The 56,269-nt window shown below is 53.0% G+C and carries 55 protein-coding genes (2 of these 55 cut by a window edge); 28 read left to right on the top strand and 27 right to left on the bottom strand.

Annotated elements, in window-relative coordinates:
• Positions 1–2,972, top strand: the 3' portion of a protein-coding gene (locus tag NeNHUV3_RS09535; protein WP_391481080.1) for an error-prone DNA polymerase. 340 nt of this gene lie to the left of the window's left edge; only the last 2,972 of its 3,312 coding nucleotides appear in the window; the start codon falls outside the window, past its left edge; it ends in the stop codon at positions 2,970–2,972.
• Positions 2,973–3,159: 187 nt separating this feature from the next.
• Here the strand turns inward: NeNHUV3_RS09535 and NeNHUV3_RS09540 are convergent, their stop codons facing one another.
• Complete coding sequence (locus tag NeNHUV3_RS09540) at positions 3,160–4,002, bottom strand: IS3 family transposase (RefSeq protein ID WP_391481081.1); 843 nt, start codon at positions 4,000–4,002, stop codon at positions 3,160–3,162.
• Between the two features lie 11 nt (positions 4,003–4,013).
• Entirely contained in the window at positions 4,014–4,283 is a 270-nt protein-coding gene (locus NeNHUV3_RS09545; protein WP_391481083.1) for a transposase, read from the bottom strand.
• Between the two features lie 55 nt (positions 4,284–4,338).
• On the opposite strand from NeNHUV3_RS09545, the gene NeNHUV3_RS09550 reads away from it, so the two are divergent.
• On the top strand, positions 4,339–4,464 hold the full coding sequence (locus NeNHUV3_RS09550) for a hypothetical protein (RefSeq protein ID WP_391481084.1): 126 nt from the start codon (positions 4,339–4,341) through the stop codon (positions 4,462–4,464).
• A 782-nt stretch (positions 4,465–5,246) separates the two neighbouring features.
• Here NeNHUV3_RS09550 and NeNHUV3_RS09555 read toward each other — a convergent pair.
• Genes NeNHUV3_RS09555 through NeNHUV3_RS09565 form a run of 3 tightly spaced genes read right to left on the bottom strand, consistent with a single transcriptional unit; the run spans position 5,247 to position 8,452 of the window.
• Positions 5,247–5,993: an SDR family oxidoreductase gene (locus tag NeNHUV3_RS09555; RefSeq protein WP_391481086.1), complete on the bottom strand. Its 747-nt coding sequence runs from the start codon at positions 5,991–5,993 to the stop codon at positions 5,247–5,249.
• A 27-nt stretch (positions 5,994–6,020) separates the two neighbouring features.
• A complete protein-coding gene (locus NeNHUV3_RS09560) occupies positions 6,021–7,475 on the bottom strand; it encodes an aldehyde dehydrogenase family protein (RefSeq protein WP_391481088.1) in 1,455 nt (484 codons plus the stop codon).
• A gap of 56 nt (positions 7,476–7,531) precedes the next feature.
• The gene (locus NeNHUV3_RS09565; protein WP_391481089.1) at positions 7,532–8,452 is read right to left on the bottom strand and encodes an XdhC family protein; all 921 of its coding nucleotides are present in this window, start codon (positions 8,450–8,452) and stop codon (positions 7,532–7,534) included.
• Positions 8,453–8,581: 129 nt separating this feature from the next.
• Here NeNHUV3_RS09565 and NeNHUV3_RS09570 point away from each other — a divergent pair, with 129 nt between their 5' ends.
• The 6 genes from NeNHUV3_RS09570 (at position 8,582) to uvrC (ending at position 15,234) form a co-directional block, all read left to right on the top strand.
• On the top strand, positions 8,582–9,544 hold the full coding sequence (locus NeNHUV3_RS09570) for an ABC transporter ATP-binding protein (protein ID WP_391481090.1): 963 nt from the start codon (positions 8,582–8,584) through the stop codon (positions 9,542–9,544).
• Positions 9,541–10,302, top strand: a complete 762-nt coding sequence (locus NeNHUV3_RS09575; RefSeq protein ID WP_048599147.1) for an ABC transporter permease — start codon at positions 9,541–9,543, stop codon at positions 10,300–10,302. Before NeNHUV3_RS09570 ends, NeNHUV3_RS09575 begins: the two co-directional genes overlap by 4 nt.
• A gap of 64 nt (positions 10,303–10,366) precedes the next feature.
• On the top strand, positions 10,367–11,158 hold the full coding sequence (locus NeNHUV3_RS09580; RefSeq protein ID WP_391481092.1) for a S49 family peptidase: 792 nt from the start codon (positions 10,367–10,369) through the stop codon (positions 11,156–11,158).
• Between the two features lie 174 nt (positions 11,159–11,332).
• Positions 11,333–12,283 (top strand): calcium/sodium antiporter, encoded by a 951-nt coding sequence (locus NeNHUV3_RS09585; protein ID WP_391481093.1) that lies wholly within the window; start codon positions 11,333–11,335, stop codon positions 12,281–12,283.
• A 24-nt stretch (positions 12,284–12,307) separates the two neighbouring features.
• The gene (locus NeNHUV3_RS09590; RefSeq protein WP_391481094.1) at positions 12,308–13,087 is read left to right on the top strand and encodes an SDR family oxidoreductase; all 780 of its coding nucleotides are present in this window, start codon (positions 12,308–12,310) and stop codon (positions 13,085–13,087) included.
• Positions 13,088–13,377: 290 nt separating this feature from the next.
• Positions 13,378–15,234, top strand: coding sequence for an excinuclease ABC subunit UvrC (gene uvrC / locus NeNHUV3_RS09595; protein ID WP_391481096.1), 1,857 nt, complete (start codon positions 13,378–13,380; stop codon positions 15,232–15,234).
• A gap of 94 nt (positions 15,235–15,328) precedes the next feature.
• Here uvrC and NeNHUV3_RS09600 read toward each other — a convergent pair whose 3' ends face one another.
• The 3 genes from NeNHUV3_RS09600 to NeNHUV3_RS09610 all read right to left on the bottom strand — a co-directional run bounded on the left by NeNHUV3_RS09600 (position 15,329) and on the right by NeNHUV3_RS09610 (position 18,105).
• Entirely contained in the window at positions 15,329–15,622 is a 294-nt protein-coding gene (locus NeNHUV3_RS09600) for a hypothetical protein (RefSeq protein ID WP_391480479.1), read from the bottom strand.
• Positions 15,623–16,273: 651 nt separating this feature from the next.
• The gene (locus NeNHUV3_RS09605) at positions 16,274–16,906 is read right to left on the bottom strand and encodes a VOC family protein (protein WP_391481098.1); all 633 of its coding nucleotides are present in this window, start codon (positions 16,904–16,906) and stop codon (positions 16,274–16,276) included.
• 317 nt (positions 16,907–17,223) lie between these two features.
• Complete coding sequence (locus NeNHUV3_RS09610; protein WP_391481100.1) at positions 17,224–18,105, bottom strand: glycosyltransferase; 882 nt, start codon at positions 18,103–18,105, stop codon at positions 17,224–17,226.
• 536 nt (positions 18,106–18,641) lie between these two features.
• Between NeNHUV3_RS09610 and NeNHUV3_RS09615 the strand changes: the two genes are divergently transcribed.
• The 5 genes from NeNHUV3_RS09615 to NeNHUV3_RS09635 all read left to right on the top strand — a co-directional run bounded on the left by NeNHUV3_RS09615 (position 18,642) and on the right by NeNHUV3_RS09635 (position 27,629).
• Positions 18,642–19,259, top strand: a complete 618-nt coding sequence (locus tag NeNHUV3_RS09615) for a LysE family translocator (RefSeq protein ID WP_391481101.1) — start codon at positions 18,642–18,644, stop codon at positions 19,257–19,259.
• Between the two features lie 93 nt (positions 19,260–19,352).
• On the top strand, positions 19,353–20,207 hold the full coding sequence (locus NeNHUV3_RS09620) for an EamA family transporter (protein WP_391481102.1): 855 nt from the start codon (positions 19,353–19,355) through the stop codon (positions 20,205–20,207).
• Positions 20,208–20,310: 103 nt separating this feature from the next.
• Positions 20,311–20,757 carry a YtoQ family protein gene (locus NeNHUV3_RS09625; protein WP_341245737.1) on the top strand — a complete coding sequence of 149 codons (447 nt, stop codon included), beginning with the start codon at positions 20,311–20,313 and terminating at the stop codon, positions 20,755–20,757.
• 322 nt (positions 20,758–21,079) lie between these two features.
• A complete protein-coding gene (locus tag NeNHUV3_RS09630; protein WP_391481104.1) occupies positions 21,080–26,401 on the top strand; it encodes a Hint domain-containing protein in 5,322 nt (1,773 codons plus the stop codon).
• 247 nt (positions 26,402–26,648) lie between these two features.
• Complete coding sequence (locus tag NeNHUV3_RS09635) at positions 26,649–27,629, top strand: TRAP transporter substrate-binding protein (RefSeq protein ID WP_391481106.1); 981 nt, start codon at positions 26,649–26,651, stop codon at positions 27,627–27,629.
• An 8-nt stretch (positions 27,630–27,637) separates the two neighbouring features.
• Here NeNHUV3_RS09635 and NeNHUV3_RS09640 read toward each other — a convergent pair whose 3' ends face one another.
• A complete protein-coding gene (locus tag NeNHUV3_RS09640) occupies positions 27,638–28,540 on the bottom strand; it encodes a LysR substrate-binding domain-containing protein (RefSeq protein WP_391481108.1) in 903 nt (300 codons plus the stop codon).
• Between the two features lie 94 nt (positions 28,541–28,634).
• Between NeNHUV3_RS09640 and katG the strand changes: the two genes are divergently transcribed.
• Positions 28,635–30,839 (top strand): catalase/peroxidase HPI, encoded by a 2,205-nt coding sequence (katG, locus tag NeNHUV3_RS09645; RefSeq protein WP_391481109.1) that lies wholly within the window; start codon positions 28,635–28,637, stop codon positions 30,837–30,839.
• A gap of 55 nt (positions 30,840–30,894) precedes the next feature.
• On the opposite strand, the gene NeNHUV3_RS09650 is transcribed toward katG, so the two are convergent.
• Positions 30,895–31,542 carry a glutathione S-transferase family protein gene (locus NeNHUV3_RS09650; protein WP_391481110.1) on the bottom strand — a complete coding sequence of 216 codons (648 nt, stop codon included), beginning with the start codon at positions 31,540–31,542 and terminating at the stop codon, positions 30,895–30,897.
• 76 nt (positions 31,543–31,618) lie between these two features.
• Complete coding sequence (locus NeNHUV3_RS09655) at positions 31,619–32,398, bottom strand: transporter substrate-binding domain-containing protein (protein ID WP_048599164.1); 780 nt, start codon at positions 32,396–32,398, stop codon at positions 31,619–31,621.
• A gap of 145 nt (positions 32,399–32,543) precedes the next feature.
• Here NeNHUV3_RS09655 and NeNHUV3_RS09660 point away from each other — a divergent pair, with 145 nt between their 5' ends.
• From NeNHUV3_RS09660 to NeNHUV3_RS09670, 3 genes are read left to right on the top strand one after another with little or no spacing between them, the layout of a single operon-like run.
• A complete protein-coding gene (locus NeNHUV3_RS09660; RefSeq protein ID WP_391481112.1) occupies positions 32,544–33,263 on the top strand; it encodes an amino acid ABC transporter ATP-binding protein in 720 nt (239 codons plus the stop codon).
• Between the two features lie 9 nt (positions 33,264–33,272).
• Positions 33,273–34,007, top strand: a complete 735-nt coding sequence (locus tag NeNHUV3_RS09665) for an amino acid ABC transporter permease (RefSeq protein WP_391481114.1) — start codon at positions 33,273–33,275, stop codon at positions 34,005–34,007.
• 2 nt (positions 34,008–34,009) lie between these two features.
• Positions 34,010–35,374: an MATE family efflux transporter gene (locus tag NeNHUV3_RS09670; protein WP_391481116.1), complete on the top strand. Its 1,365-nt coding sequence runs from the start codon at positions 34,010–34,012 to the stop codon at positions 35,372–35,374.
• On the opposite strand, the gene NeNHUV3_RS09675 is transcribed toward NeNHUV3_RS09670, so the two are convergent.
• The 3 genes from NeNHUV3_RS09675 to rplS form a co-directional block, all read right to left on the bottom strand.
• On the bottom strand, positions 35,375–36,184 hold the full coding sequence (locus NeNHUV3_RS09675) for a division plane positioning ATPase MipZ (protein ID WP_341245744.1): 810 nt from the start codon (positions 36,182–36,184) through the stop codon (positions 35,375–35,377).
• Positions 36,185–36,366: 182 nt separating this feature from the next.
• Entirely contained in the window at positions 36,367–36,588 is a 222-nt protein-coding gene (rpmE, locus tag NeNHUV3_RS09680; RefSeq protein ID WP_048599169.1) for a 50S ribosomal protein L31, read from the bottom strand.
• Between the two features lie 12 nt (positions 36,589–36,600).
• Entirely contained in the window at positions 36,601–36,975 is a 375-nt protein-coding gene (rplS, locus tag NeNHUV3_RS09685; protein ID WP_048599170.1) for a 50S ribosomal protein L19, read from the bottom strand.
• A gap of 393 nt (positions 36,976–37,368) precedes the next feature.
• Here rplS and rsgA point away from each other — a divergent pair, with 393 nt between their 5' ends.
• The gene (rsgA, locus tag NeNHUV3_RS09690; RefSeq protein WP_391481118.1) at positions 37,369–38,463 is read left to right on the top strand and encodes a ribosome small subunit-dependent GTPase A; all 1,095 of its coding nucleotides are present in this window, start codon (positions 37,369–37,371) and stop codon (positions 38,461–38,463) included.
• A gap of 3 nt (positions 38,464–38,466) precedes the next feature.
• Here rsgA and trmD read toward each other — a convergent pair whose 3' ends face one another.
• The 7 genes from trmD to NeNHUV3_RS09725 form a co-directional block, all read right to left on the bottom strand.
• Positions 38,467–39,297 carry a tRNA (guanosine(37)-N1)-methyltransferase TrmD gene (gene trmD / locus NeNHUV3_RS09695; protein ID WP_391481120.1) on the bottom strand — a complete coding sequence of 277 codons (831 nt, stop codon included), beginning with the start codon at positions 39,295–39,297 and terminating at the stop codon, positions 38,467–38,469.
• Between the two features lie 70 nt (positions 39,298–39,367).
• Positions 39,368–39,880, bottom strand: coding sequence for a ribosome maturation factor RimM (rimM, locus tag NeNHUV3_RS09700; RefSeq protein ID WP_391481122.1), 513 nt, complete (start codon positions 39,878–39,880; stop codon positions 39,368–39,370).
• 323 nt (positions 39,881–40,203) lie between these two features.
• Positions 40,204–40,611, bottom strand: a complete 408-nt coding sequence (gene rpsP, locus NeNHUV3_RS09705; RefSeq protein WP_391481124.1) for a 30S ribosomal protein S16 — start codon at positions 40,609–40,611, stop codon at positions 40,204–40,206.
• A 21-nt stretch (positions 40,612–40,632) separates the two neighbouring features.
• The gene (locus NeNHUV3_RS09710) at positions 40,633–40,929 is read right to left on the bottom strand and encodes a chorismate mutase (RefSeq protein WP_048599175.1); all 297 of its coding nucleotides are present in this window, start codon (positions 40,927–40,929) and stop codon (positions 40,633–40,635) included.
• Complete coding sequence (locus NeNHUV3_RS09715) at positions 40,922–41,527, bottom strand: GNAT family N-acetyltransferase (protein WP_391481125.1); 606 nt, start codon at positions 41,525–41,527, stop codon at positions 40,922–40,924. The genes NeNHUV3_RS09710 and NeNHUV3_RS09715 overlap by 8 nt, the downstream gene beginning before the upstream one ends.
• A 100-nt stretch (positions 41,528–41,627) precedes the next feature.
• Entirely contained in the window at positions 41,628–43,142 is a 1,515-nt protein-coding gene (ffh, locus tag NeNHUV3_RS09720; protein ID WP_341245750.1) for a signal recognition particle protein, read from the bottom strand.
• 289 nt (positions 43,143–43,431) lie between these two features.
• Entirely contained in the window at positions 43,432–44,010 is a 579-nt protein-coding gene (locus tag NeNHUV3_RS09725; RefSeq protein WP_391481127.1) for an FMN-dependent NADH-azoreductase, read from the bottom strand.
• Positions 44,011–44,150: 140 nt separating this feature from the next.
• Between NeNHUV3_RS09725 and NeNHUV3_RS09730 the strand changes: the two genes are divergently transcribed.
• Positions 44,151–45,035: a LysR family transcriptional regulator gene (locus NeNHUV3_RS09730; protein WP_341245752.1), complete on the top strand. Its 885-nt coding sequence runs from the start codon at positions 44,151–44,153 to the stop codon at positions 45,033–45,035.
• Positions 45,036–45,051: 16 nt separating this feature from the next.
• On the opposite strand, the gene NeNHUV3_RS09735 is transcribed toward NeNHUV3_RS09730, so the two are convergent.
• Entirely contained in the window at positions 45,052–45,375 is a 324-nt protein-coding gene (locus NeNHUV3_RS09735) for an ArsR/SmtB family transcription factor (protein WP_391483228.1), read from the bottom strand.
• 196 nt (positions 45,376–45,571) lie between these two features.
• On the opposite strand from NeNHUV3_RS09735, the gene NeNHUV3_RS09740 reads away from it, so the two are divergent.
• The 5 genes from NeNHUV3_RS09740 (at position 45,572) to NeNHUV3_RS09760 (ending at position 48,231) form a co-directional block, all read left to right on the top strand.
• Positions 45,572–45,904 carry an AtpZ/AtpI family protein gene (locus NeNHUV3_RS09740; RefSeq protein WP_391481129.1) on the top strand — a complete coding sequence of 111 codons (333 nt, stop codon included), beginning with the start codon at positions 45,572–45,574 and terminating at the stop codon, positions 45,902–45,904.
• Positions 45,905–45,960: 56 nt separating this feature from the next.
• Complete coding sequence (locus NeNHUV3_RS09745; RefSeq protein WP_391483229.1) at positions 45,961–46,758, top strand: F0F1 ATP synthase subunit A; 798 nt, start codon at positions 45,961–45,963, stop codon at positions 46,756–46,758.
• A 63-nt stretch (positions 46,759–46,821) separates the two neighbouring features.
• Positions 46,822–47,058 carry a F0F1 ATP synthase subunit C gene (locus NeNHUV3_RS09750; RefSeq protein ID WP_341245756.1) on the top strand — a complete coding sequence of 79 codons (237 nt, stop codon included), beginning with the start codon at positions 46,822–46,824 and terminating at the stop codon, positions 47,056–47,058.
• Positions 47,059–47,139: 81 nt separating this feature from the next.
• The gene (locus NeNHUV3_RS09755; RefSeq protein ID WP_391481130.1) at positions 47,140–47,670 is read left to right on the top strand and encodes a F0F1 ATP synthase subunit B'; all 531 of its coding nucleotides are present in this window, start codon (positions 47,140–47,142) and stop codon (positions 47,668–47,670) included.
• Between the two features lie 3 nt (positions 47,671–47,673).
• A complete protein-coding gene (locus NeNHUV3_RS09760) occupies positions 47,674–48,231 on the top strand; it encodes a F0F1 ATP synthase subunit B (RefSeq protein ID WP_391481132.1) in 558 nt (185 codons plus the stop codon).
• Between the two features lie 64 nt (positions 48,232–48,295).
• On the opposite strand, the gene NeNHUV3_RS09765 is transcribed toward NeNHUV3_RS09760, so the two are convergent.
• The 4 genes from NeNHUV3_RS09765 to NeNHUV3_RS09780 all read right to left on the bottom strand — a co-directional run bounded on the left by NeNHUV3_RS09765 (position 48,296) and on the right by NeNHUV3_RS09780 (position 51,664).
• Positions 48,296–49,063, bottom strand: coding sequence for a FadR/GntR family transcriptional regulator (locus NeNHUV3_RS09765; RefSeq protein WP_391481133.1), 768 nt, complete (start codon positions 49,061–49,063; stop codon positions 48,296–48,298).
• Positions 49,064–49,118: 55 nt separating this feature from the next.
• The gene (locus tag NeNHUV3_RS09770) at positions 49,119–49,790 is read right to left on the bottom strand and encodes an OmpA family protein (protein ID WP_391481134.1); all 672 of its coding nucleotides are present in this window, start codon (positions 49,788–49,790) and stop codon (positions 49,119–49,121) included.
• Positions 49,791–49,905: 115 nt separating this feature from the next.
• Positions 49,906–50,754 (bottom strand): bifunctional helix-turn-helix domain-containing protein/methylated-DNA--[protein]-cysteine S-methyltransferase, encoded by an 849-nt coding sequence (locus NeNHUV3_RS09775; protein ID WP_391481136.1) that lies wholly within the window; start codon positions 50,752–50,754, stop codon positions 49,906–49,908.
• 79 nt (positions 50,755–50,833) lie between these two features.
• Entirely contained in the window at positions 50,834–51,664 is an 831-nt protein-coding gene (locus NeNHUV3_RS09780; RefSeq protein WP_391481138.1) for a Hint domain-containing protein, read from the bottom strand.
• On the opposite strand from NeNHUV3_RS09780, the gene nth reads away from it, so the two are divergent.
• The 3 genes from nth to denD are packed head-to-tail and all read left to right on the top strand — an operon-like array spanning position 51,611 to position 54,213.
• Positions 51,611–52,255, top strand: a complete 645-nt coding sequence (nth, locus tag NeNHUV3_RS09785; RefSeq protein WP_334066360.1) for an endonuclease III — start codon at positions 51,611–51,613, stop codon at positions 52,253–52,255. The genes NeNHUV3_RS09780 and nth overlap by 54 nt on opposite strands.
• A complete protein-coding gene (locus NeNHUV3_RS09790; RefSeq protein WP_391481140.1) occupies positions 52,252–53,241 on the top strand; it encodes an adenosine kinase in 990 nt (329 codons plus the stop codon). The genes nth and NeNHUV3_RS09790 overlap by 4 nt, the downstream gene beginning before the upstream one ends.
• Before the next feature lie 3 nt (positions 53,242–53,244).
• Positions 53,245–54,213, top strand: a complete 969-nt coding sequence (gene denD / locus NeNHUV3_RS09795; RefSeq protein ID WP_391481141.1) for a D-erythronate dehydrogenase — start codon at positions 53,245–53,247, stop codon at positions 54,211–54,213.
• 6 nt (positions 54,214–54,219) lie between these two features.
• On the opposite strand, the gene NeNHUV3_RS09800 is transcribed toward denD, so the two are convergent.
• On the bottom strand, positions 54,220–55,038 hold the full coding sequence (locus NeNHUV3_RS09800) for a sulfotransferase family protein (RefSeq protein WP_391483231.1): 819 nt from the start codon (positions 55,036–55,038) through the stop codon (positions 54,220–54,222).
• Between the two features lie 153 nt (positions 55,039–55,191).
• On the opposite strand from NeNHUV3_RS09800, the gene NeNHUV3_RS09805 reads away from it, so the two are divergent.
• Positions 55,192–56,269, top strand: partial view of a DUF5928 domain-containing protein gene (locus NeNHUV3_RS09805; RefSeq protein WP_391481142.1) — the 5' portion only. 500 nt of this gene lie beyond the right edge of the window; the window shows 1,078 of its 1,578 coding nt (coding positions 1–1,078); its start codon is at positions 55,192–55,194; its stop codon lies beyond the right edge, outside the window.

The following is a 56,269-nucleotide window of genomic DNA, read 5'->3' on the forward strand; positions in this document are numbered from 1 at the left end:
TGTTATCCAAGGGAAAAATGCAAACCGCTGACGGTGCGTGGCAGGATAAAGGTGAAACGCATCTGACGCTGGAAATGCTGCGCGATCATGCGCAAGGGCTGCATCTTATCGTCATGCCACCCGAAAATCTCGATGTGTTTGCAGCCGGATTACCCCGTCTGACCAAAGCCTTGCCTGATATGAACTACATCGGTGCGTCGTTTCTATATCGCGGGGATGACCGGGCGCGGATCAATCGGCTTGATCGCTTGGCGCGTGCGCATAACCTTTCAATTCTGGCTACGAACGATGTGCTATACCACGCGCCGGATCGCCGCCCTTTACAAGATGTGATGGTCGCTATCCGTGAAGGTGTGACTGTGCCTAATGCCGGTTTTCTGTTGGGGGCAAACGCAGAACGCTACCTGAAATCACCCACCGAGATGTGCCGCTTGTTTGCTGACTGGCCACACGCAATTTCTGCAACGCGCGCACTTGCAGATAAGATCAGGTTTCAGCTGAAAGATCTCAGATATGAGTACCCGCATGAAATTGTGCCGGCGGGAAAGACAGCCCAAGATCAGTTAGAAAAGCTTACATGGGAGGGGGCGAAAACCCGCTATCCAGATGGCACACCGGAACATGTTATCGCCCTGATCCATAAAGAATTTGCGCTGATCAAGAGTAAGGAACTCGCGCGTTATTTTCTGACGATCCATGATATTGTTCGCTTTGCTCGAGAAGAAGCAACGCCCCCCATTCTGTGCCAAGGACGCGGGTCGGCGGCCAATTCTGCGGTGTGCTTTTGCCTTGGGGTTACGTCTGTTGATCCGAATGAAACCAGCGTGCTGTTCGAACGCTTTCTGAGCGAAGAACGTGATGAGCCTCCCGATATCGACGTAGACTTTGAACACGAGCGCCGTGAAGAGATTATCCAATACATGTATGGCAAATATGGTCGCCATCGCGCGGGGCTTTGTGCAACGGTTATCCATTATCGCCCCCGGTCTGCCATTCGTGAGGTCGGTAAAGCGATGGGGTTGTCAGAAGATGTTACATCAAAACTTGCAGGTACTGTTTGGGGCAGTTTTGAGGGGCAATTAGATGATGATCGCGCCAAAGAGGCGGGACTTGATCTGTCTGCCCCTTACCTTCGGATCGTGTTGAAGTTGGCCCAACAAATGATCGGTATGCCGCGCCACCTGTCCCAGCACGTGGGTGGTTTCATCCTGACAGAACGGCCCCTGACTGAAATTGTCCCCATAGGTAACGGGGCTATGCCAGAACGGAGCTTTATCGAATGGGACAAGGATGACATCGAGGCACTTGGTATATTTAAGGTGGATATTCTGGCGCTTGGGATGCTGACATGCATCGCCAAATGCTTTGATCTGATTGATGCGCATTACGATCAGCAGTTTGAATTAGCCACTGTGCCGCAGGATGATACCGCCACCTATGATATGCTGTGCAAGGGTGACAGCCTTGGTGTGTTTCAGGTCGAAAGCCGTGCACAAATGGCGATGCTGCCAAAACTGCGCCCTCGTAGATTCTATGATCTCGTGATTGAGGTTGCCATCGTGCGTCCTGGCCCAATTCAAGGCGACATGGTGCACCCTTATTTGAGGCGGCGGCAGGGTATAGAAAGCGTAGTTTATCCAGCACCAGGTCCACAACACCCGCAAGATGAGCTGTTCAAAATCCTAAGCCGCACTCTTGGCGTGCCGATTTTCCAAGAACAAGCCATGCAAATCGCAATGGACGCGGCCAAATTCACGCCCGCCCAATCCAACGTCCTACGCAAGGCAATGGCGACATTCCGGTCACGCGGGACCATTGAAGCACTGCAATCCCAGATGGTCGGGAACATGGTGAAACGCGGCTATGATCCTGTGTTCGCGCAACGCTGTTTTGACCAGATTAAGGGCTTTGGCGAATACGGCTTTCCAGAAAGCCACGCGGCAAGTTTTGCTAAACTGGTCTATGTCTCAAGCTGGATGAAATGCCATTATCCGGCGGCTTTTGCCTGCGCCTTACTGAATTCCCAGCCCATGGGGTTTTACGCGCCTGCCCAGATCGTGCGCGACGCCCGTGATCACGGAGTCGAAGTGCGCGAGGTCGATGTGAACTATTCCGATTGGAACTGCACATTGGAACCATCGGACGGCGGCTTTGCTCTGCGACTGGGGATGCGGCTGGTGAATGGCTTGGGCGAAGATGCCGCCTTACGCATTATGGCGGCGCGGGATCGGCCCTTTGATAGTCTTGCAGATATCAAAGAACGTGCGCGTATTGACACAAAGGCTATTAAATCTTTGGCCGCCGCAGATACATTCCGTTCCACAGGTAGCGATCGCCGTAATGCGCTATGGCAGGCACAAGCACTTAAAGATGCACCCGCGTTGCCGATTTTTGAACACGCAGATATCAGCGCACGTGGACCTGATCCAGAAGTCGCGTTGCCCGCAATGGCCAAGGCCGAGCATGTTGTCGCTGATTATCAAACCCTGCGCCTGTCGCTCAAGGCTCATCCGATAGCATTTTACCGGGCCAGCCTACGCAAACAAGGGTTCGTGTCCTCTGCTGACTTGGGCCGTATGTATCATGGGCAAAAGGTGTCGCTGGCGGGATTGGTATTGGTGCGCCAAAAACCAGGTAGTGCAAAGGGAGTTTGTTTTATCACGCTTGAGGATGAAACAGGTGTCGCAAACCTCGTGATCTGGCCCAAGCTGTTCAAGACGTACCGGCCAACAATCATGTCCGCACGCCTATTGGTCGTCAAAGGTCATGTACAAACCGATGGGCGCGTCATCCATGTGGTTGCCGATGATCTGCAAGATCGCAGTGATCGTCTGTTGGGCTTATCGGACGCACAACTGCCCGAAACCAAAACGCGCGGCGACCATCCGACCCATCCCATTCCCGGACAGGTTGGGATCAGGGGTCATCCGCGTAACGCGCGTATCATCCCAAAGTCGCGCGATTTCCATTGAAATCATTAACGTAGGTAAGGACAGGTCAAGTACTCACCCTATTAGCCCCAGTGCAAAAAGTATTGGGCTTATGGGTAATATTGACGTTCGCAGATAAAACTTTGGCTCTCTGATGAATGTCTCAGTGTCTATTCATTTATACGGCGTAACACTGCTACACATTTTGCTATACATGGATGAAGTGTGTCTAGCCCCCAATTTCAGTGCCACTAATTTTGGATTTCTCTAATAAGGTTTCTGGCATGGGAGGTCGCATTCCGAGTGCATGATGGGGCCTGATGTGATTGTATTCTTTGAGCCAAATATTGATTGCGACCTGAGCCTGTTTGATGCTGTGGAACCATTCAGCGTTTAGGACTTCTTGGCGAAGAATACCGTTGAACCGTTCATTGTAACCGTTTTCCCAAGGACTGCCTGGGTAGATTTGGATTGGTTTGACGCCAACCTTTCTGAGCCATTTTTGAAGGTGTTCAGCTACGAACTCCCCGCCATTGTCAGATCGAATGCATTCAGGCTTTCCGTATTTCATCAGCAAACGATGTATGACACGCAAAACATCATCTGAGTTCATCTTGTCTTGCACCTCAACGCAAAGAGCTTGGCGGGTAAACTCATCTAAGACGGTCAGCATCTTGTAGCTGCGCCCGTTACTCAGCTTGTCGTGAACAAAATCAATTGCCCAAACATGATTGGGATGCATTGGGCGCAAACGGATGACCGAACTGTCTTTGTGATACAGCCGCCTTCGTTTCTTATGCCGCTCTGGCAGCTTCAGCCCTTCTTCGCGCCATAAACGCTCAACTTTCTTGTGATTGACGTGCCAACCTTCGATCCGCAGCAACTCAGCGATCTTTCGATATCCGTACCGACCATACTGCTTGGCAAGGCGGATCATGGCCAAGCGCAATGCGTCATCACCTTGAACCTTCGTTTTGTAATGCAAGCTAGAACGCGAGACGCCGAGAACCGCACATGTGCGCCGTTCTGACGTATCAAGTCTTTGGCGGGTATGGATTACGGCCTGACGCAACCCATCAACCGTCAGGCCTTCGGCTTTAAATAATCGAGGCTCTCTTTCAAGATCAGCTTGTCCAGTTGGAGGTCCGCAACGATTTTCTTCTTCAGTGCTTTCATTTCTGAGAGCTGCGGTCGCCCTAGACCACCGAACTTCTTGCGCCAATAGTAATAGGTCTTGTCCGAAATACCCGCCTTGCGACACGCGCCCACAACATCCAACCCATCATGCAAATGAACATCAATCTCGCGCAATAACTTCAGTGCATCCTCATGTGAATACCGTTTCCGTGCCATTCTCTGTCACTCCCTTAGTCAACAAATAGTGGCACAGTTTTAGGGGGCCAAGACAATGGTTCATGCAAGCGATCTAACTGTTATGGATATTTACCTTAGCTTACGGTTCATTTTGGGTGATGTTTTGGGCGCTGCAGTTGTGCTTTTGGGGGCAAATGTGCTACCTAAGCGATGGGTCTAACTTATTGAGAGCGTAGCGGTTGCGCTGCCTACCACTTTGTTTTCCGAACACTCCGGCGTCAGTCAAGCGTACTAATAGCCGGTGGTAGCTTGCGTGTGGGATATCTTTGCACCACTCGGATTTCCGAATTTGGTCTGACGAAAAGAGACCATCTGTATTGCAGCACTCTACTGCAGCATAATACAATCTTTTTTCAATCTCATTTAGTCGATCTAGTCCAAACTCTTGTTCCGCAACTTCCAGAGCCCGTCGGAGTTTCATTAATTTTTTTTCGCGGTTCATTATGTTACCAATATTTACCACTATTGCGGTAGACATAGCGATACACAGTCAACTCATCAATTATAGTTATTACTAAAGAATTTGATGTAGGGAATAAACCGGAGCTCCCGTATCTGTAGGCAGATCTAAGTTTAAATTTACTGGCAGCTGGCAATCAGATGTCAGTGAAAGGGTGTGGGTTTATCTCGAAGCTGGCTTTTCCTCGAGGGATGAGATCATAATCAATACCCACCCATTGGTAATGAATTGGGTGGGAAGATCTTATGCGTTTGGCTGGGCTACACAGGTAGGACCGATTTTTGATATATTTTCGGTTATCTGACCCTTGGAAACTCAATATTCTAGGCACTATGATGCTATCATTCAGTATTTGAATGGACAAACTTGGGCTTCTTCAGACTAAAGATAACTGAAATGAACATTTGAGAGAGCACAATCGCGTGACGATTCTGTGGGCTTAGTGCAAGCCTTTGGCACAATCCCCACGGCGACACGTATGCCTAAATGCACCGCCCGCCGTCTACCTCCATGCATACGCCTGTTACCATACTCGCCTCGTCCGAGCATAAGTAGCACGCCGCGTTTCCCATATCTTCGGGGCTTGAAAAGCGTCCCAATGGAATGGTGGACAGAAACTTGGCGCGGACCTCGGGGGTGTCTTCGCCCATGAAAGTTTTCAGCAGTGGCGTTTCGCCTGCCACAGGGTTGATTGCATTTACCCGCACGCCGCTTGGGGCCAGTTCGACGGCCATTCCTTTTGTGGCGTTGTTCATCCACCCCTTCGAGGCGTTGTACCAATTCAGGCGGGGGCGGGGTGAGACGCCTGCGGTTGAAGCCACGTTTAGGATCGCGCCCGATCCTTGGGCCTTCATCAAGGGGACGACGTATTTCGCAGTCAGGTAAACGGACTTACAATTCACGGCAAAGACTTTGTCGAAGTCTTCCTCGGTGACATCTTCCATCGGGGCGGGCAGGTGTGTGGTGCCCGCGTTGTTGATCAAAATATCGATCTGACCAAAGGCTGTTTGAGCCGCCTCGACCATTGCCCGAACGCTCGCGTCATCGGCCACGTTGCAGTGGATGACCTCCACGTTACCACCTACTTGTTTTGCGGTTTCCTGCGCCAAGTCTGTGTTTAAATCGGCGATCATGACGCGCGCGCCCTCTGCTACAAATTTGCGCACGATCCCTGCGCCAAAACCTGATGCGCCGCCGGTTACTATGGCCGTTTTTCCTGCAAGTCTCATGAGAGTAAATCCTGTTCGTGCGAAGGTTTAGCCGTGGCGGGCCGCGACTGTTTTCAACGTTGAAAAACCATAAAGCGCCTCAAAGCCCTTTTCGCGCCCGTGCCCCGAAAGGCCCGTGCCGCCGAAAGGCAATTCAACGCCTCCGCCTGCGCCGTAATTATTCAAAAACACTTGTCCTGCTCTGAGCCTTTTTGCCAAGCGCATTTGGCGGGCGCCGTTCTCAGACCAAACGGATGCGACCAGCCCGAAATCTGTCCCGTTGGCAATTGCGATGGCTTCGTCTTCATCATCAAATGGGATGACAACTTGGACGGGTCCAAAGATTTCGTCTTGGGCCAAGCTGTGATCTGACGGGACCTTGGCGAATAAAGCAGGTGCTACATAGGCCCCACCTTCTGGCGCGCTGTCGATGATCTTGCCACGCGCGGCACATTCCAGATCATGACCTTTGGCAATAAAGCTTTCGACGATCTCTTTTTGTCGTGATGACACCAGCGGCCCGACATCGTGATCCTCAAGTGCGGGACCTGCTTTCAATGCGGCATAACGCTTAGCCATTGCGTCCAGCACTTCGTCATAGCGGCTGCGCTGTACCAATATGCGCGATGATGCAGAGCATGTTTGGCCTGCGTTTTGGATTCCTGCGTTAACCAAGAATGGCAGGGCCGCCTTGATATTTGCATCTTCAAAAACCAACTGCGGTGATTTTCCGCCCAACTCGAGCGTTACGGGCACCACGTTTTCTGCGGCGGAGTGTTGGATCAATTTGCCGACGTTAACTGAACCGGTGAAGCTTATGTGGTTGACGGATTTGTGCGCGCTCAGCGCGGCGCCTGCCTCTGCACCCAAGCCGGGCACGACGTTCAGCACGCCGTCCGGTAGGCCTGCACGTCGGGCCAATTCGCCAAAGGCAAGCGCTGTCAGGCATGCTTCCTCTGCGGGTTTCAAAACGGCCGCATTTCCCATGGCCAGCGCGGCCCCAACGGACCGGCCAATGATTTGCATCGGGTAGTTCCATGGAATGATGTGCCCTGTCACCCCGTGTGGCTCGCGCAATGTGTAAACCGTGTATCCGTCAAGATACGGGATTGTCGTGCCATGCACCTTATCCGCGGCACCGCCGTAGAACTCCATATAGCGTGCGAGTGCTGTTACGTCTGCCTTGGCCTGTGTGAGAGGTTTGCCCACATCAAGGGCCTCAAGGCGTGCCAACTCATCCGCATTCTCAAGAACAAGCTGTCCGATTTTTGCGAGTATGCGCCCGCGCTCAAAAGCGGTGAGAGTGCTCCACGGCCCATCAAGCGCACGGTTTGCTGCATCTACCGCCGCGTCGATGTCCTGAGCGCTGCCTCTGGCAATCTCATACAGTATGGTGCCATCGGAAGGGTTCTTCAACTCAAGCGTTCGGCCGCTTTCGCAGGCCTGCCATCTGCCATCAATCAGACAATGACGTGGATCAATATCAAGGGGCCGTACGCTCATCTCATTACACCTCAGCTGTTGCTGGTCTTTACAAGAGTTGAGCGAATTTGGCCGCTTTAGGCAATGGAGATAATGTCGGACAGCACAGAGATCGCCAAGCTGCGCGGGTCGCGGACAGAAGGAATAAGCCCGATGGGAGAGCGTAGCCGCGCGGCAGCTTGACCGCTGACACCAAGTTCAGATAGGTGCTTCAGCCGGTTTTGGTGCGTCTGCAAGCTGCCAAGCGCACCGATGTAGAACGCGTCACTATCCAGTGCATGCGCAAGGATCGGGGGCTCCCAACTGTGTTCATGAAACAAGAGCACAACTGCCGTGCGCGCATCCACTTTCCAATGGTGGGGCAGCTCCGCGTGCTTCATGTGTGTGGCGTCGATGGGCGGGCTTAGGTGTGGTTTGATACGTTCGAGTTCTGGTGAGGCTACCGCGACAGGGTAATGCAGGGCATGACACAGGTTCGCTAGGGCAATGGTTTCGGGGCCCGTACCAATGATGTGGAACATAACGTCAGGTGCAATGTGCACCAGCAACATCTCTGTCGATCGCTCTGGCTTTTCAGTCAAAGCGCTAATTTCGCCAGAAACACGATCAAAAGTTAGGTGAACGCCCTTCCTAGCATTGCGCAAGGCCATGGCGCGTTCAATCGCCTTGGTTGAGGGCTGCGGAAACAGCATAATTTCCACCCCGCCCCCGCAGGGCAACGCCATGTCCATAAACGGTGAGCCAATGCCATACCGTACCGCCTTAGGTGTGCCCGTCGCCAAAACCTCTGCCGCATGCAAGGCGAGATCATCTTCGATGCAGCCTGAACTTAGCGCACCAATGCGAGCCCCATCTGCCCAAAACGCCATCATTGCGCCAGCGTTGCGATAAGACGGGCCGGTTGTTTCGCTGATGACGGCAAGAACCGCGTTGTGCGGCTTGCGCGCCAAAGCAGCAAGCACGTCGTCTGGAGCGTGGTTGGAAGAAGGATTTATCATATCGCGCTAAATGTGAGTGCTGTGTCACGCGTAGGCAAGGGCAATTCGGGTGCAACGGCTATGTGCAAATATGCGACTTACACCCAACCGTGGTTCGGGTAAGGTGCGCGCAAATGTATGGGGGCCAAAATGGGCGCGATTATTGAAGTAAGCGGACTGGTAAAAAGATATAAAAGCGGCTTTGAGGCGCTTAAGGGCGTGAACCTTACGATTAACGAAGGCGAGATTATTGCGCTTTTGGGCCCAAACGGCGCGGGGAAGACGACGCTTATTTCCTCTATTTGCGGGATTACAAACCCCACCTCTGGGACCGTTTCTGTTGGTGGCTTTGATATCAACGCGGAATACCGCAAAACGCGGGCGATGATCGGGCTTGTGCCGCAAGAGCTTAATCTTGAGCATTTTGAAAAAGTGATCGCGACTGTGCGGTTCTCCCGTGGTCTTTTTGGTAAGCCCGCGGACGAGGCGCACATCGAAAAAATCCTTTGTCAGCTGAGCTTGTGGGACAAACGAAACGCCAAAATTGGTGAACTGTCAGGTGGCATGAAGCGCCGTGTGTTGATTGCAAAAGCACTCGCTCATGAGCCGCGTGTTTTGTTTCTTGATGAGCCGACCGCCGGTGTCGATGTGGAGCTGCGCAAAGATATGTGGGCGGTGGTGCAGGACCTGAAGGCAAGCGGTGTGACGATTATTTTGACCACCCATTACATTGAAGAAGCCGAGGAGGTTGCTGACCGCATCGGTGTTATCAACGGTGGGCAAATCTTGTTGGTGCAAGACAAGGCTGAGTTGATGCAGCAATTGGGTCAAAAGCAGATGCAGATTGATCTGGCTGAACCTTTGGCATCAGACAAGCTGCCGGAGGCGCTTGGTCATTATAATCTTAGTGTGACGGATGATCTTGCCGCACTGATCTACACTTATGACATCAACGCAGAGCGTACAGGCATTACAACGCTGCTTGGTGATTTGCAGGCGGCAGGGTTTGTGCTTCGCGATATCCAGACCAAACAATCCAGCCTTGAGGAAATCTTTGTTGGGCTTGTCGCAGACCAAGACGCACGCACGGCAAACGCAGGAGACGCGGCATGAACATTTATGGCATCAAAGCGATTTTCTTTTTTGAGATGGCGCGCTTTTTTCGCACGGCTGCACAGTCTTTGCTGGCCCCTGTCATTTCTACGGCCCTGTACTTTGTGGTGTTCGGCACAGCAATTGGAAGCCGCATTACAGATGTTGACGGTGTTAGTTACGGCGCGTTCATCGTGCCGGGCTTGATCATGCTAACGGTGATGACCCAATCCGCCAGCAACGCCAGCTTTGGTATATATTTGCCAAAATTTGTCGGTACGATTTATGAGCTTCTTTCTGCGCCAATCAATTTCTTTGAGATCGTTATCGGCTACGTTGGCGCAGCCACGGTGAAGTCACTCATTATCGGCGTGATCATTCTGGCGACGTCATACCTGTTTGTTGACCTGCAAATTGCGCATCCGCTGGCGATGTTTGCATTTCTGATTTTAACCTGTCTTTCGTTTAGTCTGCTGGGCTTTATTATTGGGATTTGGGCTAGCAATTTTGAGCAACTACAACTGATCCCACTTTTGGTTTTGACGCCTCTGGGCTTTCTTGGGGGAACCTTTTACTCGATCACAATGCTTCCTCCTGTCTGGCAGACGATCACGCTGTTCAACCCTGTTGTGTATCTGGTCTCGGGCTTTCGCTGGTCTTTCTTTGGGACCTCTGACGTTAGTATCGGTGTTAGTCTTTTTGCGATTTGCGCGTTTACGGCGATTTGCCTTGGCATTGTGTGGTGGATTTTCAAAACGGGGTATCGTTTGCGCTCCTAAACCGAACAGTTTGATTTGGGGGCGGGCACTTGTAGCAGGTGCTCGCGCACTCTACATCACGCTCATGAAGCGCTTTATCCCATTCAGAAAATCCGCACCTGTTGTCTCTGTTGTTCGGTTGAACGGCATGATTGCAAGTGGTGGTCGCGGCCTGAATGATGCAGGCGCGGCAGCCATGATTGAAAAAGCATTCGCCAAGGGGAAGCCAAAAGCGGTTGCGCTTGTGATTAACTCACCCGGTGGTAGCCCTGCGCAATCATCATTGATTGCGGCGCGCATTCGTCGACTTGCGGATGAAAAAGAGATCCCTGTTTTTGCGTTTGTTGAAGATGTTGCAGCGTCCGGTGGCTATTGGCTGGCCTCCGCTGCGGACGAGATTTTTGTTGATGCCACATCGGTGGTAGGCTCAATCGGAGTGATTAGTGCGGGCTTTGGTATGAGTGAGTTGATCGCGCGCTACGGCATTGAGCGCCGTGTCTACACTGCTGGCACCTCAAAATCGATGAACGATCCGTTCAAGCCTGAAAACCCCGGAGACGTAGCCCGCCTTAACGTTATTCTTGAGCAGCTTCATGAGACGTTCAAACAGCAAATTAGAAGCCGCCGTGCCAATAAATTGGTTGAGCGTGATTTGTTCACTGGTGAGATTTGGGTTGGCCAAGGTGCAGTTGACGTCGGTCTCGCGGACGGTGTCGGGCATCTGGTGCCGACCCTGAAAGATCGCTTTGGCAAAAAAGTGAAGTTCCGCGTTTATGGCCAGCGTAAATCACTTTTGTCACGGATTGGCGCGTCTGCAGTTGGCGGTTTAGCGCATCAGATTGAAGAGCGGGCACAATTTGCGCGCTTTGGCCTATAGTGCGCGCGCCATGCTGATGAAAATCGTCTCTCTCTTTCTGATCGCGATGGTGGTTTTGGCGATGTTCGGCAAACTGCGTTACCCCGGTCAGCAAGCGCTAGCGAACGCCAAGTGCCAAAGTTGCGGCCGATTCAGAATTGGCAAAGGCCCATGTGCATGCGGAGCGAAACGTAAATGACCACGGCACTTTTACTCACGGCTGCTGGTTTGGTCTTACTGCTGATCGCGGGTGATGCGCTGGTGAAAGGCGCGGTTAACTTTGCGCTGCGTCTTGGGATTCCTGCATTGATCGTAAGCTTGACGATTGTTGCTTTTGGTACGTCCGCTCCTGAATTGTTGATTGCGGTTGAGGCAATTATCGATGGAGCACCCGGTATCGCGATGGGTAATGTGGTTGGCTCAAACACCGCCAATGTGTTGCTTGTCTTGGGCGTGCCTGCGTTGTTGGCGGGGCTGCATACGGCGGGCTGTGACACGCGCAAAAGCTTTGTCTATATGATCTTGGCGACCGCGCTTTTCATAGCTGGCGCCTTCTTTGGTCCCATCACATGGGTGCACGGTTTGGTCTTTCTGGCAGCTCTTTTTGCCATATTGGCGGATCAATTTTTTGATGCAAAACGTGCGCGTGCTGCAGGGCAGATTGTCGATGAGGACGAGCCTGAGGGCGCAGACCCCGACATGGCATGGTGGAAGATTAGCGCATTTTTGCTTTTCGGTTTGATAGGGCTTCCTCTAGGCGCGAGCCTTTTGGTTGAGAATTCGGTTATCATCGCACGCAGCTTTGGCGTGTCAGAAACGGTGATTGGCCTGACCTTGATCGCCATAGGAACCTCATTGCCTGAGCTGGCTACCACAGTTGCTGCGGCGTATCGCAAACAAGCGGATGTGGCGATTGGCAATGTCATCGGCTCTAACATGTTTAACTTGTTGGCGATCATCGGCATCGCAAGTTTCATCGGTCCCATCGAGGTCGATCAAGGTGTGTTGAAGTTTGATCTGTGGGTGATGGCGGCGGCGTCGCTGGTCTTGGTCCCATTTGTATTTTTCAAATGGAATATGATGCGTGGCACTGGCGCGATCCTGACGGCGCTTTATGTATCTTATCTGGTGATGTTGCTGGTTTAACCGCCCACTGGAAGGACGAATTTTATGAAGAACGCATTGGTCACGGGCGCGGGTAAACGGCTGGGCCGCGCAATGGCAATCTATCTTGCAGAGCGTGGATACAGCGTTGCTGTGCACTACGCCTCGTCTGCACAAGACGCACGCGACGTCGTTGGAATCATCGAAGGCATGGGGGGTAAGGCGGTTGCTCTGCAGGCTGATTTGTTGAGCGAGAACGATACCCAAGCGCTTATTCCAAATGCGATGTCTGCACTGGGCGGGCCAATTACGTGCCTAGTTAACAACGCGTCTATTTTTGAATACGATACATTGCAAACCGCGACGCGTAGTAGTTGGGATCGCCATATCGAGAGTAATTTGCGCGCGCCATATGTTCTAAGCCAAGCCGTTGCGGCTCATGCGCCCAAAGGCCAGTTGGACAGCAACGGTGAGCCAATCGCTCAAAGTTTGATTGTGAACATGATTGATCAGCGTGTTCGTAAACTGACACCAGAATTCTCAAGCTACACGATTGCGAAGATGGGACTTTGGGCGCTCACCCAGACCGCTGCGCAGGGCCTTGCGCCAGATGTGCGCGTAAACGCAATTGGGCCAGGTCCTACCCTTCAGGGAGCGAGGCAGTCTGATGCGCATTTTGCCGGTCAGCGTAAAAATACGGTCCTTGGGCGCGGCGCTAACACGTCTGATATAACTGCCGCACTGGGTTACTTTTTGGATGCGCCAGCTGTCTCGGGACAGCTTATTTGCGTGGACGGTGCACAGCACTTGGGGTGGCAAACACCGGATGTCCAAGGGATCGAGTGATCAAGTTCTCTTTTAAGTTGTGCACCGGTCACAGCGGACTTTATCAAACCGTTACAAAAACTTTAACAAAATCAATAATTTGCCATTTTGAAATTAAATATCGAGCTATTTCAATAAGTTACATTCGTGCTTAATTTTTGTGCAAATCAAGGAAATGTCTAAAAACATTGGTGAAATCGCATAATCTAATATCTTACTCACCGACTTATCCACAGCATCCGTGGATCTATTCTCTCTTGCGCACAGCCATTCACAATTGCAGCCACATACAGAATCGCAGACCCTGACTTATGACCGACGCAGCCCCCCTCATTGGACATGAATTGATCCACGATTATCTGCGCACGCTTGATGGCTCGCCCGGTGTGTACAGGATGCTTGATGAGCAAAATCGGGTGCTTTACGTGGGTAAGGCCCGCCATCTTAAAAATCGTGTGAGCAATTATGCGCGGCCCTCAGGGCATTCTGGACGTATTGCGCGTATGATTTCTGAAACGCGCTCGATGATGTTTCTGACTACTCAGACAGAAACAGAGGCGCTGCTTCTCGAACAAAATCTGATCAAACAGCTTAAGCCTAAGTACAATGTGCTGCTGCGTGATGACAAAAGCTTTCCAAATATTCTGGTGAGTAAAGATCATGAGTTTCCGCAAATTTGCAAACATCGCGGCGCTAAGAAAACTAAGGGTGCCTATTATGGGCCATTTGCGAGTGCTGGGGCGGTCAACAGAACATTGAATCAGTTACAGCGTGTGTTTTTGCTGCGTGATTGTTCTGACAGTCAATTCGAGGGGCGTACTCGGCCGTGTTTGAACTACCAGATCAAGCGATGCAGTGCGCCATGCGTTGGCAAAATCTCAGAGCAGGATTACGCCGCCAGCGTCAAAGACGCAGAGCGTTTCTTGTCGGGTAAAACGACGGGTCTTCAAGAAAAGCTGGCCAAAGATATGGCAGATGCGGCAGAGGCTATGGAGTTTGAACGCGCCGCAGCACTGCGCGATCGGTTGCGGGCCATGACGCAAGTACAGACCTCCCAAGGGATTAATCCGCGCGGCGTGTCAGAGGCAGATGTGATCGCGCTGCACATGGAAGGCGGACAGGCTTGTGTTCAAGTGTTCTTCATCAGGGCCAATCAGAACTGGGGCAATCGCGACTACTATCCGCGTCTTGCTGCAGATGTTTCGCACACGGAAGTGATGGAGGCTTTCGTCGGGCAATTCTACGCCGATAAACAACCGCCGAAGCAAGTGATCCTGTCTCACGCCGTAGAGAGTGAAGACCTTGTGGTTGAGGCGCTTAGCCAAAAGGCAGAACGCCGTGTCGAGATCATTGTTCCGCAACGCGGCGAGAAGATGGAACTTTTGGCTGGAGCTGCACGCAATGCTCGTGAAAGCCTTGCGCGGAAAATGGCGGAAAGTGCCAGCCAACTGAAGTTGTTGAAAGGGTTGGCTGAGGCATTCGAGTTGCCCAAGCAGCCGCAACGCATTGAGGTCTACGACAACTCTCACATTCAGGGCGCACATGCGGTAGGTGGTATGATCGTTGCGGGACCTGAAGGGTTCATGAAGAACAGTTACCGCAAGTTTAACATACGCGGTGATGATCTGACCCCCGGCGATGACTTTGGCATGATGAAAGAGGTTCTTCGCCGCCGCTTTAAGCGGTTGCTGAAAGAGGATCCTGACAAGAGTAAAGGCGACTGGCCTGATCTTCTTTTAATCGATGGTGGGGCGGGGCAAGTCAGTGCCGTACGCGAAATTATGGAAGAAATGGGTGTTGGTGATATCCCGATGATAGGTGTTGCCAAGGGTCTTGATCGGGACGCGGGCAAAGAAGAATTCCACCGCACGGGTAAACAGGTAATGGCGCTGCGCCACAACGATCCTGTGCTTTATTTTGTTCAACGTATGCGTGATGAGGCGCACCGTTTTGCCATCGGTACCCACCGGGCAAAGCGATCAAAAGCGATCGGCGGGACACCTCTGGATGATGTGCCGGGCGTTGGTGCGCGGCGCAAAAAGGCATTGTTGATGCATTTTGGCTCGGCCAAGGCTGTTGGCCGTGCCGCGCTTGCGGATTTGAAATCGGTCGACGGAATATCCGAGGCGATGGCGCAAACAATCTATGACCACTTTAACGAGCGTTAGCTCCATCACCCCCCCCCTCACCAAAAAAGAGCGCCCCGCTTTCGCGAGACGCCCTTCTTGGGGACCGGGAGGTATCCTAGAGGTTGCGCGGGGCTTAGAAGTTAGCGAGTGACTTCAGTGATGCGACGCGCGCTGTGTCGTTGTCTTGCTCTGCATTTTCGATCAAGAACGCGTAGTCCACGCCGCCCTGCGCGTTGTCACCGTTTTCGAGTGATTTCAGCGATGCGACTTGTGCTGTGTCGTTGTCCTGCTCTGCATTTTCGATCAGCGATGCGAAATCAATCGATGTGCCGCGGCTTGAGACACGGGCGCTATCGAGAGTTTGGCCCAAGAAGAAGTTCAGCTGTGCCACGTCTTGGTTTTGGCGGGCGTTAATGATGTTAACCAATGTTGTGTCTGCGTAAACACCGGCGCTGACGCCTGCGGATTTGGCGAGTTGGTCAGCAGCTGCTGCAGTTGCGGAAGCGGCGATTGCGATAGCTGTGAATACAGTTGCGAGTTTCCTAATAATTCCTTTCGGTGCCTTGTCTAAGGCGTTGGTTTGTTTGGGCTATATTGCCCTGTGAGTGTCGAGTGAGGCGTCAGTGCCTGTCTCGGATGAGTTGTATATGAGGGTTGTTTTGGGGTTATGATAGGCCTGTCACGAGCAGGTGATCTGTGCGGAAACGAACATCACGCTACCGTGATCGCCTCTTGTGTGCGCAGACCCTGCGGGCGTTATGCCTATGAAAACGGCGCTCACAAGAAATGTTACACCACCGCGATATGTTTCAGCGCGGTGGAAGGGTTTGTAATAATTCAGGTGTGAATTGTTCGATTTGTCGCAAAAGAACCTGTGGCGGCGCAGAGAATCCTGGTCCTATTCTGTTCTTTGGGCGGTTTTTGGTATGCTAGAACTTATCAATATGCGTTGTTTACGTCTTATGATGGCCAAATTCGCAGCCGAAGAGATTGGAGGCGCGGTTTTACTGCCTTTAGCCGCCAAACCTTATGAGGGGCGAGATCAGCGAACCTCTAAAGCTTTTGTCACCACTTGCGTTTACGTAAGGACCTTGATCCCGTTGGGCGTTTTAATTTCAGCTTTGATTGACATTGTATCACCCGTTTCAAAGTTAATGCCGGCCATGTCTAACTGACCTTGCAACATCTGCTGAATTTCTGTGGCTTTAGGATGCACGACAGTCATCTGTTCCAGTCGACAGCCAAGATCAGTCATTCGCGCTGCAGGGTGTGGACCATCGGGCCATTGCATAAGCATCGGGAACGCACCGTCAAATGGCATGGAGCCATCATCGCGCACAGCCATCTGCCATGATAGCGCGTCCCGAGTAATCTTTGTCGCTGGACCTAGTTCAACAGGGAGGTCGGCACAGCTTTGCATCAAGTGGTTCGAGTTGATGATCCATGTGCCTAATCGGGCGGGCCCAGAGAAATTATCAAGATTAAACCAGCGGGCGCGCTGGATCGGGCTTGCACTGGGATCTGTGGCGATAACTTCTAGAAACGTGTCCGGTCCAAGTGACATCAGTAAATTGTGTGTGCCCATTGCCGCGTGTTGGCCCCCTGAGGGCATCTCTATTCCAAGACATTCGCGTACATGTGCTGCACCTTCTTCAAGGGTGCGGGCTGATACTGCGATATGATCAAAGCGAAGCGAATAGTCAGTGAGCAAAATAATGCGCCTTTTGATTGGGATGCAGGGACCTGCTGCAGCATATATGCGACTTATATGGATGCAAACCTGAAGCCGTTAGTTTGGCTGAGATAGGACGCTCGAGCTTTATGAAGGATTTACAGGTGGCTGTACTGAGGGCGTGAGTTTGCCGCAAGATAGTCGCTACCGGTTAGAACCGCAGGCGAACGCGAACTGAAATGCAACGGCTTTGGCGCAAACTATGAGTTTTTTGAGGGCTTCCCGTAAGCCTTGATCTCGCCGCTCAGCGGGTATCCAATGATCGCCCACATTCGAGCAATGAGAGTGAAAAAGTCCTAAAGAGTGTAACGCGCAGAATTCAGCCTGCAGAACATAATGTTGCGCGTCAAATACACTGGCTTGAACGCTATCTGTACTATAATTTGTAGCAGCTCGGCTATGTCTTTACTGATCGCCTGAGAAAACGAAAGTCTTAGGTAGAGGTGCTTTTGCACAACATGCTGGTCCCGCCACACACGCTTTAGGCCATACCAAAAACCTGACCGCTCATCTGCAATTGGCTCGTAAATTTTTGCTGTCGGAACGAATATCAGCTTTTCACCAGATGCGATGATGCGACGTGAAATGTCGTAGTCCTCGCCGCCGCTATGGTTGAAAATGGTATCAAAACGGAACCCGCCTAAAGAAGTGTCGAATAGACGTTTGTGAATGAGAAAATTACCAGTTTTCGCAAAAGGTGTAGGACTACCCAAAGGGCGTTTGTCTGTACCAGGTGGCTGCCGCCAAGCAGAGAGGCTGTTCGACGGCAGAATAACGTAGGGTCCGCAGAAAAAGCGTACATCGGGAAGGCTGTGCATGGCCGAGACGAATTCAGTCAGCCAATTTTCATCGACGGTCTCATCATCATCGACCATTGCGAGCCAGTCGGCGTTTTCGTGTTCCGCAATATCAAAAAGCCGGTTGCGCGCATGGACCACGCCCATTCGACTTTCAAGCTTATGGGTTATTCTGAACGGTAGATTTGCAGCCTTAGTCACGTGAGCGATTTCTGCAGTGGGCCCGTTCTCCACCACAACGCAGTGCAATTTAAAGCCTTCTGGTATGTGCAGACGGGCGATGGATGCCAAACATTCAGTGAGTTCCTTTGGCCGATTATGTGTGCACAGCCCGACAATAAGTTTTTGAGAACGCTGTGGTGTGTCTTGGTTAGCGTCCATACTGGCCTCCGGCGCTACCAAATAGTCTGCACAGATTACCCGCCGGCATTACAAGGTGATAGCCGATAGGTATCCGGAGTTGGTTTTGAAGCCGCTCCTGAATGAGCTTGTGCAGCGGAGGGAAGATCAAGTTTGGAAGCGCCATCAAAATAAAAACAAAACTCGGTTTAACAATACCAGATCAACCCGAACGGCGTGTTGGTCTGCGCCATACATACATATGGCTACGCCCCCATTCAAAGTACTTTCTGAGTAAATTTTTGAAAGTTCTTCGGTCCGGCCAACGGCTTTCCGCAACTAAGTAAGCGCGTAGGTGCTTTTGAGCCGCGAGCTGATCGTCATCAAGGTGTGCGATTTCATCAGCACATGCTGACCTTAAGTGCCATCGCTACCAACTGATCCCTACGTGTTGTGTTCGCCATTCCGGGTTTTATGGGCGCGGTGGGCCGTCAGTTTCTGCAAGATCACCACTATTGCGCACAAAATATCGAGCGTTATGAAAACTGTCAGAACACTAAAAAACATTGGCACCGAAAATGATTGATTGGCTTATTTTTATCCCTGCGTGTTTGGCGTTGAATTTGGCATTTGGGCCTAACAATCTGCTCTCTATGACCCACGGAGCGAAGTCTGGAATTGTCTTCGCTCAAAAAGCTGCCTTCGGGCGCCTATTTGTTTTTGTACCGATGATAGCCATTAGCGCTTTGGGCTTGGGTGTTATTTTAACCACGTCTGCTGTGGTGTTTAATGTTGTTAAGGTGATTGGTGCGATCTATCTGATTTGGTTGGGAATATCCCTTTGGCGTAGTTCGAATAAGGTTGATGCAGCCGGTCTTTCAGCTACTGAAATTAGTCTCAAAGAGGCTTTCAAAACTGAAGGCTTGGTCGCAAGCAGCAATCCCAAAGCCATCTTAATTTTTGCAGCATTCTTTCCGCAGTTCGTTTCGATGGACGCGTATTGGCTGAGCTACTTGGTGCTTGGGGGCGCGTTTATCATGCTTGAGGCTGTGGCGATCTTTACCTATGCGGCCTTGGGACGGTTCGCGGCCTCCTTTGCTCAAAACAAACTGCCCAGTTTTCAGCGCGTGTCTGGCGGGACGATGTGTGTATTCGGCCTGCTACTTTTGGTAAGCCCGCAGCCAACTCGGGGTTAGCCAAACCGGCTTGAAAAGGCATATATCGTTTGCCTTACACCACAGCGCTTAGATAGGCTGGTGCCACGCAGCTATCGCATTGGAATACCTTAAATGACGACCTCAGTTTTTCTCGCGGTGGTCTTCGCGGCTTGTCTGCATGCGGCGTGGAACTCGTTGATCAAGGGTAGTGCGGACAAACACACTGCAATGCTTGGCGTTGTTTTGGGGCACGTTCCAATCTGCATTGTTATGATTTTGCTGGCACCCCCGTTCAATACCGAAGCGCTGCCATGGATGATTGGCGGTATCTTTCTGCATTTAGGGTATCAGCAGTTTCTAATCACAGCTTATCGCCTTGCTGATCTGACGTTGGTGTATCCAATTGCGCGGGGCAGTGCGCCGTTAATTGTGACGGTTGTGTCGGTCGCAGTATTGGGGCTTTCATTCACAGTGTTCGAGGTGTCAGGCGTTTTACTCATCACGTCTGGGGTGGTGTTTTTAGCCTTTGCTAAGCGTATTGATGGCACGCGGGATTTGCGCGGTGTTGTTTTGTCGCTTGGAACCGGTGGCTTCATTGCAGCATATTCCTTGGTGGACGGTATCGGCGCGCGGGTCGCTGGTTCACCGCTTGGGTTTTGGAGTTGGGCCGCGCTTGGAAATGCGGTGCTGTTTACGTGTTGGACTGCCTTTGTCCGTCCAAAAACCTTTGCCGTTTTGCGCTCGGATCGGAGTGCAATGGTTATGGGGCTTGGCGGTGGCACTGCGTCCTTTCTTGCTTATGGTCTCGTCATTTGGGCGTTCACCCAAGCACCGATTGCATTGGTGACCGCGCTGCGTGAGACATCCATTGTGTTTGCACTTTTGATCGGCACTATTGTTTTGAAAGAAAGTGTGACCCGCGTGAAAATAATCTCGGCGGGGGTGATTATCGCCGGTGCTGCCGTTCTACGAATATCCATTTCTTAGGCGGTCTTGCACTCAGGCCCTCATGCATTAGCTGTCGCCGTAAGTACCCATGCCAGCGGATAAGCTTGTGTGTGGGGATGTAGCACAGAACAAGGAGATCATAATGCTGAAAGTTTATCTATCGGGCGAAATTCACACAGACTGGCGCGATCAGATCATCGCAGGTGCCAGCGGCCTAGACGTTGAGTTTTCTGCGCCTGTTACTGATCATGCGGCAAGTGATGATTGCGGTGTTGCGATTATGGGCGATGAGCCCAACAAGTTTTGGCACGACAACAAAGGGGCAAAACTCAACGCGATCCGAACGCGCAAAGGTATTGCAGATGCGGATATTGTCGTGGTGCGTTTTGGCGAAAAGTACAAACAGTGGAACGCCGCTTTCGATGCGGGCTATGCCGCCGCTTTGGGCAAGTCCTTGATCGTCATGCACGGCGCTGATCACCAACACGCACTCAAAGAAGTGGATGCAGCGGCACTTGCTGTCACGGAAACACCAGATCAGATTGTCGAAATTCTTCGATATGTTCTGGACGGCTCGCTTCCTGCGTAAACACTGTCTTTTGTCCCAAAGTGAAAAGGTTCGCTTTGGGACTTTTGACAATACGAATCAAATTTTAAGTAGTGCGGCGGAAAGCGTCCGTATTGCGCAGTATTCTGGCGGTAATGCGCTCCAACTGTTTCCGCGCTCGCAACAGTTGGTGGCTGAACGCGTCAATTACGTAACGGCAACACACAATCGGCACTCTTTGACCGTTTTTCCCTTCTATTGGTAAATACAGAATGTATGAATAACACTGCCCCAGTGTGCGTTTTGGGGCGTTTTTCGATCTGTCTGCGTTTTGACAGGTCCAGTTACGAGTTTGGAGTGTCACATGGCCCGTTCTTTTTTAACCGCTGTCGAGAATCTTATTGGGCTTTGGGAGTTCAATAGCAATGACCCCGCAGCGGACACGGGACTTTCTGACGGTATTGCGCAGGCAGGTGATTTTGACGCCAACGCTACGGTCGCAAATGGGGCCTTGGTTACGGACGGCGACGGGGACGCATTCACGGTCGACACGGCTGGATCGTCAGATAATGCCTTCGATCTCAGCGCAGGCACAATCGTTGCGCAGTTCAACCAGTCGACGCACATCGGCACATCTCCAGACACAATCGTAAATCGCGGCGAGTATGACGACCGCGCGACCGAAGGCTTCTTTGAAATTAGTGTGACCGAAGATGGTCGTGTTGCGGTTGACCACGAAGACAGCGCTGCAAAGATCAGCTTGAAAACTGCTGCCGGTTTTTTCGCACCCGGTGATGACGTGCGCGTTACGTATTCTTGGGATGCAGCCACAGGCGTCATTTTTGAAGTTGAAAATCTGACAGACGGCACTGAAGTGCAGCTGACCGACGCTACAGAAAACCTGACGATGGCGATTGGCGATAATGACGACGAAAGCTTCACTATTGCGGCGGGCGAAGCTTCCGACGGTGTAACAGATCAGTTCTTTGCGGGCACCATCGATTATGTCGCTATTTATGATGTGGCCAATCCGCCCGAGCCTGAAGTGGAACTCATTGATCCTATCACGACGCTCGTGGATGCAGATATCATCGCAGAGTATCTATTCACGGAGAACAATCTCTCAGATCCGATCGCAAGCCGTACATATACTGACACCGCCACTGATTTTGACGGGGTTGCACAAACAGGGACGAACCTTGGCAGCGCCAATACACTTGATGGCGCGCTTGACCTTGATGGCACTAATGACGCTGTCTTGATTGCGGCTGATGAGAATTTTCAGATTGGTCAGGGTGCTGTCTCACTGACGTTCAATCAGGCGGCCCATGTTGGCCAATCGCCAGATACGCTGATTTCACGTGACAGTGGCAATTTTGATGACGGTGGGCATCTGACGATCAACGTCACCTCAAGCGGCAACCTTGTTGTGCGCCACCAGACGGATAGCCAGAACTTTTTCTACGAAACGGGTTCGGGCTTCTTTGCCACCGGTGACGACGTTCGGGTGTTTTATCAGTGGGACGACCAAGGCGAAGATGGTCGTTTGATCGTTCAGAACCTAACCGACAACACAGAATACAGTGAAGATATCACGGACGCACTGACCCTTGATATGGGGCCAAACTTTAACGAGCCTTGGACAATCGGGGCGAGCCAGATTTATTCTGGTGACAACGCTGCTGATAACTTGGGCGAGTACTTTGACGGTGCCATTGATGACGTGCGGATTTGGTCAACAGCTGCGCCGGCGCTTGATGGCACGGTGACAGGTACCGCTGGCGATGACGTAATTGATACGGATTACGCTGATGATCCCGAAGGTGATATCGTCGACGGACAAGACGCGATTGATCCAAATGCCTCCCCGAACGATGACGTGATTTCTGCGCTGGGCGGCGACGACACAGTTGATGCGGGTGCTGGTGATGACAGCGTTTCTGGTGGTGAGGGTGATGATAATATCGACGGTGGCGACGGCGATGATGTGCTGTCGGGGGATGCGGGTGATGACACCCTCGTTGGTGGCGCTGGCAATGACACACTTGAGGGTGGCGCGGACCGCGACACAATCATCGCGGGGCCTGGTGATGTGGTCGATGGCGGCGAGGCTGGCGACGACAATGACACCCTTGATGTGCGCGGCGCAGGTCCGGCGATTGTCACTTATGACCCTAATAATCCTGAGGCTGGCACCGTCACTTTCGTCGCAACCGGCGGCGTTGTTACGGGAACACTGACATTCACCAACATTGAAACGGTTCTCTTTACGCCAGCCCCTGATGGCACGGTTTCGGGCACCAGTGGTGATGATCTGATCGACGCTGATTACACCGGTGATCCCGAAGGCGACCAGGTTGATAGCAACGACGCAGTTCTCGGCAACGTAGGCTCGAATGATGATATCATCGATGCGGGCGCTGGTGATGATACTGTTCGCTCTGGCGAAGGGTCAGACACCATCTTCGGTGGCGAGGGCAATGACGTTATTGATGCGGGCGTCGGTGATGACACCGCGTCTGGCGGCGCGGGAGATGATACATTCCGAGGCGGTGCCGGTGATGATGCGTTCTTCGGCGGTGATGGCGATGATCAATTCAATCTAAACGTTGGAGGAATTCTAGCCGACGGTGATACAGATGTAATCGATGGTGGGGCTGACGGCGAAACCGATGGGGATACCATGTCGGTCACAGATGGTGGCGCAGGAGAAACCCTAAGTGTCATTTTTGATGGTGACGAGTCCGGTCAAATTTCCTCGACAGTGGGCACATCAACCACCGACTTTGCCGAGATCGAAGGTATCGCTGTGAGCGGCTCTAATGTGGTGATTGACGCCTCACAAAGTGACGTCGATCAGAACCTTGAAGTGAGCGCTTTGGTCGGTGCTACGGTTACGGGCGGCTCAGGGAACGATACAATCCGTACCATTGGCGAGACGACTGTCGATGGTGGTCAGGGTGATGATGTTATCGATGGCTTTGCTCTTGATACGGTCATTCAACTGACAGATGATTTTGGTGATGACACGATCGACGGTGGTGAAGTTGCTGAAACGGCGGGTGATACGCTTGATGCGTCTGGCATCACCGCGGGCGGCGTCACCGTCAACCTGACTGCTGATGAAGACGGTACGCTCACTGATAACACAACTGGCGATGTCGCTACGTTTGTTAACATTGAAAACATCACCACCACGGACCAAGACGATATCATTGACGCATTTGCGGCCACTGTGGGTATCAATGTTGATGCAGGAGATGGTGCTGACACGATCACCGGCGGTGACGGAGATGACATGATCGAGCTTGGTGCCGCAGATGAGGATAATGATGTTGTCGTTCTGACGGATGATTTCGGCGATGACGTCTTGTCCGGCTTCGAGACCCCGACGGTTAATCCTGATGGCTCTCTGACGTCAAATGATACATTTGATGTAACTGGATTGACCAATGCTGACGGCGATCCGGTCACGACAGATGACGTGGTCGTAACCGACACCAACGGTGACGGTACTGGCGATGCAATCCTCACTTTCCCGAACGGCGAAAGCGTAACCCTTACTGGCGTCACACCTGACTTGGTCGATGATGTCGATGAGCTTATCGCTATCGGGATCCCACCGGTTCCCGATGGTACGGTGAGCGGTACGGATGGCGATGATGTGATTGTTGCTGGGCCGTTAACCTTTGGTAGCAATGTATTTGCGACATATACTGGTGATCCAGACGGGGATCTTGTCGACAACAACGACGCTGTGGTCGGAAATGTTGGCTCTAATGACGACATCATCGAAGCGGGTGCTGGTGATGACACTATTTTCGCAGGGCAGGGCAACGATACTGCTTTTGGTGAGGCTGGTAATGATCGTTTTGTTCACCAAGGTGGCGATGACACTTACTTTGGTGGAGATGGGAACGATGTTGTCGGTTCAAATACTTTAGGCGGCAGTTACACATTCTTTGGTGGTGATGGCTCTGATCGGAACACGACTGTTAGTGGTGATGCGCGAAGCGACACGTATTTTGGCGAAGCTGGTAATGATCTTTTCGCTACATCCGGAGGGAGCGATGTACTTGATGGTGGTGACGGAAATGACCGATTTTTCATTGTAGATGCGGATTCCTACGGTGCAATCGGGAGTCACACAATTGTCGGTGGGGAAGGTGCTGAAATTCCGAGTGCAGTCGCGGGTGAGATCGCCGGAGACACTTTGGGCCTGTCAAATTTTTCTAATACGGGCAAGGGCGTCACATTTATCTTTGATGGTGATGAACAGGGCACATTCACAACTTCTAACGGTGATAATGCTGCGACATTCAGTGAAATCGAAGTCATTAATGCGCAAACCGTAGGTGACGTCACAATCGATGCATCGGCGAGTGAGGCGGATCAGGGCCTAATATCGATGTTCGCGGATACAACAATTACAGGCGGCTCAGGTGATGACTCTATCGAGACTGGTAGTGGTGCAGACGTTATCGATGGCGGCGCTGGCGCTGATCTGATCGAGACTGGCCTTGGCGACGATCTGATTTTGCTTAGCGATAGCTTTGGCAACGACACTATCACTGCCGGGGGTTTCAATCAAACCAACGGGGATGCTCTCGATGCATCTGGCCTGACCACAAGCGGCGTAAATGTTGATTTCAGTGCTAGTGAAGCTGGCACTGTTACGGATGATACCACTGGCGATGTTGCCACGTTCTTCGAAATCGAAAACATCATCACCACGGACCAAGACGATGTGATCGACGCATCTGCGGTGACGTCTGGCGGTGTTAATGCCGAAGCTGGTGGCGGCGATGATACGCTGATCGGTGGTGGTGGTGCAGACACGCTATCGGGCGGCGACGACGCGGATACGTTCTCGGGGCTTTCAAGTGGTGATGTCATTACCGGCGGCGAAGGCGGCACGGACGACGATACCATCGAAGTTGGTCCTGATACGCCGTTTAACGTCCTTTATGATGCGGCTGATCCTACATTTGATCCTGCTACTGGCGAAAGCGAAAGTGGTGTCATTCAGTTGCTTGACGCACCTGGCGGTTCTGTCACGGGCACAATCACATTCTCAGAGATTGAGAACATTATGTGCTTTACGCCCGGTACTCTGGTTGCCACAGCTCAGGGTCAGAAACCGGTTGAAACACTGACCCAAGATGATCTGATCCTTACGCGGGACAATGGTTTCCAGCCAATCGCATGGACCGGTCAACGGGCTTTGACGGCACAAGAGCTGGCGGCAAGCCCGAAGATCCAACCGATCTTGATCAAGGCAAATTCGCTTGGTGAAGGGGTGCCTGAACGTGACATGATGGTGTCGCCTAACCACCGGATGCTGGTGACGGATCCCAAGCTGCAAATGTACTTGCACGAGAGTGAGGCACTTGTTGCGGCCAAGCACATGACTGCCATTGACGGTGTGGCGCAAATGGCCACGTCCAGCCTGACCTATGTGCACTTTATGTTTGAGCGCCACGAGGTTGTTCTGGCAGATGGTGTATGGTCGGAAAGCTTCCAGCCGGGTGATTATTCGATGAATGGCATGCCAAGTGAGCAGCGCGCAGAACTCGATATGCTTTTACCTGAATTGGAAGTGACAGGTGCAGGTGCGTTCATGTCTGCGCGGACACAGTTGAAGGGCTTTGAGGCGCGCACATTGTTCGGTGCACGCAAAGCCTAGCTTCTTGGCACTCCGCCATTGCGCGGGGTGCTTTTATGCGTCTCTTTGAGGTTCTGACTTCTGATTGCGCGGCTATAATGCCGTTTTTGCGGATGTTTCTTTGGGGGTGGTGCGCTATGCTTCTCCTTAAGGTTCTATGTGTGCTCACGGCGAAAAGCCGTGGGTGCCGCGCAAAAGTAAGGAAAACCGCATGTTCTCGTTCAAATCACTACGTGTCAAAATTGTTGGGGTGGCTTTAGGGATATGCATGTCCTCAGCGGCTGTTGCGCAGGAATTTACCTTTTCGGTGCACCATTTCTTAAGCCCTAAAGCCATCACGCAGACCCGTTTGATCGAGCCATGGGTTGCTGCCATCGAGGAGGCATCAGGTGGGCGGATGGCGTTCGAAGTATTTCCGTCCATGTCATTGGGTGGCAAGCCGTCAGAGCTTTACGGTCAAGTTCGCGATGGTGTTGCAGATGTCGTGTGGACGCTGCCCGGATACACCCCTGGTGTCTTTCCTCGCGTAGAGGTTTTTGAACTGCCCAACGTACATGGCGGCGATGCTTTGGCGACTAACCGCGCTATTCAAGACATGATGCCTGATCTGGCTGCTGACTTTGATGACATCCATCCGCTTCTTGTGCACGTACACGCCGGAAACGCGCTTCATCTTGCATCGGGTAATGTAACAGAGCTGCAAGATTTTGAGGGCCTCAAGATTAGAAGCCCTTCGCGGACGGGCGCGTGGATGCTTGAGGCTTTGGGCGCAGAGCCTGTGGGCATGCCTGTTCCTGCGCTGCCGCAAGCGCTTGCCAAAAAGACAGTTGATGCAGGGCTTGTGCCTTTTGAGGTGGCGATCCCGCTCAAACTTGCCGACCTAACGACGGCTTCGGTTGAGTTGGATGGTGGTGCACGATTTGGCACGTCCACCTTCCTTTTTGCGATGAACAAGAACAGTTATGCATCTTTGCCCCCTGATCTTCAGGCGATCGTTGATGAAGTGTCGGGCCGCGTTTTGTCAGAGGCTATGGGTGCTGCATGGAATGAGATGGAGCCACTGGGCAAAGAGCGCGCCCGCGCGGCTGGCGCAACCGTAAGCGCCTTGTCGGCGAAAAATACGGCGGCCTTTGATGCTCCGTTTCAGCAGGTGGCGGATCGCTGGGTGAGCGAAGTGAACAGCATTGGTATTGACGGTGCTGAATTGCTAGGGCGTGCCCGCGAGGCAGTTGCGAAGTACTCGAAGTAGAGACGTCTTTACGGCTGTGCTAAGTATGATGCGGCCTGCTGTACCAAGTGGGCCACGTCATTTAGCCGTTCTGCCAGCGGGCTGGTTTTGCGCCAGATCATTCCGATTTGCCGTGAGGGTTGCGCACCATCAAGCGCCGAAATCGCCACGGGTGCTGAACGGGTCTCTACCTCAACGGCCATCTGCGGGATCAATGTGACGCCGATGCCCGCACCAACCATCTGCACCAAAGTTGACAAAGACGTGCCGTCTAGACCCTCCCAAGGGCGAACAGATGGGCCTGTGCAGAACGATAATGCCTGGTCGCGAAAACAGTGCCCTTCCTCCAAAAGTAAAAGCCGCATCGCCGCCAGCCCTTTTGCATCTGGTGGGGGTAACTGCGCATCAGCAGCGGGGCGGACAAGCACAAAGTTTTCTTCAAAAAGCGGCACCTCGGCAAAGCTGGTTTCGCCCACGGGCAGGGCTAACAAAGCCGCATCAATTTTGCCGTCTGCTAGTTCTTGCAGCAACTTCGGGGTCATCGTTTCACGTATGTGGATGTCGAGGCCGTCATATCTTTGGGTTAGTGCACCGATAACTTTGGGCAAAAGATAGGGCGCAATTGTCGGGATCACGCCAAGGCGTAGTTTGCCACTTAGCTTGCTTTGTTGTGAGCGCGCCAAGTCCGTCAACTCATCGACAGAGCGTAAAATATCGCGGGCACGTTCAACAACGGTTTCACCGAATGGCGTCAGACCAAGATTGCGGGGTGTGCGCTCAAACAAGGCTGATCCAAGGGCAGCTTCCATTTCTTTGATCTGCATCGACAGGGCAGGTTGAGAAATTGCACATACCTCGGCAGCCCGTCCAAAGTGACGTTGTTGGACCAGCGCATCAAAATATCGCAGCTGTTTGAGAGTTAAATTATCCATAGGGAAAACTTATCATATCAATCAGAAAATACAACTTATCCTAATGGAAAACCTTTGCTAGAACTATTCTAAATTAGCAACATTGGAGATTCTCATGGACGGCGCATTCGACGACATCAACAACGAAAAATCGGGCAAATGCCCTGTTATGCACGGCGTGCACTCCGCTAAGGGGACGCAGGCGAACCAACATTGGTGGCCGAACCAACTGAACCTCAAAATGCTGAGCCAGAACGCGCCAAGCGTCAGCCCAATGGATGCTGACTTTAATTATGCTGAAGCGTTCAAGGCCCTTGATCTGGATGCCCTGCGCGCCGATTTGAAAGCGTTGATGACAGACAGCCAAGATTGGTGGCCTGCGGACTACGGCCACTATGGCCCATTCTTCATTCGGATGGCGTGGCACTCTGCAGGTACATACCGTGTGCATGATGGTCGCGGTGGTGCGGGTTCCGGCAGCCAACGTTTTGCGCCGCTCAACAGCTGGCCAGACAACGGCAACCTCGACAAAGCGCGCCGTCTTCTGTGGCCTATCAAGCAAAAATACGGTGCTGCAATTTCGTGGGCGGACTTGATGATCCTCGCGGGTAACGAAGCCCTTGAGACGATGGGTTTCGAACCATACGGCTTCGCTGGTGGTCGCGAAGATATCTGGGAGCCTGAAGAAGACATCTACTGGGGTCCTGAAACCGAGTGGCTCGCAGACGAGCGTTACAGCGGCGATCGTGAGTTGGCGCCTGTCTTGGGTGCGGTGCAGATGGGTCTGATCTACGTCAATCCAGAAGGACCAAACGGCAACCCTGACCCGTTGGCATCAGCGCGCGACATCCGCGAAACCTTTGGCCGCATGGCCATGAACGATGAAGAAACTGTAGCGCTGATTGCGGGTGGTCACACATTCGGCAAAGGCCACGGCGCCGCCGACCCCGAGCAATATGTGGATGCAGAACCTGAGGGCGCTGGCCTTGAAGCAATGGGCTTTGGTTGGGCAAACTCATACGAGAGCGGAAAAGGTGAGCACACAATCACTTCTGGCCTTGAAGGTGCGTGGACAACAAACCCAGCGGTTTGGGACAACAACTACTTTGAGAACCTATTTGGTTACGACTGGGAGCTGACTGAAAGCCCTGCAGGTGCCAAGCAGTGGAAGCCGGTTCAGGCGGAAGCTCAGGGTACCGTGCCAGATGCGCACAACCCCGAAAAGCGCCACGCACCTGTGATGTTCACGTCTGATTTGGCCATGCGCGAAGATCCTGCCTACGCCAAGATCTCACGTCGCTTTTACGAAAACCCTGAAGAGTTCAAGCAGGCGTTCGCAAAGGCTTGGTTCAAACTAACACACCGTGACATGGGGCCACATAACGTCGGTCTCGGCCCGCTTGTTCCGGCTGAGCCTGAGTTGTGGCAAGATCCTGTGCCTGCGGTAGATCACGCATTGATCGATGCTGCTGATGTGACTGCGTTGAAAGCGGACATCCTTGCATCAGGTGCAACTCCACAAGAGCTTGTTGCCCTTGCGTGGGCCTCTGCATCTACTTTCCGTGGTTCAGATAAGCGCGGTGGTGCAAATGGCGCGCGCATTCGCTTGGCGCCACAAAAAGACTGGGCGGTTAACGCGTCATATGGCTTTGATGCTACGATTGCTAAACTTGAAGCTGTGCAAGCGGCCTTCAATGGCGCGCAGTCTGGTGACAAGAAAGTGTCATTGGCTGACCTGATCGTGCTGGGTGGTTCTGCGGGACTTGAGGCTGCAGCAAAAGCTGCTGGTAGCGACATATCAGTGCCGTTCACTCCGGGCCGGACAGACGCGACACAAGAGCAAACTGACGTGGACAGCTTTAGCGTAATGCAGCCCACTGCCGAAGGGTTCCGTAACTTCTTCCCTGCCGGCAACGTCCGGTCTGCGGCCGAGCATTTGGTGGATCGTGCGCAATTGCTGGCCCTAAGCGCGCCGGAAATGACTGTGCTCATTGGTGGTTTGCGTGTGCTTGATATCAATGCAGGCGGTACAAAGCACGGTGTTCTGACGGATCGCCCGGGTACGTTGAGCAACGACTTCTTCCGCAACTTGCTTTCAACTTTGGGCGCGTGGACGAATGTTGGCGACGGCACCTATAAAACGTCTGAAGGCGGTGAGTGGACGGGTACAGAGGTTGACCTTCTGTTCGGTTCAAACTCAATCCTGCGCTCTCTGGCTGAAGTCTATGCATCCGATGATGCAGAGCAGAAGTTCCTCGCGGACTTCGTGGCGGCTTGGGTCAAAGTGATGGAACTGGACCGCTTTGATCTGGCGGCATAAGCCATTTCATAGTCGGAAATTGGAAACGCCGCGCTTTGACTAGCGCGGCGTTTTTTTATGCGGGATAGGCCTTGCTGAGATAGTCATCCATTGCAGGCTTGTAGTGGACAAGCTCATCACTGACAGGTGCAAAGCTTTGTAGTCGCGCATCGTAATCCAGAACAGACTGGGGCCACTCAACGGGCAAGCCAAGTGCCTGCTCAAACGCTCTGATCCATGCGAACGTGACTGCAAACCCACAGTCGCAAAGCCAAAGCGTGTCTGGGTCAAGTGGGCTGTCGCGCAGCAATAGCGCTAATGCTTTAAGGTGCTTTGTGATCTCTGCACCACCGGCTTTCACAGCGTCTGCGTTGCGGGTTTCGTGCGCTACTTGAGGATACATGGCCCGCACCGCTGGTTCGAGGCGCGTGTCGTGCAGCCTGCCTTTCTCGCGGGCCTTTGCGCGAAGTTGCACTGTGTCGGGCAACATCGGAACGTCTGGATAGACCTCGTTGAGGTACTCCGCGATGGCTTCGGAATCCGCCAACATAAAGCCTTCATCAACCATTGCGGGAAGGTTCCCAGACGGAACAATCGCCTTATACTCCGCAGATCCGTAGCCGCCGGGTGGGGGCAATTCTTCCCATGCCAGCCCTTTGTGGCGCATGGTGATCCGCAATTTCGCGCAATAAGTCGCGACTGGTACTGAATAAATGGTCAGCATAGTTTTCCAATCTTAAATCAAAAAAGGGGCCAACCGCTGATGCAATTGACCCCTTGGGTTTGGCTAAGGGCGCTGATTACTCAGCAAGCAGCTGCCATTTTTTGCCCAAAGTGTCGAAGAAGCCTTGTTCTTGCTTCAGCGTGATCCACGTGTTGACGTAGTTGATCCACACTTGGTCTGCTTGCGGCAAAAGCATCGCGATTGGTGTGGGTGCGCGGCCCTCGGCAACTGGCACAATCATCAGTTGGTCGTATTGTGCGACCAGTTTGTTTGCCTCAACGTTTGAGGTGATGTTCGCATCAGCACGGCCTGCGAGGACTTCTTGGAAGTCACGGGCAGGGGCTTCAACGATGCGGTACTGCGCGTCTGGGAAGAACTCTTTGACTTGCTTTTCTTGAGTTGTGCCCAAAGTTGCGGCGACTGAAACGTCAGCGTTGTTCAAATCATCCCAGCTTGAGAAACGACCTGCATTTTCTTTCAGCGTCAATGGCACGGTGGCAAGGCTGAAGTAGCTGTCTGAATACCCTGCGGCTTTTGCGCGGCTTGGCGAAACAGAGGCTGATCCTGTGATGTGGTACTGGCCCGAGGTCACGCCGCTCACCAATGTTTTCCAGTCTGTTGCAACGAACTCAACTTCCACGCCCAGATCGGCAGCCAGCTGCGTCATCACATCGATGTCGTATCCGGTGTAGCTGTTTGTCGCGACATCGCGCATTGTCATTGGGTTCCAATCGCCAGTCGTGCCGACTTTCAGCACGCCATTTGAAAGGATTTCACTCAGGGCAGATTGTGCAGTCGCCTGTACGGAACTTGCCGCAAGAACGAGGGTCGCAGCAGCGATCTTAAAAAATTTCATGGGTATTCCTCTTTGTGTATTTAGGGCTAGTTAGGGTGAAATGGGCGGCAGGAAACTGGTAATCCCGATAAAAATTGCGTTGCGTGTCCTTTTTTGCCATCACGCAGCTCTAGGAGAAGTGTAAACTATGGTTGCCTTAATTTCTATGCAAAAAGTGTCAAAGTTTTTTGACACTTTTCAAGCGCTGAAGGATGTGTCCCTTGATGTGAACCTTGGTGAGAAGGTTGTCATCTGTGGTCCATCCGGCTCCGGTAAGTCGACGCTGATCCGCTGTATTAACCGTCTTGAGGCGCATGAGCAGGGCGAAATTATCGTAGATGGTGTGACGCTAACTGATGATAAGGCGACCCTTGAGAAAATCCGCGGCAACGTCGGGATGGTTTTTCAACAGTTCAATTTGTTCCCTCATCTGACAGTGCTCGAAAACTTGACCCTCGGTCCGCGGCGCGTTTTGGGACTGGATCCGAAAGCCGCCGAAGAACGTGCGATGAAATATCTTAATCGCGTTCGAATTCCGGATCAGGCTGATAAGTTGCCGCGCCAATTATCTGGTGGTCAGCAGCAACGCGTGGCTATTGCGCGATCTCTTTGTATGGAACCGCGCATTTTACTTTTCGATGAGCCTACCTCGGCGCTTGATCCTGAAATGATTGCCGAAGTGCTTGATGTGATGTCTGAGTTGGCGCGTGACGGAATGACCATGGTGGTTGTAACCCACGAAATGGGTTTTGCCCGCCGCGTTGCCGATAAGATGGTATTCATGGATAAGGGCCAAATCGTTGAGGTGGGCCCCACGGAACAGGTCTTTACGGCCCCGAAATCTGCGCGCTTTGGTGCGTTTATCCAACAAATTCTGAACCACTAGGGGCGTATTATGAAACGTTTGATTGTTCTTGCGCCACTGGCTTTGCTGTTGTCGGGCTGTTCTGGAAATTGGGGGTGGTATGTAGTTGATCCTCGCACTGCCAACGGTCTCGCCAACCTTAAATTCATGGCGACAGGTGCCTACAACACCATTTTGATGTCACTGACCGCCATTCTTATTTCGGTTGTGGTTGGGCTTTTGATTGCGCTGCCAGGGTTGTCCAGCAAGCGCCGCTACCGCGCGATTAACCGAACATATGTTGAGGTGGTGCGCGCGGTGCCGATCCTTGTTCTGATCCTTTGGGTGTACTATGGCCTGCCGCAACTTACAGGCCTGACGCTGAACGTGTTCTGGGCCGGTGTGCTGGCGCTTGCTCTGTCGGATAGTGCGTTTCAGGCCGAGATTTTCCGCGCTGGTATTCAGTCAATCAATCGTGGTCAATATGAGGCGGCGCAGTCTATTTCGTTAAACTACCGTGATACGATGCGCTTTATCATCTTGCCCCAAGCTATCCGCCGCATCCTGCCTGCATTGGGCAACCAGCTGGTCTATATGCTCAAGATGTCGTCTCTGGTGTCGGTGATCGGGATGCAAGAATTGACCCGCAAGGCGAACGAACTGGTGGTCTCCGAATACCGACCCCTCGAGATTTATACTATTTTGGTGTTGGAATATCTGGTTCTTATCCTCATTGTATCTGCAGGCGTCCGTTGGCTTGAACGGCGTATGAAAGCGGCGGACTAAATATGCAAAAAGATGATCTGACGACCGGCCCGATCTCGGGTCATTTCCGCGCGCTTGCGGTTCCGGCGGCCTTCGGGATGCTGTTCGCCACTCTCTACAACGTGGTTGATGTTTATTTCGCCGGCATGTTGGGAACCGAGGCGCAGGCAGGTTTGGCCGTTGGGTATCAGGCATTTTTCATCATGATGGCCGTGGGGTTTGGCCTTGGGTCTGCGCTCAGCGCACTTGTAAGTAACGCAAAGGGACGCAAAGACGGCACCTCGTCGCGCAGGTTGGCGGCCCAAGGGATTAGTTTTGGTTTGATCGCAACGGCTTTGCTGATGTGTATCGGGGCGTTTTCTGGCCCGTTCTTGATTGCGCTCGTCTCTGAAGAAGGCGCCTACCGCGATGCGGCCTTGGGGTATTTCAATTGGCTGTTGTTCGCGCTGCCTGCATTTTTGCTGGCTTATGGTACGAATGGTATTTTGCAATCTCACGGTGATACGGTTTCGATGCAGCGTGGCTTGATGGTGGCCTTCGTGGCGAACATCGGACTGAACCCATTGTTCATTTTTGGCATTCCCGGCGTGTGGGGCGGCATGGGTTTTAACGGTATCGCGGCGGCTACGATCCTGTCACAGACGGGTGTAATGATCTGGATCTTCTCGCGGGTGTTTGCGCTAGAGATGATGCAGGGTGTGCCCCGTGATGCGTTCATCCCCACATGGGCTAGCTTCCGTGAAATCTTTGCGCAAATGTTACCGACCACCACGGCGCTTGTGGTGATGTTTGTCTCTGGCTTTGTGGTACAATTTGCCCTTAAAGGTTTTGGCGGCGAGGCTATCGCGGCCTACGGGGTCGGTCTTCGGATTGAACAAATTTTGCTGTTGCCGGTACTGGGTATGACCGGTGCGCTTTTACCTATTGCAGGACAAAATTTTGGCGCGGGTGAGCATGACCGCGTTCGCGAAGCCCTGCGCTTTTGCTGGAAAGTTGGCTTTGTGATGGCCGCTATCGCGTTGCCGTCGTTATGGTTTGGCGGGCATTTTGCGATGGGGCTCTTTACGGATGATGAGGCGGTCATCGAGATCGGGGCAAGCTATCTGCGTGTCGATGCGATCCTGTTCCCCGTTTACATGATGCTCTTTTCAATCAACTCAATCCTACAAGCACTCAAGAAACCAATCTGGACTTTGTGGATCAGCATCTACCGCCAAGGTTTGGGTGTGGGTTTGTTCATATGGGTTTTCGTAAGCCTTGCAGGCTTTGACGTGATTGGCGTCTGGCTGGGTATCGCCACGGCTGTAGCAACCGGGTGGCTGCTGGCCATGTTCGTTGCGGGGCGCGTGGCAGAGCGTGAGATGGGCGGCTTGCTGCGCGCAAGCTGATCAGAAGCTGACTTTTACGTTTGGCAGATCAAGGGCTTTGATCAATTCGCGCAGCTCATTACGGGCTGCGACGTTTGAGATATTCATCCCCTTTACGCCAATGTCGCGTAGATCAAGTAGGGTCAGCCCCCGTGGAAATAGCTCGCGGAAAATAACCCGTTCGTTAAAGCCTGTCGCCGTCCGAAAACCGATGCGCTTTGCGAGCTTCCCAATGGCGGCTTCCATCTTCTTTTTGTTTACCATGTTCTGCGCGCCCATACGGTTGCGCACAACGATCCAATCAATAGGCGTTAGGCCGGCTTTGGCGCGCAATTGACGCGCGGCCCATACCATTTCGGAATACACAGAAGGCCCCGTGATGTTAGTGCCTTCTGTGTCTACGTGGGCCAACAAGTCAAAGTCGATAAAGCTATCGTTTAGGGGTGTGATCAGGGTATCTGCAAGAGAGTGCGCCACTTGGCTTAGCCGCGTGTGAGAGCCGGGGCAGTCGATCAATACAAAGTCATTGTCCGCATCAAGTGCAGCAACACCAGCCGTCAGGCGGGCATCGTAAATGTTTTCACCCTCAGCCAGCGTCGATTGATCCAGCTCGGGCAAATCCAGATAAGTTGGCGTAGGCAGTTCAAGACCTTCGGCATTCAGAAAAGTCTGGCGGTTCGTAATGTAGCGCCCCAGCGTTTTCTGGCGCAGGTCCAAATCAAGGCATCCGACACGGTGGCCCATCCGCGACAGGGCTGTGGCTACGTGCATGGAAACCGTGGATTTTCCCGCGCCGCCTTTTTCATTTCCTACAACGATAATATGCGCCATGTACTCGGCCCTTTGGTTTGTCTTCTTGCATCCGCAAAGATGCTTTTGAGCGACTATATGTGGCGTTGCAACCCAATGAAAGCACAACCGCGCAACATTGGTAAAACTGCAATTAACCAATCAAAAACGCCGCCCCAGATAAGGAGCGGCGTTTGAATTCAACACACAAATGTGCGGCGGGTTTAGAAGCCCAAGCCAGCGTATTTGTTTTTGAACTTGGATACGCGACCACCGGTATCCATCAGCTTTGTGTTACCACCGGTCCATGCTGGGTGCGCGGATGGGTCGATATCCAAAGCGATCTGGTCGCCTTCGGAACCCCAAGTGGATTTCATTTCAACGATATCACCGTTTGTCATTTTGACTTTGATGATGTGGTAGTCAGGGTGGGTATCTTTTCTCATGACATCCGCTCCTTAAGATTTCTTGGGACGGTAGTTTGTTTGCTCGGCGATACGAGCAGACTTACCGCGACGCTCACGAAGATAGTACAGTTTCGCGCGACGCACACGGCCACGGCGTACTACTGTGATGCTGTCAATGTTGGTGGAGTGCAGCGGGAATACGCGCTCAACACCTTCACCGAAGGAGATCTTGCGAACAGTGAACGATCCGGCAATGCCTTCACCGTTCTTGCGCGCAATGCAAACGCCTTCGTAGTTTTGCACACGGCTGCGTGTGCCTTCGGTTACTTTGTAACCAACGCGGATGGTGTCACCCGCTTTAAAGTCGGGAAGCTCGTTCCCAAGGGCCGCAACTTGTTCGGCCTCCAGTTCAGCGATCAGGTTCATGATCGTCTCCTATGTTGCTCACGGTTTGCCCGCGATGGTGTGGCGCAGCCTCAGAGCTCTCGGGTGTCGTTCGGGTCCGCCGTGGCGCCCGCCAGAGGTTAGGTCACTATTCCTTGTGTGCCGCACCAGTTCCCTACATCGCGATACCCGTTGTCGAAACACCAAAGGGTCGTATGCGCAAGTTCACCAATACAAGCGACGTCCGAATCCACTAACGTGGTCAGACTTGCGCCGTATAAGGCCTTTCGCCGGTTCGTGACAACCCCTTGTGTGCCACGCTTGGTATTCATTTCATGGATTGTTCGGTGCTTTGGCGGCTCATGTAAATAACTGGTAAACCCTGCACATGTCGCCTATTTGTACCGCCTATGTTGAACACCACCTTTGCCCTTCATGCCCGCGTCTGAGCTCTCAAATATGGTCGACGCGTCTGACGCCGTCGATGCGCCATTAGCGCGTCTCGGCTGGACCCCTTTCTTTGAGGCACAGCTTGAGGGTTTGTCATCAAGTATTTCCGACTTTCCCGCCGCCGGACAGCCCACTCGGGTCACAGCGGTGCACCGTAATACGCTTCGGGTGATTGGCGTTGATGTTGATCTGACCATTCCGCACGCTTTTGAGGCGACGGTTGGTGATTGGCTCTTGCTCGACCCACAGACAAAAACAGCCTGTGCACGGCTTGAACGCAGCAGTCTGATTAAACGCAAAGCCGCGGGACGGATCACCTACACTCAATCTATAGCGGCTAATATCGATACGGTCTTTGTTGTGTCTTCGTGCAATGCTGATTTCAACGTCGCACGTCTTGAGCGCTACGTGGCGTTGGCGTTTGAGGCGGACACAACGCCCGTCATCATCCTGACCAAAGCGGATTTAAGCGACGACCCTGATGGATATGTGGCGCAGGCCCAAACCATTTCTGAGCGCGTCGCTGTTCTGGCGCTTGATGTGCGCAACACAGATCCGTCCGATGCGTTGGCCCCGTGGGTGCAGCTGGGCCAAACGATTGCATTTTTAGGGTCATCCGGCGTGGGTAAGTCCACACTGGTAAACGCACTTTCGGGACAGATAAAAGCGGCGACCCAAGGTATTCGCGACGATGACGCAAAGGGACGCCACACCACGACCCACCGCGAGTTGCACCAGCTGCCAAATGGATGCGCAGTTCTGGACACACCGGGCATGCGCGAGCTGCAACTGACGGACGCGGCTTCCGGTATCAAGGACGTTTTCGCCGATCTGATCGAGGTCGCTGCACAATGTAAATTCTCTGATTGTGCGCATCAGTCTGAACCGAAGTGCGCCATTAAAGCAGGCATTGCAGACGGCAGTGTTGATCCCGCGCGTGTTGAGCGCTGGCAAAAGCTACAAGATGAAGATGCGCATAATTCAGAAGCCGCCACTCAAACTGCGGCCCACCGCAAGGCCCGTGACAAATCACTGGGAAAGACGATCAAGGGCCTTCAAAAAGGTAACCGCAAGAAATAGGGCCTAATCCTTTTTGAGATGCGCTTGCCAAAGATCAGGCCGGCGCTCTTGGGTGATGCGTTCAGATTGTTCCTGACGCCACTGCGCGATCTTTTTGTGGTTCCCACTGGTCAGCACATCAGGGATGCTCATGCCCTCCCACTCGGCCGGACGGGTGTACTGAGGGTGCTCCAAAAGCCCGTTTGAAAAGCTTTCCTCAACCGTGCTTTCGGCGTTTCCAAGAACACCTGCCAATAACCGTACCGTGGCATCCAAAAGAATTTGAGCGGCCAGCTCACCACCTGTGAGCACGAAATCCCCAAGGCTGACCTCCATGATGTCAAAGCGTTGAAGAACGCGCTCGTCCACCCCTTCAAACCGACCACAGAGCAGCGTTACACCACTTTCGCGCGCAAGGGCTTGGGCCATGCCTTGGTCAAACTTTTTCCCACGGGGGCTGAGGTAAATCATCGGATGCCGTGCGCCGCGATGCGCAGTTGCCAGGGCGTTGCCCACCACATCCGCGCGCATCACCATGCCCGCACCACCGCCCGATGGCGTGTCATCAACGTTCTTGTGCCGGCCTTCACCAAACGTGCGTAGGTCCGTTGTTTCTAACTGCCACACGCCGTCTTTGAGGGCCTTGCCGGTCAGACTTTCGCCTAAAATACCGGGGAAAGCTTGGGGTAAAAGGGTCACCACCCGCGCATCCCATGCTCGGGCCAAGCGGGGTTTGTCGGTTAGCAACTCGCGTGGTTTGAGTGACGCGGAAATAGACTTGCGCCCGACGGAGCGTTCTTCGCGGACAGGCTTTGTAGGCGTTTCAGCAGACGGGGTTTGCGGCGCGTCAGTCATGGGAGTCCTCTTTCAGCGCGCTGTCGTGCAGTGCGTTGTGAGTGTGAGTATCGTTGATGCCGTAGGGCGTTCAAAAGAGACCTTCGGGTGGGTCAATAACCACGCGTCTGCCCGTGACGTCTACTGTTGGAACAGCTGCTTTGGTGAAAGGTACCAACACTGTATCTTTCAACTTGGGGCCTTGGACTTCAAGCAAATCGCCCGCACCGTGATCCATGACGTGCTTAACGGTGCCAAGCTCTGTTCCGCCAGTGTCAAACACCGCCAGACCGATCAGATCGGCGTAGTAGAACTCGTCATCCTCTGCTTGGGGAAGCTGCTCACGGGTGGCGAACAGATCAATGCCTCGCAGTGCGTCCGCATCTTCTTTGGTCACAACGCCCTCAACTTGGGCGGCAAAGCCGTTCTTGATTTGCTGAACCAGAACCATCTCAATGCTTCGCGTGCCGCTTTCGTCTGTCAGCGCGTAGCCAAAGATGTCTGGTGCAAAGCTGCAAAACGACTTGATGCGCACGTCACCCTGTACTCCGAATGCACCGGCGATTGTGCCTACCAAAACCTTGTCGGAGGAGCTCTGGGTCATTGAGGTATCTCACAAATTGAGTTGCGTATGGTCCCGCCCGCATTTTTGCAGGCTTCTGATGTGTTGCCCATCTGATAAACGATCCCCGCCAGAAAAGCAGCACCAACAAACATGATTAAGCGCATCAATCTGAACATGGCGGCTCAACCTTTTTCTTATGACGTTTCTAAATTGGTGGAGGACGGTGCAATTGCGGTGTTCAGATAGCGTTTACTGCAATTCTAAGTCTTTGGTAATTCTGCCCCCGCGAGGGCAAAGTTAAAAAGCGGTTATATACGCCCAAAAACCTTGCCATCCGCGCGGGGACAAAACTGACAAAAGACTTACTCTTCTGCTGCAGCCGCTTCTTCGACTGGTGCTTCTTCAGCCGGTGCGTTTGCTGCTTCAGCTGCTGCCGCGGCTTTAGCTGCTTTTTCTTCTGCACGTTCCTGCGCTTTTTTGCCTGGAACGGCTTTCTTCATGTTGGCGCGCTCTTTCTTTTCGAGAACACCAGCAGCTTCGAGGAAACGGCTTACACGGTCAGTTGGCTGTGCACCTTCGCCCAACCAGTACTGCACGCGCTCCATGTCCAGCTTCACGCGCTCTTCGCTGTCTTTAGGAAGGAGCGGGTTGTATGTGCCGAGCTTCTCGATGAAGCGACCGTCACGTGCCATGCGGCTGTCAGCTGCTACAACACGGTAAAAAGGGCGTTTCTTAGAGCCACCACGGGCCAAACGGATTTTCATAGCCATGAGATTAATTCCTTTGATGGGTTATGATTGGTGTTTTTGGTGATGCTGAATAACTTCAGCGATGATGAAGTTGAGAAACTTCTTGGCAAATTCAGGGTCCAGATCGGCCCTGCCTGCCAAATCTTCTAACCGTGCGATCTGATGCGCCTCGCGCGTGGGATCGGACGGGGGAAGGTCGTGTTCGGCTTTGAGTTTCCCCACTGCCTGTGTGTGCTTGAAGCGCTCTCCGAGGGTGTACACAAGGATCGCATCCAAGCGGTCAATACTCGCGCGGTGCTCTGCCAAAACGGCGGCGGCTTTAGTTACTGCATCAGTCAAGAGCCCATCCTTTCGGGGTGAATTCAGGATCGCGGTAGTGATCGATTTCCATTTCAATACCGTGACGCAGCTGGCTGTTGTTCAACGCGTCTGGTGTCGGGTGGCGGTAGACCACATCGTGGTCGTCAACGCTGGGTGCATCCGCATCTTTGATACAGCCAAGGCGTTCGGCCAAACGGATTGCTTCAAGGTTTTTGGGGTCAAGATAGCTGACGGCAGTGTCCCAGTTCAGCGTCTCATAGGCATAGTCGCGCACCGCATGTGTAGCTTCAAGCGCGATGCCGCGGCCCGCCACTTTGGGCCAGATGATCCAAGCCAATTCCGCGGTAGGCCAGCCTGCGGGCTGCCAGACACCGGCCATGCCATAAGTCTCGTCGGTGATACGGTCGTGGATCATCCACATGCCAAAACCACGAATATTCCAATGCCCGATTTCGGCTGCATAAAGCATCCAAGCCTCATAGGCATTCAGAGGGCCGCCCATAAACCGCGAGCGGTAGCTGCTGAAGGTGGTTTTGAAGTCGGGGTAATCCTCAGCCTCTGGCCCACGCAGAGACAGCCGCTTTGTATTGAGGACAGGGATATTTGCCGTGTGCATTATGCGGCCCCACCTTGAGCAACGTCAAAGAGTGGCGCGGCAAAAACAGCCGGTGCAAAGCAGCGCATGATGCGCGCTGTGTTGATGATCGCGGTGCGGATCATTTCTTTTTGCCAAAGCCCGTCAAACCGGGGGGCAAACCGCCGCCACCACCGAGGCCTGGGAAACCGCCTAAACCACCAGCACCGCCAAGGCCCGCTGGCATTTTGCCACCCGCCATTTGTTGCTGTGCTGCTTCTATCTCGGCCTGTGAGGGGCCGCCTTTTCCGAACATGCCTTTCATGGCCTGTTTCATCATGCCGCCTTTGCCCATCTTGCCCATTTTCTTCATCATGTCAGACATCTGGCGGTGCATTTTCATGAGCTTGTTCAATTCGCTCACCTCAAGGCCGGCACCCTGTGCGATGCGCTTTTTGCGGCTGGCTTGCAAAAGCTGCGGGTTGGCGCGCTCTTTCTTGGTCATTGAATTGATAAGCGCGATCTGGCGGCGCAGGATGCTGTCGTCGAAACCGCTTTCCTCAACTTGCTTGGCCATCTTTTTCATGCCGGGCATCATACCCATGATGCCTTCCATTCCGCCCATTTGAAGCATCTGGTTAAGCTGCATCTTAAGGTCGTTCATGTTGAACTGACCTTTCTGGAAGCGCTTCATCATGCGCTCGGCTTGTTCGGCCTCAATGGTCTCTTGCGCTTTTTCAACAAGGCTGACGATGTCGCCCATGCCAAGGATACGGCCTGCGATACGTTCTGGGTGGAACTCCTCAAGGGCGTCCATTTTCTCGCCCAGGCCCACAAACTTGATCGGCTTGCCTGTAACTGCGCGCATAGAAAGAGCCGCGCCGCCCCGTCCGTCACCGTCCATACGGGTCAGCACAACGCCAGAGATGCCAATCTTTGCATCAAATTCTTCGGCCACTTCCACAGCGACCTGACCTGTTAGACCATCGACAACCAAGAGCGTCTCGCGCGGGTTCACCACATCGCGGACGTCCTCGACTTCTTTCATCAGGGTTTCGTCGATCTGCAAACGGCCCGCCGTATCAAGCATATAGACGTCATAGCCGCCCATTGTTGCCTGCTGCTTGGCCCGTTTTGCAATTTGTACAGCGCTTTCACCCGCAACGATCGGCAAAGTATCCACGCCAATCTGCGTGCCGAGAATGGCCAACTGTTGTTGCGCAGCAGGGCGATAAATGTCGAGAGAGGCCAGCAGAACGCGTTTGCCGTTTTTCTCTTTTAGCCGCTTGGCAAGTTTACCAGTGGTTGTCGTTTTACCGCCACCTTGCAAACCGACCATCAAGATGGGGGCAGGGGCGTTGTCGATTTTCAGTGACCCGATTTCACCTTCATCACCGGCCAGAACATGGACCAACTCATCGTGGACGATTTTGACGACCTGCTGCCCGGGCGTGACCGATTTAGTGACCGATTGTCCTGCGGCCTTTTCTTGCACAGCTTTGATGAAGTCACGGGCAACGGGTAGGGAAACGTCAGCCTCAAGAAGAGCCACCCGTACTTCGCGTAGCGCTGTTTTGACGTCATCTTCGGAAAGCGCACCCTGCTTGGTCAGCCGATCGAATACACCTGATAGGCGATCTGATAGATTTTCAAACATACGCGTGCCCCTTTGCACTTTGTTCCATTAGGCCCAAACATAAGGACCAATCCGAAAAACCCCAAATACCCCCGTGGGCGCAACGCGCTGACGGAGGGCGATCTTTGGTAGATACCATAAAGACCGGAAGTTTGAGACTTCCGTGATTTGACTTGCGTTTAGGCCGAGCGGCGCAATGAGTCAATAGAAGCGGCGCGGTACTAATGTGTGTCCGCCGTCTTCTATATGAGCAGTTGTGGTGAACGGGCAGAAAGCAAGATTGCCTATCTGCCCGCTTGATTTGGTAGCCTTACGACAGGTTTGCGATTTGCTCTTGGGCTTCGGCCAATTTGGCCTCTGCATCCGCACCCAAGCGATCTGCCGCGATCACGGTCACATCGGTAATGCCGATAAAGCCCAGAAAAAAGCGCAGCCACGGTGTTGCGAAATCAATCGGGCTGTCGACTTGCGTGCCGCCGGAAGTCACGACCACATATGCTTTCTTGCCTTCGAGCAGACCTTTGGGGCCATCCGCGCTGTAGCTAAATGTTCGGCCAGGGACGGCAACTTGGTCTGCCCATGCCTTGAGAGCGGCAGGTGGTGCGAAGTTGTAGATCGGCATGCCGATTACGATAGCGTCGGCGGCTTCCAGTTCGGCGATCAAGGTGTCTGACAACTCAAGTGAAGCGGCTTGCTCGGCTGAGCGGTCAGCCTTTGGCAGACCGCGCCCCGTAACAAACCCCAAATCAACAAGTGCAGGAGGTGTTGCGGCCAGATCACGGGTGGCAACAGTGCCGTCCAGTTTTGCAACGACCGCGTCTACAAGCATACGGCTTGAGGCAGAAACAGTGTCGGATGATGTATCGAGGCGAAGAATATTTGAGGGCATGTACTGTGCTTTCTAGCTGAAAAATCTCTGGCCTTTTTTCTATTCGATCTGCAAAGCTGAACATATTGCGCAAAGTTGTGGTGCGTTCTGTTGAATTGTGCACAGTGAAATTCGCGGATGGTTAAGATACGGAGTGGGTCATGAATGATTGGGATGAAATACGCACGGCCTTTCAGGTGGCGCGCAACGGTACCGTAAGCGGGGCCGCCGAGGTATTGGGCGTGCATCATGCTACTGTAATTCGCCATATTGATGCACTTGAGGGCAGGCTTGGTGTGAAGTTGTTTCAGCGCCACGCACGCGGCTACACTGCAACGGAAGCTGGCCAAGACTTGTTGCAGGTCGCTGCAACTACAGATGAACAATTCACCCAGCTTGTTGGACGCCTAAAGGGGCGTGGCGAAGGGGTATCGGGTGATTTTGTTGTAACATCTCTTGCGGGTATTTCGCCGCTTTTGAGTGGTGTGGTTAGTGATTTTCAGGTTCAGCACCCTGATTTGCGTGTGCGGTATCTGACGGGTGAGCGGTTGTTCCGGCTTGAATACGGCGAGGCCCACGTGGCCATTCGCGCAGGCGCAGCACCGGATCAGCCTGACAATGTTGTGCAGAAGTTCATGAAGCAACGCATGTGCCTTGTGGCGCATGAAAAATATGTGGCGCGTAAAGGGCTGCCTAAAAACGGGGATCTTTCAGGGCATGGCTTTGTGAGCCACGATAGCCGTTCTTCGCGTGCGCCGTTTATTCAATGGTTGGGGCGTGAAGTCCCCGAAGATCAGATTGTGTTCCGCACTTCTGATAATCGCAGCATGGAAGATGCGATCGCTGCGGGTGCTGGCATTGGGTTTGTGCCTGAATGGGAATTGGCTATGCGTGATGATCTGCACGAGGTGATGCCATCCCTTGATGAGTGGTCCGTCCCGATGTGGCTTGTCACCCACGTAGATTTGCACCGCACCGCTAAAGTGCAGGCATTTCTCAAGCATCTAAAGAGTGTGGCTAAGACGTGGACGTTCGCGCAGGACTAAGCGCGGTCTGGCGGCGTTATTCGCCTTCTAACTGCGCGGCAAGAAACGCTTCAAACGCATCAAGGTTCACGGGCTCGAACTGACCAAAGCTTTGCATCCATGTGCTGGCACCGCGTAGCGCGTCCGGCTCAAGCTTGCACCACTTTACCCGTCCGCGCTTTTCTTGCGAGATAAGTCCCGCTTTTTGCAGGATGATAAGGTGCTTGCTTATGGCAGCCAAAGACATGTCAAAGGGCTCTGCCACGTCAGTCACTGCCATGTCGTCTTCAAGCAGCATCGACAGGATCGCGCGGCGTGTGGGGTCCGCGAGTGCGGCAAATGTTGCATCCAGATCGGTCATATTGTGAATGTGATTGGAGGCAAAAACGATAATCGTCAACCATTTGGTTGAATAATGGATTTTGCTAAAACCCATCGCATCGTCTGCGGCGAAATATCATTTGTGTTATTTATCAATGTGTTAGGTTGCGTCGGGCGTTATTGACTCGGATGCGATCTGGCAATAGCTATCCGCTAAGACCACGAAAGGTGTGGGCATGGTAACTGAGCCTGACAAAAGACGGCTTGAAGAGCTGGACGCGCGTATCAACGCGCTGAAGGTTACCCAAACGCCCAAACCGAAAGTGGAAGAGCATTATTCGATGGCCCAGCAGGGTTGGCGAATGGTGACAGAGTTGGTCTCTGGTCTATTGATCGGGGTTGGCTTGGGATACGGACTAGACGTGCTTTTTGGTACGCTGCCGATATTCCTAGTCGTATTTACATTGCTGGGTTTCGTTGCCGGGGTGAACGTCATGATACGCACCTCAAAGGAAATTCAGGCCGAAGCGGTGGCTCACGAGGCTACCAAACAGAACAAAGAGGGCTGAGCATGGCGTCGAATACAGAGCAAACCGCTGGTCAAACACCAAAGAGCACCAAAGGTATTGGCATTGCGTTGTTCGCTCTTGCTACCGTGCTGTTTGTGATTGGCGTTGTTGGAACGAAAGATCCGGCGCTCTCTATTCACCCGATGGATCAGTTCGAGCTCAAGCCCGCATTTGGCGGCAAAGAGATTTCACTCTTCACAGTCACAAACGGCGCTGTCTGGAATTTCCTCGCTGTACTTGCTGTGTTGGCCTTGATGGTTGTTGGTACGCGCGGCCGCGCAATCATCCCAAGCCGCGTTCAGTCAATTGCTGAAATGGCGTACGGCTTCGTGCACAAAATGGTTGAAGATGTGGCCGGCAAAGATGCGCTTGGCTACTTCCCTTATATCTTCACGCTGTTCCTTTTCATTGTGATGACCAACTTCTTGGGCCTGATCCCGACATCTTTCACGCCAACAGCACAGATTGCTGTGACCGTTGTACTGGCCTTGGCAGTATTCATCGCAGTGACAGTCTTGGGCTTTGTCAAAAACGGCGTCAGCTTCTTGGGCCTGTTCTGGGTGTCTTCGGCGCCGCTGGCGTTGCGCCCAGTTCTGGCCATCATCGAAGTCACATCATACTTCGTGCGTCCTGTTAGCTTGTCTATTCGTCTTGCGGGTAACGTGATGGCCGGCCACGCAGTTTTGAAAGTGTTCGCAGGGTTTGCAGGTGCGCTTGGCGCATTTGCGGTTCTGCCAATTCTGGGCGTAGTTGCTATTTACGCCCTCGAGGTACTGGTGTCCTTCATCCAGGCTTATGTTTTCACGGTTCTGACGTGCGTTTATTTAAAAGACGCGCTTCACCCGTCACACTAACGATCGGGCAATCTGCCCGCATCAACGACCAAACGACTAAAATCCATTGTAAGGAGAAAAGACATGGAAGGCGATATCGCAAACTTGGGACAATACATCGGTGCAGGCATGGGCGCGTTGGGCGCAGGCATTGCAGCTCTGGGCGTTGGCAACGTTGCTGGCAACTTCCTCGCAGGCGCACTGCGTAACCCATCTGCTGCTGCTGGCCAGACTGCTACTTTGTTCATCGGCATCGCGTTTGCAGAAGCCCTGGGGATTTTCTCGTTCCTCGTCGCTCTGCTTCTGATGTTCGCTGTCTAATCTTTGAACCTACCGTTTCTTGACGGCAGCCTGTCCTAACAGACGGGCTGCCATCAAACTTCAAGGTTCAAGGAGGCCAAGATGGCAACTGATACATATGGCGCAGAACATGGGGCAGAAGCCGCTGGCATGCCTCAGCTTGAGTTCTCGACATTCCCAAACCAGATTTTCTGGTTGGTGATCGCACTTATCGCGATCTACCTGATCCTTAGTCGTGTGGCATTGCCACGGATTGCTGCTGTTTTGGCAGAGCGTTCAGGGGCCATCACCAACGATCTGGCTGCTGCAGAAGACCTTAAACAACAGGCTCTTGATGCAGAAAACGCATATAACCAAGCACTGGCAGATGCTCGTGCTGAAGCGCAGAACATTGCAAACGCAACGCGTGCTGAAATCCAGAAAGATTTGGATAAAGCAATCGCGAAGGCAGATGCGGAGATTGCTGCGCGCACAGCTGAATCAGAGGCGGCAATTGCTGAAATTCGTGCTGGCGCTAAAGAGAGCATTAAGGAAGTCGCCAAGGATACGGCCAAAGAGTTGGTTGTCGCACTTGGTGGAAAAGCAGATGCACGCAGTGTAACCGCTGCTGTGACTGCGCGGATGAAAGGGTAAGCTATGAACAAGTTTCTGACACCTGCATTCGCCCTTTTGGCAACACCTGCATTGGCAGCCGAAGGTCCTTTCTTTGTTCTCAAGAACACAGACTTTATTGTACTGTGTGGTTTTTTGGTGTTCATGGGCATTCTGTTTTATTTCAACGTTCCATCCATGTTGATGGGTATGTTGGATAAGCGCGCTGCTGATATCAAATCTGAACTGGACGAGGCGAAAGCCCTGCGTGAGGAAGCACAGACCTTGCTAGCGACTTACGAGCGCAAGCAAAAAGAAGTGCAGGCACAAGCAGATCGCATCGTTGAAAAAGCAAAGGCCGATGCTGAGGCAGCGGCCGAGCAAGCCAAAGTTGATCTGAAAGATTCAATTGCGCGCCGCCTTGTGGCAGCGGAAGACCAGATTGCATCGGCAAATGCTGCTGCTGTGAAGGACGTCCGTGATAGCGCGATTGAAGTAGCCATCGGTGCCGCACGCGACGTTGTTGCTAAGCAAAGCACCGCTGCCAGCCTTAATAAATCTATCGATGATGGGATCGATGAAGTTGCAGCCAAGCTGCACTAGTTCGACCAAATCAATAAACAGAAAGCCCCGCGCCCAATTTTGTGCGTGGGGCTTTTTTGTGCGCCTAACGCTTTAATTCGTTGTCGAGGCGTTTTTGTGCGATCAACTCGTGGGCTTCGCGCTTTTGATGGGTATCAAGTGCGGCTTCTACAAAATCCAAATGAGCAGTTACTGCACGGCGGGCGGCGTCAGGGTCGCGGGCTTGGACGGCTGCATTTATCGCACCGTGCTGCTTCAAAAGAGTGTCACGTGTTGTGCGCTGTTTGAACATGATGCCACGGTTGTAAAACACGCCTTCTTTCAACAGATCAAACATCGAGCGCATCATGTGAAGCATGATAATGTTGTGGCTCGCTTCGATAATGGCCATATGAAAATCTGCATCCAAACGCGCCTCATCAGTTGAGTTACGTTTGGCGTGCGCAGCTTCCATTTTTTTATAAATTGTGTCGATAATTTTGAGGTCGGTGTCAGAGCCATGCACAGCGGCGCGTGCCGCAGCGATGCCCTCCATGTCACGGCGAAACCGAATATAATCAAAAACGGCTTCATCGTGGCTGGCAAACAAGGACACTAAGTTCTGATTAAAAGCTGACCCAAGGACTTCGGCTACGTATATGCCCGCGCTTGCTCGCGTCTCTAATAGCTTTTTGTCCTGCAACTCGGCCACTGCCCCACGAAGAGACGGGCGCGATACGCCGAGGCGTTCGGCAAGGTCGCGCTCGGAAGGTAACCGCTCGCCTGGTCGCAGAACGCCGCGCAGAATAAGAAGCTCAATCTGGCGCACAACCGCGCCAGATAATTTTTCAGACCTGATCGGATCGAATGGCATATGGCCTCCTTGGATTGGTCAAACAATATGACCACCAAGCAGAATTGCCAATAGATCAGGCGTCAGTGGGCCGGATAATGAATTCGACGCGGCGGTTCTTAGCGCGGCCTTGGGGTGTCTCGTTGGTGGCAATGGGGCTTGTTTCGCCTTGCCCCAATGCGCGCAGACGCCGTGGCGCGACGCCAGCATCCATCAAAATAGACGCAACCGCCTGGGCGCGACGAGTGGATAGATTAGCGTTGTATTCTTCGGACCCCGTGTCATCCGTATGACCATAGATGTCGATTGTGCTGTCGGGATAGCTTTGCAGGTTGCCCGCCAAAGCACGCAGGTCTCGCTTAAGATCGGCGCGCACATCGGCGCTGTCTGTTCCGAACAAAACATCTTGCGGCATGGTCACGATCAATTCTGAACCCGTGTTTTCAATGGTGATACCGCTACTGGAAAAGTCATCCCGCAGATCTTGCGCTTGCCGATCAAGGCGGGCCCCAATGGCACCGCCGACACCTGCGCCAATCAATGCACCAACCACCGCTTGCTCGCGCCGCTGGCTACTGGTGTCGCCCTTGATCAGGCCCGTAGCTGCACCCGCGAGCGCGCCTATGACAGCGCCGTTTTTGGTGCGACGGTTGGGATCATCAGGGCTGGCGACGCCCTCAAACTCTGTACAGGCGCTAAGCGACAGCGCCGCGATTGTGCTGATCAGTAGGGTTTTCTTCAAAAACATTGGTAGCCTCATTATGCATATTTTTTGGTTAACTTGGTTGAGGCCAATATGCGTCAGAGCAGCGTGTTATCCAATATCTGTACGGATTGATGCGCCAAAAAACGCCGAGGTTGCGCTACGCGTCCGGTGTCAACCGCGCAGTCTCATAGGCCAGCATCGCGCGCTTGACGGGAAGGCCCCAGTGATATCCCCCCAAGCCGCCTGATTTACGCAGCGCGCGGTGACATGGGATTAACCAACTGACGGGGTTGCGTCCAACTGCAGTACCAACGGCGCGGACTGCCTTTGGGTTGCCCACGGCGTGCGCGATTTCGGAGTAGGTAGTGACGTGGCCGGATGGGATCGTGAGCAGCGCTTCCCAGACTTTAATCTGAAATGGCGCGCCCATCAGGTGTAATGACGTGTCACCGCTTTGATTTAAGGCGGCACTGACCCATTTCTCAAGGGCGGTGGGGTTTTCAACGAAATGCGCGTGGGGCCAACGGCCGGACATATCGCGCCATGCGGGGTCTGCACCGCAATCATCGCTGAACGCGAGGCCGCAAAGACCGCGGTCGGTTCCCATGGCCAGTGCTTGCCCAAACGGGGTTGCGAACCAGCCGAAATGAATGGTCAGGCCTTTTCCCTTGCAGGCAAATTCACCGGGGCTCATGGCTTCCCATTTCACGAACAGATCGTGAAGACGGCCTGTGCCAGATAACCCTACCTCAGCGGCGGTATCGAGCGTCGTGAAGTTATTGTGCAGCATGTTTTTTGCGTGACTGAGGGTCAAAAACTGTTGAAAGCGTTTGGGTGAGACACCTGCCCATTGACTGAATGTGCGCTGAAAGTGCGCCGCACTCATGCCCATTTCGCGGGCGATATCGTCAAGCGATAGTTGTTTGCCGTCGTGGGCATCAATCACCTCAATAGCACGTTTGATCAGCCCGTAGTGATAGGGTTCCGATTGATCTGCCTTGGCCATTTATGTGGATCCTTGCTGCTAAGCCCTAATGCAGCGTAACGCAGATGCGCTAAGGTTTGCGACCCAGTTCTTGCGGGTTTTAGGCCGCACAGATGATATCGCGAATATTGAGGTTTTGTGGGATCAGCCTGCGCATCAGCTTAGCTTCCCATGCTGTTAGGACGCGGCGTGGTGCTTTGTGGGTTGGGTCTAAAACATCGGTTTTGGTGCTTGCGGGAATTCTAATCCGTTGGCTTTGCACATAGCCACAGCTTTCAATCCATAACCCGTTTACCATGATCAACGCATGCATAGGCAAAACGAGAGTGTGATAAACCAAGGGTCGCGCGCTAACGTAGCGGGATATTTTTCGGCGTGACAGTGCGATGATGGGGCAAACGGCTTCTTGAACGGCGAAGTGAATTTCGATCAGGGGATGTTGCATCATCACCATTTGCAGCGGAGCCATATAAAGCGGGTCGCTTTGCCGTGAGATGCCCTCCTCGGGCAGGGGGAGGACAAGCGGATCGGGCAGCGGGTTTTCCTCAGTGCCACGGGTACGCTCAATGTGACGCAAAGGCTGCAGGCCGTGATCGCGCGTCACCAGTTGATCGCCCACCGCAAGCCATTCAACGGGTAACTCCCCTTGTGAGGTCATTACATATGAGCCTGGCCCAAGTCCTGATAGCACGGATCGCTTCTCCCGTTTGGTGTTAGATGTCCCTTCGTGATTACCCGCCAAGCGGCTAACAGTGCGTAAACACGCGCGCATGCTTTCACGGTGTTTTGCGACAATTTTAATTGGGTGGCCGCATGTAGGCGGCGGAGCGGGCGAAAAACCTTGCCGCTTTTGCTTGCAGCGGGCATAGGTTTTGTCATGGTAAAGCAGCTCGATTATCACACCATGCGCGAGATATTTACGCGTTTTCATGCAGCCGACCCCGAACCCAAGGGTGAGTTGGATCACGTCAATGCCTACACGCTGGTAGTGGCTGTGGCGCTTTCTGCGCAGTCAACCGATGTGGGCGTGAACCGCGCGACGCGTGAGCTGTTCAAGATAGCTGACACCCCTGAAAAGATGCTGGCTTTGGGTGAAGAAGCTGTGATTGAGCACATCAAAACGATTGGGCTCTATCGCAACAAGGCCAAGAACGTCATTAAGTTGAGCCGTATTCTGGTCGAAGAGCATGGCGGTGTCGTGCCTAACTCGCGCGCTGCTCTTGAGGCCCTGCCCGGTGTGGGGCGCAAAACGGCTAATGTCGTGCTGAATATGTGGTGGGGGATGCCGACGCAGGCTGTAGACACCCATATTTTGCGCATTGGGAACCGCACGGGCATTGCTGTTGGCAAAGATGTGGTTGCGATTGAGCGCGCAATCGAAGATCACGTGCCGGCTGACTTTCAACATCACGCGCATCACTGGCTGATTTTACATGGCCGATACGTATGCAAAGCGCGAAAACCAATGTGCAGCACGTGTTTGATCCGTGACCTGTGCACCTTTGAGGACAAGAATTTATGAAAACGTACAAAGTTGTCGGCATTGGTAATGCCATTGTTGATGTGTTGACCCAATCAGATGATCAGTTTTTGGCGCATATGGGCATCGAAAAAGGCATTATGCAGCTGGTCGAGCGTGAGCGCGCTGAGACACTTTACGGCGCGATGGACAACCGTGTTCAGGCACCGGGCGGTTCGGTCGCTAATACGCTGGCGGGGTTGGGGAACCTTGGGTTGAAGACGGGCTTTGTGGGGCGGGTCGCTGATGATGCTCTTGGGGCGTTTTACGCAGATGCGATGGAGCAGGGTGGTACAGATTTTGTAAACGCGCCCGTCGCCGGAGCAGAGGCGCCTACGTCGCGGTCAATGATTTTTGTGAGCCCCGACGGTGAACGCTCGATGAATACCTACCTCGGTGTGTCTGCAGAACTGGGGCCTGATGATCTTGCGGATGGTGTGGCGGATCAGGCCGAGATTGTGTTTTTGGAAGGCTACCTTTTCGACAAAGACAAAGGAAAAGAAGCGTTTTTGAAAACGGCGCGTGCCTGTCGGGCTGCTGGCGGTAAGGCGGGCATCGCAATTTCTGATCCGTTTTGTGTTGAACGTCACCGCGATGACTTTCTGGGGCTGATTAAGGACGAGTTGGATTACTTCATCGGCAACCGTGCAGAATTGCTGTCATTGTTTCAGACTGCTGATCTTGATGCGGCTCTTGGGAAAGCAGCCGATATTTGCCCTCTGGTCGTTTGTACCCAGTCGGGTGATGGCGTGACGATTGTGCAAGGTCAGACGCGTGTTCATGTGGGCGTGCAAGAGGTGGTGCCCGTGGATGCGACTGGCGCGGGTGATCTTTTTGCAGCGGGCTTTTTGTACGGGCTTGCGACGGGCGCCGATCTTGAGACCTGTGGGAAAATGGGTAACGTTTGTGCTGCGGAAATCATCAGCCACATGGGCGCGCGCCCTGAGGCCGATCTGCAGGCGCTATTTAAGCAAAACGGGCTGATCTAAATCATGAAAGTTCTCATTCTTGGGGCGGCGGGTATGTTGGGGCGCAAGCTGGCGCTTCATCTGCAACGTGTTGGGCGTATTCAGGGCCATGACATTTCTGAACTTGTCCTTGCGGATGTGATTGCGCCCTCCCAAGACGGCGCGCGGTGCGTCGAGGTGAACATTACGGATGCTGTCCAAGTTGGTGCGTTGATTAACGAGCGCCCCGATGTGATTTTTCATCTGGCGGCAATTGTCTCTGGTGAAGCTGAGGCCAATTTTGACAAAGGCTACGCGATCAATCTTGGCGGCACACAGAACGTACTTGAGGCGATCCGTGGTCAGCAAGCGTATTGTCCGCGCGTGGTATTTGCGTCGTCTTTGGCGATCTACGGCGCGCCTTTGCCTGATGTTATCTTGGACGACACTGCGACGCTTCCACTGTCGAGCTACGGTGCGCAGAAATCATTGGGCGAAATGCTGGTGAATGATTACACGCGCAAAGGTTTTATTGATGGCGTGAGCCTGCGGTTGCCCACGATTTGCATTCGGCCCGGTGCCCCAAATAAGGCAGCATCTGGATTTTACTCGAGCATTCTGCGCGAACCTTTGGCGGGGCAGGAGGCGATCTTGCCTGTGGCCGAGAGTTTGCGCCATTGGTTTGCTAGCCCCCGCGCCGCTGTCGGCTTTTTGGCGCATGGCGCTGAAATTGATACGGCTGCTCTTGGGCCAAGACGGGCGCTTTGTCTGCCGGGTGTAAGTGCGTCGGTAGGTGAAATGTTAGACGCGCTGGAACGGGTCGCGGGTCCAAAGGCACGGGCACTAGTGCGTTTTGAAGCGGACGCGGCTGTGGATGCTATTGTGTCAACCTGGCCTAAAGCGTTTGACCCACAGCGGGCGCTGGCGCACGGCTTTGTTGCCGAAGCTAGTTTTGATCAGATTATCCAGACCCATATCGAAGATGAGTTGGGCGGCGTGCTACCAAGCCTTTAGGCGGCCTTACTCGCCCAATTTGGCGTGTACTTCTGCCAAATCTACATTCCCTAGTGGCATTTTGTTGGCGGGGTTTTCGAAATCATATTTGAACAGCTTGAAGTCACGTTTGTAGATTTCAAACATCAGATGCATGGATATATCGTCAAAGTAGTCTTCAACCGGATGAAGGCGTTTTGGGCCATGCCCTTCAGACTCGTTGAAGCGGGGGATGGTATTAAGATCAACCCTATGAGGCGTTTCGATCGCATCGAGGACTGACTGCATGCCGTCGTTAAATTTCTCAGTAAAAAAGATGTTGTCGTAGGTGCCGCCGTTCATGATGAAGGTCGACACATGCCCGGACATCGCGGACCAGTGGATGTCAGGATCCATCGGGCGTTTCCAGCGGATGGTGTCGCGGGCAAAAAGCAAAAAGCGGCGAAACGACTTGATCTGATCAAACTCAAACCCGTCTTCCGGCGAGCCCACTTCAATGCCGTATTTTTGGATCAAGAGCGGAACAAGGTTGCCGCGGTATCGCTTACCGTTCCGCTGTATCCCGCAGATTTTATCGAAAAACGAGGATAATATGCGGGTGTAGGGATTGCGCACGCACGTAAACGCGTAGCTTTTGTGGGCCTTTGCATTCGCCTCAATCAGGGGCTGGCTGTCTTCTTGGGCCCACTTATGCAGCTTGTCTTTGCTGTCGTGGATGTCGCCGTCAAAAAATACACCGTGATCGGAGTAGTACATGATTTGACCGATCGATGAGCATGCGCATTTGGGCACCACACGGTACATCACGCTTTCGCTCTCTGTCATCCACGTCCCTGGAAAACCCATTTCGTCACTCACTCAACATTCTATTAATCGACAGGTTCTACACCTGTTTGGGCATGATAAGGCCGAAAATGCAAACAAACTGTGTATATTCGCAGGCTCTTTGGGGTATCTAGGCCGGATAATGGTATAAGAATTTAAGTTACTGGTTCCAAAATGGCTAAAATCGCGTTCATCCTTTTATGTCATAAAGACCCTGCAGGCGTTATCGCACAGGCGCAGCAGTTGACGGCAGCGGGCGATTTTATTGCGATCCATTTCGATGCGCGTGCGGCCAAAGCGGATTTCCACGCGATCAAAGAGGCGCTTGAGGACAACCCAAATGTTACGTTTTCTAAGCGCCGCATTAAGTGCGGTTGGGGTGAGTGGTCTTTGGTGCAGGCCACGCTTTATGCGCTTGAGGCGGCAGTTGAAGCATTTCCGCGTGCGAGCCATTTTTACATGGTTTCGGGTGATTGTATGTCGATCAAATCCGCGCGGTACGCTCATGACTTTCTGGATGCAGACGACAAAGATTACATTGAGTCGTTTGATTATTTTGAGAGCGACTGGATTAAAACAGGCTGGAAAGAAGAGCGCCTGATCTACCGGCATTTCTTTAACGAACGACAGCAAAAATGGCTGTTTTATAAGTGTTTTGCGGCGCAGCGTGCTCTTGGGTTAGCGCGCTCAGTGCCGGATGATTTGCAAGTCCAGATCGGTTCACAATGGTGGTGTTTGCGCCGCAGAACCGTTGAGTGGGTTTTGGATTTCACCCGTGAGCGGCGCGATGTGATGCGCTTTTTCAAAACGACATGGATACCGGACGAGACATTTTTCCAAACCATCGTGCGCCATGTGGTCCCCGACCGAGAGATTGAATGCCGTCCTTTGACGTTTTTGCTGTTCACGGACTACGGCATGCCGATGACATTCTACAATGATCATTACGAGTTGTTGCTTCGCCAAGATTTTCTGTTTGCCCGTAAAATTAGCCCTGATGCCACTGAGTTGAAGGCCCGACTGGGCGCGCTTTACGTTGATAACAGCGCTGAATTTCACGTCTCGGATGAGGGGCGCAATTTGTTTCAGTTTCTGTCCAAGCGTGGCCGGATCGGTCGACGTTTTGCTCCGCGCTTTTGGGAGACTGAAAGTAGTTTGGGTCGAAACCGAGAGTTGATGATTATCGCGTGCAAGAAATGGCATGTGGCCAAGAGGTTACTAAAACGCATCGCTGCAGAGACAGATGTGCCTA

It is taken from the genome of Nereida sp. NH-UV-3 (assembly GCF_042939535.1).
Classification (GTDB): domain Bacteria; phylum Pseudomonadota; class Alphaproteobacteria; order Rhodobacterales; family Rhodobacteraceae; genus Nereida; species Nereida ignava.

What these genes read in the sequence shown, in the direction of transcription:
- NeNHUV3_RS09660 (WP_391481112.1), top strand. Translation starts at nt 32,544, where the DNA reads ATGCAAAAAGTGTCAAAGTTTTTTGACACTTTTCAAGCGCTGAAGGAT.
- NeNHUV3_RS09560 (WP_391481088.1), bottom strand. Translation starts at nt 7,475, where the DNA reads ATGAGCGTACGGCCCCTTGATATTGATCCACGTCATTGTCTGATTGAT.
- NeNHUV3_RS09550 (WP_391481084.1), top strand. Translation starts at nt 4,339, where the DNA reads ATGGTTCATGCAAGCGATCTAACTGTTATGGATATTTACCTTAGCTTA.
- NeNHUV3_RS09635 (WP_391481106.1), top strand. Translation starts at nt 26,649, where the DNA reads ATGTCCTCAGCGGCTGTTGCGCAGGAATTTACCTTTTCGGTGCACCAT.
- katG (WP_391481109.1), top strand. Translation starts at nt 28,635, where the DNA reads ATGGACGGCGCATTCGACGACATCAACAACGAAAAATCGGGCAAATGC.
- ffh (WP_341245750.1), bottom strand. Translation starts at nt 43,142, where the DNA reads ATGTTTGAAAATCTATCAGATCGCCTATCAGGTGTATTCGATCGGCTG.
- nth (WP_334066360.1), top strand. Translation starts at nt 51,611, where the DNA reads ATGGTAAAGCAGCTCGATTATCACACCATGCGCGAGATATTTACGCGT.
- NeNHUV3_RS09655 (WP_048599164.1), bottom strand. Translation starts at nt 32,398, where the DNA reads ATGAAATTTTTTAAGATCGCTGCTGCGACCCTCGTTCTTGCGGCAAGT.
- rplS (WP_048599170.1), bottom strand. Translation starts at nt 36,975, where the DNA reads ATGAACCTGATCGCTGAACTGGAGGCCGAACAAGTTGCGGCCCTTGGG.
- NeNHUV3_RS09755 (WP_391481130.1), top strand. Translation starts at nt 47,140, where the DNA reads ATGGCAACTGATACATATGGCGCAGAACATGGGGCAGAAGCCGCTGGC.
- NeNHUV3_RS09800 (WP_391483231.1), bottom strand. Translation starts at nt 55,038, where the DNA reads ATGGGTTTTCCAGGGACGTGGATGACAGAGAGCGAAAGCGTGATGTAC.
- rpsP (WP_391481124.1), bottom strand. Translation starts at nt 40,611, where the DNA reads ATGGCTATGAAAATCCGTTTGGCCCGTGGTGGCTCTAAGAAACGCCCT.
- NeNHUV3_RS09775 (WP_391481136.1), bottom strand. Translation starts at nt 50,754, where the DNA reads ATGGCCAAGGCAGATCAATCGGAACCCTATCACTACGGGCTGATCAAA.
- rsgA (WP_391481118.1), top strand. Translation starts at nt 37,369, where the DNA reads ATGCCCGCGTCTGAGCTCTCAAATATGGTCGACGCGTCTGACGCCGTC.
- NeNHUV3_RS09650 (WP_391481110.1), bottom strand. Translation starts at nt 31,542, where the DNA reads ATGCTGACCATTTATTCAGTACCAGTCGCGACTTATTGCGCGAAATTG.
- NeNHUV3_RS09715 (WP_391481125.1), bottom strand. Translation starts at nt 41,527, where the DNA reads ATGCACACGGCAAATATCCCTGTCCTCAATACAAAGCGGCTGTCTCTG.
- NeNHUV3_RS09665 (WP_391481114.1), top strand. Translation starts at nt 33,273, where the DNA reads ATGAAACGTTTGATTGTTCTTGCGCCACTGGCTTTGCTGTTGTCGGGC.
- NeNHUV3_RS09640 (WP_391481108.1), bottom strand. Translation starts at nt 28,540, where the DNA reads ATGGATAATTTAACTCTCAAACAGCTGCGATATTTTGATGCGCTGGTC.
- uvrC (WP_391481096.1), top strand. Translation starts at nt 13,378, where the DNA reads ATGACCGACGCAGCCCCCCTCATTGGACATGAATTGATCCACGATTAT.
- NeNHUV3_RS09555 (WP_391481086.1), bottom strand. Translation starts at nt 5,993, where the DNA reads ATGAGACTTGCAGGAAAAACGGCCATAGTAACCGGCGGCGCATCAGGT.
- rpmE (WP_048599169.1), bottom strand. Translation starts at nt 36,588, where the DNA reads ATGAGAAAAGATACCCACCCTGACTACCACATCATCAAAGTCAAAATG.
- NeNHUV3_RS09615 (WP_391481101.1), top strand. Translation starts at nt 18,642, where the DNA reads ATGATTGATTGGCTTATTTTTATCCCTGCGTGTTTGGCGTTGAATTTG.
- NeNHUV3_RS09620 (WP_391481102.1), top strand. Translation starts at nt 19,353, where the DNA reads ATGACGACCTCAGTTTTTCTCGCGGTGGTCTTCGCGGCTTGTCTGCAT.
- NeNHUV3_RS09735 (WP_391483228.1), bottom strand. Translation starts at nt 45,375, where the DNA reads ATGACCGATCTGGATGCAACATTTGCCGCACTCGCGGACCCCACACGC.
- NeNHUV3_RS09770 (WP_391481134.1), bottom strand. Translation starts at nt 49,790, where the DNA reads ATGTTTTTGAAGAAAACCCTACTGATCAGCACAATCGCGGCGCTGTCG.
- NeNHUV3_RS09740 (WP_391481129.1), top strand. Translation starts at nt 45,572, where the DNA reads ATGGTAACTGAGCCTGACAAAAGACGGCTTGAAGAGCTGGACGCGCGT.
- NeNHUV3_RS09675 (WP_341245744.1), bottom strand. Translation starts at nt 36,184, where the DNA reads ATGGCGCATATTATCGTTGTAGGAAATGAAAAAGGCGGCGCGGGAAAA.
- NeNHUV3_RS09570 (WP_391481090.1), top strand. Translation starts at nt 8,582, where the DNA reads ATGGGCGCGATTATTGAAGTAAGCGGACTGGTAAAAAGATATAAAAGC.
- NeNHUV3_RS09765 (WP_391481133.1), bottom strand. Translation starts at nt 49,063, where the DNA reads ATGCCATTCGATCCGATCAGGTCTGAAAAATTATCTGGCGCGGTTGTG.
- NeNHUV3_RS09760 (WP_391481132.1), top strand. Translation starts at nt 47,674, where the DNA reads ATGAACAAGTTTCTGACACCTGCATTCGCCCTTTTGGCAACACCTGCA.
- NeNHUV3_RS09750 (WP_341245756.1), top strand. Translation starts at nt 46,822, where the DNA reads ATGGAAGGCGATATCGCAAACTTGGGACAATACATCGGTGCAGGCATG.
- NeNHUV3_RS09730 (WP_341245752.1), top strand. Translation starts at nt 44,151, where the DNA reads ATGAATGATTGGGATGAAATACGCACGGCCTTTCAGGTGGCGCGCAAC.
- NeNHUV3_RS09670 (WP_391481116.1), top strand. Translation starts at nt 34,010, where the DNA reads ATGCAAAAAGATGATCTGACGACCGGCCCGATCTCGGGTCATTTCCGC.
- NeNHUV3_RS09565 (WP_391481089.1), bottom strand. Translation starts at nt 8,452, where the DNA reads ATGATAAATCCTTCTTCCAACCACGCTCCAGACGACGTGCTTGCTGCT.
- NeNHUV3_RS09575 (WP_048599147.1), top strand. Translation starts at nt 9,541, where the DNA reads ATGAACATTTATGGCATCAAAGCGATTTTCTTTTTTGAGATGGCGCGC.
- NeNHUV3_RS09585 (WP_391481093.1), top strand. Translation starts at nt 11,333, where the DNA reads ATGACCACGGCACTTTTACTCACGGCTGCTGGTTTGGTCTTACTGCTG.
- NeNHUV3_RS09630 (WP_391481104.1), top strand. Translation starts at nt 21,080, where the DNA reads ATGGCCCGTTCTTTTTTAACCGCTGTCGAGAATCTTATTGGGCTTTGG.
- NeNHUV3_RS09790 (WP_391481140.1), top strand. Translation starts at nt 52,252, where the DNA reads ATGAAAACGTACAAAGTTGTCGGCATTGGTAATGCCATTGTTGATGTG.
- NeNHUV3_RS09545 (WP_391481083.1), bottom strand. Translation starts at nt 4,283, where the DNA reads ATGGCACGGAAACGGTATTCACATGAGGATGCACTGAAGTTATTGCGC.
- NeNHUV3_RS09580 (WP_391481092.1), top strand. Translation starts at nt 10,367, where the DNA reads ATGAAGCGCTTTATCCCATTCAGAAAATCCGCACCTGTTGTCTCTGTT.
- NeNHUV3_RS09780 (WP_391481138.1), bottom strand. Translation starts at nt 51,664, where the DNA reads ATGAAAACGCGTAAATATCTCGCGCATGGTGTGATAATCGAGCTGCTT.
- NeNHUV3_RS09590 (WP_391481094.1), top strand. Translation starts at nt 12,308, where the DNA reads ATGAAGAACGCATTGGTCACGGGCGCGGGTAAACGGCTGGGCCGCGCA.
- NeNHUV3_RS09610 (WP_391481100.1), bottom strand. Translation starts at nt 18,105, where the DNA reads ATGGACGCTAACCAAGACACACCACAGCGTTCTCAAAAACTTATTGTC.
- denD (WP_391481141.1), top strand. Translation starts at nt 53,245, where the DNA reads ATGAAAGTTCTCATTCTTGGGGCGGCGGGTATGTTGGGGCGCAAGCTG.
- NeNHUV3_RS09625 (WP_341245737.1), top strand. Translation starts at nt 20,311, where the DNA reads ATGCTGAAAGTTTATCTATCGGGCGAAATTCACACAGACTGGCGCGAT.
- NeNHUV3_RS09725 (WP_391481127.1), bottom strand. Translation starts at nt 44,010, where the DNA reads ATGCCCTCAAATATTCTTCGCCTCGATACATCATCCGACACTGTTTCT.
- rimM (WP_391481122.1), bottom strand. Translation starts at nt 39,880, where the DNA reads ATGACCCAGAGCTCCTCCGACAAGGTTTTGGTAGGCACAATCGCCGGT.
- trmD (WP_391481120.1), bottom strand. Translation starts at nt 39,297, where the DNA reads ATGACTGACGCGCCGCAAACCCCGTCTGCTGAAACGCCTACAAAGCCT.